The sequence below is a fragment of the Tianweitania aestuarii genome (assembly GCF_018457165.1).
In the GTDB taxonomy this organism is placed as follows: Bacteria; Pseudomonadota; Alphaproteobacteria; order Rhizobiales; family Rhizobiaceae; genus Tianweitania; species Tianweitania aestuarii.
This window is the reverse complement of sequence record NZ_JAFMNX010000005.1, coordinates 170,143-225,532: the sequence shown is the minus strand read 5'-3', so window position 1 is coordinate 225,532 and position 55,390 is coordinate 170,143. Positions and strand designations below refer to the sequence as shown.

Genomic DNA, 55,390 nt, shown 5'->3' with positions numbered 1-55,390 from the left:
CCAAGTCTCGGCTTTATCGCCTGTTCACCAAAGCTGTGATCCCGCACTGGAAAGCCTTGGAAGGCGCGCAACATCCAAGAGGTAGGTTGCTTCGACAATCGCATAATGGAGGACATGACGATCATGCGACGCTTACTGCTACTGGCAATCCCTGCTTTCTTGCTGACAGGCTGCGTTTCCGGTGAGGATCAGGCCGCGACGGATGACAATCAATGCAAGTCGTACGGAGCGGCACAAGGCAGCGAGACCTATGTTCAATGTCGTGAATGGGCACAGGGGCAAAGGCAGCAGGCGCAGCAATTCGATCGCGCGCTTTCCGCGACAACGACGCCCGCTCCGGCGCCAGACCAAACGCTGACCGCTTTTTGTCCCGGTTTCGAGCGTGGCTATATGAATGGCTGGGGTGCGGTGAACAAGGCATACCTGTCCAACAGCGCCGTGCCGCCCTGCCCGGTACAGCCGCCGAAAACCGGCATGCAGAGCGACTTTGATCAGGGTTACGCGCTTGGTCAGCAACTCGGCCAAAGCGACGGTCGGCGCGGATAAGCAATCGCGCGAGACCGTACGGCGGCGGGGCGCCAAACGCCCTACCTTGCCGCGCAGTCAGTCTTCGCCGGTTTGCTCCAGCGCCCGTGTCAGGTCCTGAACCTGTTGTTTCAGCGCCTGCACGTCCGTCATGGTCATGCCGGTCTGGGAAAGCAGCGCTTCGCCGAGGCAGCGGCTTTCTTCCTGAAGGGCGCGGCCCTTATCCGTGAGCGTGATGCATATGCTGCGGTCATCGTCGGGATGGCGCGCGCGGGTGACGAGATCGGCCGCTTCGAGGCGCTTCACCAGCGGCGTGATCGTGCTTGGCTCGAGCGACAAACGCTGCGCGATGGCGCCGAGGCTGCGGCCATCGTCTTCCCACAACACATGCAGCACGAGATATTGCGGATAGGTGATGCCGAGCCGATCGAGCATCGGCTTGTAAAGCCGGGTGACGGCCATCGAGGCGCCGTAGAGCGCGAAGCAGAGCTGGTCGTTGAGGGTGACGGTCGGGGCCATGCCGCTTCATAGCAAAAGATATTTATCGCAACAAATAATTTGACTGGACAGAAGAGAACCGTCGTTCTACATGGATAGTTATCGCGATAAGCAATTCTGCGATCCCGTTTTTCAAGGAGCCGAGCATGTCCGTTCAAGTTCTTTACCGCAGCACCGCAACCGCAACCGGCGGCCGTGAAGGCACAGCGCGCACCGAAGACGGCACGTTGGCCGTTTCGCTTTCCACGCCAAAGGAGCTTGGCGGCGCAGGCGGTTCCGGCACCAATCCCGAACAGCTGTTTGCCGCCGGTTATTCCGCCTGTTTCCTTGGCGCCATGAAGGCCGTGGCCGGCAGCCTGAACCTCAAGGTGCCGGCCGAGACCACCGTGACGGCGACCGTTGGCATCGGCCCGCGTTCCGAAGGCGGCTTCGGCATCACCGCCGATCTGAAGATCAGCCTGCCGGGCCTGTCGCATGAAGACGCCGAGCGTCTGGTGGAAAAGGCGCACCAGACCTGCCCTTATTCCAACGCCACCCGCAACAATGTGGATGTCGGCCTGACAATCGCCTGACACGCACGCCCAGCTTCGAGCCGGCAATAAAAAGCCTCCCGCGCTTCAAGGCGCGGGAGGCTTTTTCGTTTGGGAAAACGCCGCGGTTTAGGCGGCGACCTTTTCTCCATTGTCTTCCGACTTGGAGCCGGTGACGTAGAAGGTCAGCCGGTCCGAACCTGCGGAAACCTTGACGCGGCTACCATCCGGAATGTCGCCGGTCAGGATCTTTTCGGCGAGCGGATCCTGCAGCTCCTTCTGGATCACGCGCTTGAGCGGACGCGCGCCGTAAGCGGGGTCGTAGCCCTTGTTGGCGAGCCAGTCGCGGGCTTCCCCGTCCAGCTCGATCGTGATCTTGCGATCATGAAGCAGCTTGTGGAGCCGTTCGAGCTGGATCTCGACGATGCGACCCATATCCTGACGGCGCAACCGGTGGAACAGGATCACCTCGTCGATGCGGTTGAGGAATTCCGGCCGGAACGACCCGCGCACCACCGACATGACCTGCTCGCGCGCGGCATCCGCCTGCTGATCCTCGCCGAGATTAACGAGATATTCGGCGCCGAGATTGGACGTCATCACGATCAGCGTGTTGCGGAAGTCGACCGTGCGGCCCTGCCCATCGGTCAAACGACCGTCATCGAGCACCTGCAGCAGCACGTTGAAGACATCCGGATGCGCCTTTTCGATCTCGTCGAACAGGATCACCTGATAGGGCCGACGACGAACCGCTTCGGTCAGCGCACCGCCTTCCTCATAGCCTACATAGCCGGGAGGCGCGCCGATGAGGCGGGCAACCGAGTGCTTTTCCATGAACTCCGACATGTCGATGCGCACCATCGCGGTTTCATCGGCAAACAGGAAGTTCGCCAGCGCCTTGGTGAGCTCGGTCTTGCCGACGCCGGTTGGGCCGAGGAACATGAAGGAGCCGATCGGACGGTTGGGGTCCTGCAAGCCGGCGCGGGCTCGGCGAACGGCTTTCGCCACCGCCTGAACCGCTTCGCCCTGGCCAACAACGCGCTTGCCGATCTCGTCTTCCATGCGCAACAGCTTCTCGCGCTCGCCTTCCAGCATCTTGTCGACGGGAATGCCGGTCCAGCGCGACACGATGTGCGCGACATGATCGGGCGACACGGTTTCTTCCACCATGGAGCCGCGATTGTCGATTGCTTCGGCATCCACCAGCTGCTTTTCAAGCTGCGGGATCTGGCCGTAAGCGAGCTCGCCGGCGCGCTGGAATTCGCCCTTGCGCTGGGCAATGGCGAGTTCGTTGCGCGCTTCATCGAGCTGGCGCTTCAGATCGGCGGCGAGGCCGAGCTTCTGCTTTTCGGCCTGCCATTTGGAGGTCAGCTCGGTGGAATCTTCTTCCAGCGCAACGAGCTCGTTTTCCAGCCGGTCGAGACGGTCCTTGGACGCAGCGTCGGTTTCCAGACGCAACGCTTCGCGCTCGATCTTAAGCTGCATGATGCGGCGGTCGATCTCATCGAGTGCTTCCGGCTTGGAATCGACCTGCATGCGCAGGCGCGACGCGGCCTCGTCGACCAGGTCGATCGCCTTGTCGGGCAGGAAGCGGTCAGTGATGTAGCGGTTCGACAAGGTTGCTGCGGAGACAAGTGCTGAATCCGAGATGCGGACCTTGTGGTGCTGCTCGTATTTTTCCTTCAAGCCGCGCAGGATCGAGATCGTGTCTTCGACGGTGGGTTCACCAACGAACACGGCCTGGAAACGACGGGCGAGCGCCGGGTCCTTCTCGACATGCTTGCGATATTCATCGAGCGTGGTGGCGCCGACGCAGTGCAGCTCGCCGCGTGCCAGGGCAGGCTTCAGAAGGTTCGACGCATCCATCGCGCCTTCGGATTTGCCGGCACCGACCAGCGTGTGCATTTCGTCGATGAACAGGATGATGTCGCCATTGGCCGACGTGACTTCCGACAGAACGCTTTTCAGGCGCTCCTCGAATTCGCCGCGATATTTGGCGCCGGCGATCAAGGAGCCCATGTCGAGCGCCATCAGCTGCTTGTCGCGCAGGCTTTCAGGCACGTCGCCATTGACGATGCGCAAGGCGAGGCCCTCGGCGATTGCCGTTTTGCCGACGCCGGGTTCACCGATCAGCACCGGGTTGTTCTTGGTGCGCCGCGACAGAACCTGGATCGTGCGGCGGATCTCGTCGTCGCGGCCGATCACCGGATCGAGCTTGCCTTCGCGCGCATCCTTGGTGAGGTCGCGGGCATATTTCTTCAAGGCGTCATAGCCCTGTTCGGCCGAGGCGGAATCGGCGGTGCGGCCCTTGCGCAGATCGTTGATGACCTGGTTCAGCGCAGCAGGCGTGACACCGGCCTTGGCGAGGATGTCAGCGGTCTTGGCGGATTTCTCGACAGCAAGCGCGGTCAGGAGGCGCTCGACCGTGACGAATGAGTCACCCGCCTTCTTGGCAATGTCTTCGGCCGTGGTGAAGATCTTGGCGAGCGGCTGCGCGAGGTAAAGCTGGCCGTTGCCGCCTTCCACCTTGGGCAGCGCTTCCAAAGCGGCTTCAACGCCGAGCTGCACGTCCTTCGGACGACCGCCGGCGCGCTCGATCAGGTTCGAAGCGAGACCTTCCTCGTCGTCGACCAGCACCTTGAGCAGGTGTTCGGGCGTGAACTGCTGGTGGTTGCGCGACAGCGCCATGGTTTGTGCGGACTGGATGAAGCCGCGCACGCGTTCTGAATATTTCTCGATGTTCATGTCTTCAGTCCCTTTCCCTGAACCAGCCCGCTTTGCGGCACCGGCCAAGTGTCAGATGACGGGTCTCCAGATGGCAGACCCTGTTCAAGGAGGAATATGGGTGTTGGCAAAAGCGCGCTCAAGAACGCGTGAAACGAAAAATGGCGGAGCTTTCGCCCCGCCATTTTTCATGATCGGTTGTTTGTCAGTTTCCTAGCTGGCAGCCTCGACCGGCTGGTCGTCATTGGCGCCGACTTCAACACCTTCGCCCTTGGGAACCCGCGGCTTGCGTGGCTTGCGCGGCTTGCGAACCGGCTGTTCTTCGCCCTCGCCGCCCGAAACAGCATCGACGGGAGCGCTCTCAACCTGGGCAGCCTGCGGCGAACCCGGCACCTGCGCGGCGGCCTCGGAGGCAACCGGCTGGGGTGCGGCCGGTGCAGAAGCAGCCGGCTGTTCAGCGGTGTTTGCGGACGGCTTTTCCTGTGCGTCCTGCTGGCTCTGGATTGCCTGCGCATTGCCATGCGCGACCTCGGCCGGAACGCCTTCGATCACCGGCTGCGGACCCGAACCATCGACGCGGTTGCGCTGGTCGCGATCGCGATACGGACGACGTTCGCGCGGTTCGCGGCCTTCACGTGGCTCACGGGCCTCGCGTGGTTCACGACCTTCACGGCCTTCGCGTGGTTCACGGCCTTCGCGTGGCTCGCGATTGTCGCGGCCTTCGCGCTGACCCTGGCCATCGCGCTGACCTTGATTGTCGCGATAACCCTGATTGTCACGGTGGTCGCGACGATCGTTGTTGTCACGGTTGTCGGTCTGTTCGCGCTGACCATCCTGCCCCTGACGCGGCTGGTCGCCGTTCTGGCCGGACTGGTTCTGATCGCCGTTTTCGGACTCATCGTCCATGTCTTCATCGAAATCGCTGCGCTGATCGCGCGCGACCGGCTGCGGCAACAGGGCCTGAGCGGCTGCAATGATGCGGTTATAGTGCTCGGCGTGCTGCAGATAGTTTTCGGCCATCACGCGGTCGCCCGAGCTTTGCGCATCGCGCGCCAGCGTCGTGTATTTTTCGGCAATCTGCATCGCAGAACCGCGGATCTTCACGTCCGGCCCATTGCTCTCATAGGAGCGGGTCAGCGGATTCGGGCCCTTGCGGTTATTGTTGTGGTTGTTGTTGTTATTATTGTTGTTACCGCCGTTGCGCCCGCGCATACGCCGGTTTTGCTGTTGTGGCCTCATCCTAGTTCTTTCTGACCTAGCTCATAAACTGAAGAAGGGGAGTTTCGGGATCGCGGAAGGGATGCCTGGCCGCGTGATACACGCCGTCACCGGACAATCCGATCTGTCAGTGTTTGGGCCGCTTGCTGCGCACAAAGCGCGGCAGTCCACCGCCGTGACGTCATCTTTTCCTAAGTCACTTGCCGAACGATCCCCGCACGAAGCACAGGCGCTCAACACGCAAGAAGGCAGTATCAGTTCTTGGATCCCGAATCGGTAACGGCACTGCCTGCTTCGTCATCCGGTGCCTTTGACCCTAGAGACAAAGACCGGCCTTGCCAAGTGCTTTTTCGGGCAAACCCTTGTTGTGCACGACCCAAAGGCGCAGCGGATCCGCTGGTTCAGGCCTGTTTGAACGCAAAGATCAGCACGCGGTCGTTGCCGCCATAATCCTTGCGGGCGTCGATCAGGCGATACCCGGCGCGCTCGAACAGCGCTGAAACCAAGGTTTTCTGATCCCAGCCGATCTCCAGACCGATGATCCCGTCTGGCGCAAGAGACCGCTCAGCGCCCTCGGCGATGGCGCGATAGGCATCGAGCCCATCCGTTCCGCCATCCAGAGCCCGCATCGGATCATGATCGCGCACATCGCGCGACAGATCGGCGATAACGGCGCTGGCGATGTAAGGCGGGTTGGACACAATGGCGTCGAAGCGGCCCGTCACATCCGCAAGCCAGTCGGAGCGAACGGTCTCGAACCGATCCGCCACGCCGTTAATCCGGGCATTGCCGCTGGCCGTTTGGAGCGCGCCGGCCGACAGGTCGGTTGCAACCGCCTTCAACCCCGCGACTTCCTTCAGAAGCGAAACGGCTATAGCGCCCGAACCCGTGCCGAGGTCGAGCACCTGGCAGGAACCGGCCGCCGTCAGGCGCGTGCGCAGCCAGGGCGCCACGGCATCAACGAGGATTTCGGTGTCGGGGCGCGGCTCCAGCGTGTCGGGCGACAGGTTGAAACGAAGCCCATGAAAATCGCGATAGCCGAGAATGCGGTGAACCGGCTCGCCGCCAATCCTGCGGGTTTGAGCGGCTTCAAGCGCGGCCAGCTGCTCCTGCGTCAAGACATGATGGGGGTCACGCACCAGATCGAGTGCGCTCAGGCCGGTAACATGCTCGAACAACAAGCGCGCATCGAAGTCGGCACCCTCGATCCGAGCGCTGCGCAACGCGTCGCGAACCATCCGCAGCGCTTGGGATGCGCTTGTCATGGACGGTAATCAGGCATCGCCGAGCGCCAGAAGCAGCGTCGACTGATGATCGGCGATCAGCGCATCGAACAACTCGTCGAGATCGCCTTCAACGACGCGATCGAGCTTGTAGAGCGTGAGGTTGATGCGGTGGTCGGTGATGCGGCCTTGCGGGAAATTATAGGTGCGGATGCGCTCGGAGCGATCGCCCGACCCGACCTGAAGGCGGCGTGCTTCGGAGCGTTCGTCCGCCAGCTTTGTACGCTCGGCATCGAACAAACGCGCGCGCAGGATCTGCATGGCGCGGGCGCGGTTCTGGTGCTGGGATTTTTCCGCCTGCACGACAACGATGCCGGACGGAATATGCGTGATACGCACGGCCGAATCCGTGGTGTTGACGTGCTGGCCGCCGGCACCCGACGCACGCATCGTGTCGATGCGAATGTCTTCGTTGCGGATTTCGATATCGACGTCCTCGGCTTCCGGCAGAACGGCCACGGTGGCCGCCGAGGTGTGGATGCGCCCGCTGGCTTCGGTGGCCGGCACGCGCTGAACGCGATGCACGCCGGATTCGAATTTCAGCTTGGAAAACACGCCCTTGCCCGACACGGTGGCAATGATTTCCTTGTAGCCGCCCGCCTCGCCTTCCGAGGCCGAAACCAGCTCGACCTTCCAGCCCTGGGTCGAGGCATAGCGCTCATACATGCGGAAAAGATCGCCGGCGAAGATCGCGGCTTCGTCGCCGCCGGTGCCGGCGCGGATTTCGAGGATCGCGTTCTTGGCGTCGGCGGCATCGCGCGGCAGAAGCAGGATCTGAATGTCGGACTCGAGCTCTTCGATCCGCTCATCGAGACCCGGAATATCGGCTTCCGCCAGCGCCCGCATTTCAGGGTCAGCCAGCATGGCATCGAGATCGGCGCGCTCGGCCTTTGCGGCATTGAGTTCGCGGATCTTGGCTGCGATCTCCTGCAGCTCGGAATATTCCGAGGCGAGCTTCACATAGGTTTCGGCATCTGGACCGGCCGACATCTGCGCTTCAACGAAGTCGAAGCGGCGCAGCATCTGATCCATGCGTTCAGCAGGAAGATTGACCATCAGGATTCCAAGATATCAGAGCGGCACGCCGTGCTTGGCGGCGAAAGCCTGCAACTGCGGGCGAACCGAGTGCTGGGCGTTGGGTGAGGCGAGCAGGTCAGCCATGCAAATCTCGAGTTCCGCCACCGGCAGTTCGCATAACATCGCCTTCACCGGACCGATCGCGGCCGGCGACATGGAGATGGAGCGGAAACCCAGACCGATCAAGGCCATGGCCGACAAAGGTCGCCCAGCGAGTTCGCCGCACAAGGTCACCGCCGTCTTGTGCCGATGACCGGCATCCACGATCTGCTTGAGCGCGCGCAGGAACGGCGCCGACAGGGGATCGAAGCGGTCCGACAGGAGCGCGCTGCCGCGATCTGTGGCGGTGATGAACTGAAACAGGTCGTTGGAGCCAACCGACACGAAATCCACGGCCGCCATCAACTCGTCGAGTTGCCAAAGGAGCGACGGCACTTCGAGCATCGCGCCGAGCTTCAGCTTGGTCGGGAGATGATGGGCAAAGCGTGAGAGATGGCGCACTTCGCGGTCGAGCAGATCGCGCGCCTGCACGATCTCGTCGATCTCAGTGACCATCGGCAGCATCAAACGCAGTTCGCGCCCGCCGGCGGCCTTGAGAAGCGCGCGCAGCTGAGTGCGCAGAAAGCCCGGACGATCGAGCGTCAAGCGGATCGCGCGCCAGCCGAGTGCCGGATTTTCCTCGTTCACCGCGCCCTTGAAGTAAGGCAGCACCTTGTCGCCGCCGATATCGATGGTGCGGAAGGTGACGGGCTTGGTGCCAGCAGCATCCAGCACGTCGCGATACAACCGCTCCTGCGCTTCGGCACGCGGGAAAGTGGCGGCCACCATGAACTGCAGTTCGGTGCGAAACAGCCCAATGCCGGCTGCACCCGATTCATCGAGCTGCGGCAGATCGACGGCGAGGCCCGCATTCATCAGAAGGTCGATGTGAACGCCGTCGCGGGAATCGGACGGCCGGTCGCGGGTTTCGCGGTAAAGCTCCTGGCGGCGGGCGCGAAAGCGCACCTTTTCGGCATAAGCCGCTTCAACATCCGATTGCGGTCGCAGATGGACCTGGCCTTCATCGCCATCGACGATGATCGCATCGCCGTTTTCGGCCATGGACACGGCGCCCTTGACCTGACCGGACACGGGAATGCCCATGGCGCGCGCAACGATCACCACGTGGCTGGTGATCGCGCCGTCTTCCAGAACGAGGCCGCGAATACGGTCGCGCGGATAATCGAGCAGTTCGGCCGCACCCATCGAGCGCGCCACAACAACCGCGTCGCGCGGAAGAGCTTCGCCCAGACCGTCCGGCCCGCGGCCAAGCAGCTGGCGCAGAAGCCGGTTGGCGAGATCGTCGAAATCGCTCATCCGCTCGCGTAAGTAAGGATCGGTCATGTGCTGCATGCGCGCGCGCATGTCGCTTTGAACCTTTTCCACGGCGGCTTCGGCTGTCAAACCGTTGCGCACGGCTTCTTCCAGACGCCGCACCCAGCCGCGATCATGCGCAAACATGCGGTAAGCTTCGAGCACGGCGCGATGTTCGCCCTCGAACGCCACATCGCGGCGCGACAGCATGTCGTCGATCGACAAGCGCAGCGAGTTCAGGGAATCGGTCAAACGGCCGAGTTCTTCGTCCGAATCTTCGTTGAAGAGGTTGGTGACGACGACGCGCGGCTCGTGCAGCACGACATGGCCGAGGCCGACGCCATCGTTGAAGGCCAGACCGGCAAAGGAAGCGGGGCGTGTGAGATCGAGCTCAAGGCCTGGGCGCGTCAAACGCGCGAGATCGCCGGTTGCGATCATCTCGGCAATCACCATCGCGGTGGTTTCGAGCGCCTCGATCTCGTCTTCGCGGTAATGGCGCATCGTGCGGTTCTGGACGGTCAGAACGCCGAGCGTGCGGCCTGCGCGCAAGACCGGCACGCCGAGGAAGGAATTGTAGATCTCTTCGCCGGTTTCGGGGAGATAGGCGAAGGCCGGATGCTGCTGCGCGTCGGTCAGGTTCAGCGCGCGGGCCGAGGCCGCGATCGTGCCGACAAGGCCCTGCCCCAGCCGCAACTGGGCCAAGTGGACCGAACCGGGATTCAGACCTTCGGTGGCGTAGAGTTCGAGAACCGAGTCGGAGCGCAGCACGTAAAGCGAGCAGACTTCGGCCACCATCTGCTGCGCGATTTCACGCACGATGCGGTCGAGGCGTTCCTGCGGCTCCAGCGCTTCGGCCATGAGCTCGCGCAGACGCTTGAGAAGCACTCGCGGTCCTGCGGCCTGGTCACGCATTGATCGAATCACCTTTACGGCCGGCGAAAGGTGCTCGCTGGCCAACCAACCTCACGCCGAAATTGAGCGTTTAAGCTACTGCTTGTCCAGTCCATACACCGAATGAAGCGTACGAACCGCCAATTCGGTATAGGCCGCGTCGATCAGAATGGAAATCTTGATCTCGGAGGTCGTGATCGCGCGGATGTTGATGCCGCGATCGGCCAGCGCCTTGAAAGCGGCGGCCGCGACACCGGCATGGGAGCGCATGCCCATGCCCACAACGGAAATCTTGGCCATGCCGCTTTCCGACTGAACGGTGTCGATGCCGATGTCCTTCTGGATCTGCTCGAGCACGACGCGGACCTTGTCGAGGTCGCCGGCCGGCACGGTAAAGGTCATGTCGGTGCGCGAACCGTCCTCGGAGATGTTCTGGACGATCATGTCGACATTGATGTTGGCTTCGGCCAGCGGCATGAAGATGCCGGCTGCGACGCCCGGACGATCCGAAACGCGGCGCAGCGATATCTGCGCTTCGTCGCGGGCATAAGCGATACCGGTCACGACCTGCTGTTCCACGATTTCATCCTCGTCGCAAATGAGTGTGCCGGGCGGATTGTCGAAATCCCCCATCCCCGGCGCGTTGGGATCCTCGAAAGAAGAGCGCACAAAGGTGCGCACCTTGTGAACCATGGCAAGCTCGACCGAGCGAACCTGCAGAACCTTGGCGCCGAGCGAGGCCAGTTCCAGCATTTCCTCGAAGGAAACGCGGTTCAAGCGGCGTGCCTTGGGCTCGATGCGCGGGTCGGTCGTGTAAACGCCGTCGACATCCGTATAGATGTCGCAGCGATCGGCCTTCACGGCAGCGGCGATGGCAACAGCGCTCGTATCCGAGCCGCCGCGACCAAGCGTGGCGATGCGATTGTCTGGGCCGATGCCCTGAAAACCGGCGATCACGGCCACCTGACCGATGCCGAAACGGCGCACGAGTTCCGAACCGTCAATATCGGTGATGCGGGCCGCACCATGCGCGCCATCGGTGCGGATCGGGATCTGCCAGCCAGCCCAGGAGCGGGCATCGATGCCGATATGCTGCAAGGCGATCGCCAGAAGGCCGGCCGTGACCTGCTCGCCCGACGCCACGACGGCATCATATTCGCGCGCGTCATGCATGGGTGACGCATCGCGCGTCCAGGCAACCAGCTCGTTCGTCTTGCCGGACATAGCCGACACCACGACCGCGACTTCGTGGCCGGCATCGACTTCGCGTTTGACGTGTTGGGCCACCACGCGAATGCGGGCGATGTCGGCGACGGATGTTCCGCCGAATTTCATCACGATACGCGCCACGGATCTGCTGCCTTTGGAGTTAAACGCGCATATCCCGGTCGAGGTACTTGGCGCTTGAATGCTTGAACATGCCTTCGGGTAAACCGCAGGCGGATGCGGCGTCCATAACCAAAAGCCGGGCACCGCGCAAGCAACTGGGTTGCTTCCGCGGATCGAATGCCTAACCTTTGTTTGCAGCACCAGCAGGACCGTTCATGCCCCGTTTCAGCAAGCCGAGATCTTTGACGCTCACCGCAGACCACGTGGCACGGCTTGCCAGAACCATCCCCGATCCCGGCTTCCAGCCCCTGCCCGGCATGGTGCAGATGACAAAGGACGATTACAACGAAATCGCCGCCGAGCTGATCGCGCAGGCTCCGAAAGACGGTTTGTGGGTGTTCGCCTATGGCTCGCTGATCTGGAACCCGGATTTCGATTTCACCGACAAAAAGATTGCGCGGGCACGCGGCTGGCATCGCGCCTTTTGTTTGGGCTGGGACTACCGCTTTCGCGGTAACCGCGACCAGCCGGGCGTGATGCTGGCGCTCGATCGTGGCGGCTCCTGCACCGGCGTGATCTTTCGTTTGCCCGACGATGCGCTCGAAGCCAACATGCACCGCCTGCTCCGCCGCGAAATGAGCATGCGGCCGACCGCCTTTCCGCCGCGCTGGATTCCCGTGGAAACGGAAGGAGGCCGCCTCACCGTTCTGACCTTTGCCATGAACCGCAAGAGCGGTCGTTACATCGGCGATCTCAGCGACGAACAAACCGCCGATGTGCTGGCCACCGCCTGCGGTTTTCGTGGCTCCATGGTGGAATATCTCTGGAACACCGTGACGCATCTGGAAGAACTGGGCATTCACGACCGCTATCTTTGGCGGCTGCAGGAACTCACGGCCAAGCGGATCGATGCCGCGCAGGGCGTGGATCGCGCTGCAGGCTGATGACGGGCACTTGCCCGCATCAAGCCCCGTCGCGATACAGTTCCTCCGCTGCTGCGACTGCCGCAAGCATTACCTCATCGTCCAGGTCCCATTCGGAGAGCGCCTTGCCCGCGCCCCAGCCTGTTCCCGTGCCGGGTGGTGGAAGGCGGCCTTCCAGCAGGCTGTTCTTATAGGAAAGAAGGTTGGCGGCGAGCACCGCGTAACAGCGCCGGCGCCAGTCCACCGTTTCCCCAGCCGAACGCTGTTGCGCCAGCGCGATGGCAGCGTCCGTTTTCGCGGCAATCTCTGCGATCAGACTTGCGGCCTCAGGCTCGCTCATGGCGCAAGGCTCGCATCAAGGCCGAGCAGACCGGGCGCAGCCGCACCATCCTCAATCAACGACACTCTTGTCAGTCGGCTCGAAAATCTCGCGCTCCAACCGGGGCGTCAGGGCTCCGGCTGCGGCCAGGCTCTTGCGACCGTCTTCATTGGTTGAAGGAAAGATCTGGTAGGTCGTCACGCCCACTTCCCCGCCGCGGTACAAAAAGGTCGCCCTCCCCTGATGCGTGCTGTCCCCGGCCGGCGACACGAGCAGGAACGGAAAGGCGCCACGCGACCAGCCGCCATCGGCTGGTTCCGACCACACTTTTCCCCGGCCGACCTGAACATCCCAATAGCCGGCATCGCCGGGAAGAGAGCCGACGCGAATGATTTCCTGCGTAGCCGGGATCAGATCGCTGCCAACCGTGCTGAAGCGCAGGCGGAAGGCTGGAAAGAACAAGGGGTTCTTCGTCAGCTGCACCTCGACCTCGATCGCCGGAACGGTCGCGCCCAGCCGTGTTTCGGAAAAGATCAGCGTTCCCGTGAACGGCTCGATCGCAGCGGCAGCACCGCGCGGCACGTCGATCTGCGCGCCCGGCACGGCGGCCAGACGCGGGCCGAACAGCGTGATGTCCTGGCCGCCGCCATCGAGCTGCGTGCGGAACTCCGCCGCGGACGCAACCACGCACGACAAAAGGCCCGCTGCGGCCAACACAAACCGACGCCAGATCATTCTACCCCTGCGAACCACCAGATCCCGTGTTTGATCCCTCGGCGGACCGGTGATGCCCCCTTATTCTGGCGGCTGCATGCCTGCATGTCGAGATCAAACCGCGTCAATCGAACACGCAGGCGTTCTTCCTATTCCCTTGACTTCACCGCAGGAGCGCCCGACTTGGAAAGCGCCTAACCGGAGATCCTTTGTCATGGCGGATGCAGCGCAAACCACGATCGGCCGAACCACGATCGACACAGGCGAAGTCGAGCGCTTTTCCCGTTTGGCGGCCGAGTGGTGGAACCCGACCGGCAAGTTCAAGCCCCTGCACAAGTTCAATCCCGTGCGGCTGGCCTATATCCGCGACCAGGTGGCAACCCGCTTCGGACGCGATCCCCTTTCCGCCAGGCCGTTCGATGGTCTGCGCATTCTCGATATCGGCTGCGGCGGCGGCTTGTTGTGCGAACCGCTGGCGCGCATGGGTGCAACCGTCGTGGGTGCCGACGCCTCCGAAACGAACATCGAGGTCGCCAAGCTGCATGCGGCCGAAAGCAATCTCACCATCGACTACCGCGCCACGACCGCCGAAGCCCTAGCCGATGCCGGCGAACAGTTCGACGTCATTCTCAACATGGAAGTGGTCGAGCATGTCGCCGATGTGGACCTGTTCATTTCCAAAACATCGGCCATGGTGAAGCCGGGTGGCATCATGTTCGTGGCGACCATCAACCGGACGCTGAAAGCCTGGGGCCTCGCCATCATCGGTGCCGAATATGTGCTGGGCTGGCTGCCGCGCGGAACGCATCAATATGAAAAGCTGGTGCGGCCGGAGGAACTGGAAAAGGCCCTTTCCGCCGGTGGCTTGAGCGTGATCGACCGCACCGGCGTGACCTTCAACCCCATCGCCGACCGCTGGTCCCAATCGCGCGACATGGACGTGAACTACATGGTCCTAGCCGAACGCCCGGGCTTCAACTGAGGCAGAAGGAGGCCACCACGCGCCTCCGCAACGCCAGCTAGTTCTTTTCTTCCGGCAAAGACGGCAGCGGCAGGAAGCCGACGCCGTCTTCGGCGAGGCTTTTGGCTTCTTCAAGCGTGGCTTCGCCGTAGATGCCGCGCGCTTGCGTTTCGCCGAAATGGATCTTGCGCGCTTCTTCCGCGAACTTGTCGCCGACATTCTCGGCCGAGCTGCGCACCTTGCGCGCGAGCTCCTGCAGTTGCGCGATCATCTTGGCCTGTTCCGCACCGGCGGCCAGTGCAAGCGTTTCGCGCCGCTTGGCCGTAGACACGGCCGGCGCCATCAGCGCCTTGTTGACCTTGGCGGAACCGCAGGTCGGGCAGGTCACGAGACCGCGTTGCGCCTGCGCATCATAATCATCGGCATTGCGAAACCAGGCTTCGAAGTCGTGGCCTTCGGCGCAATGAAGCGAATAGGAGATCATTCCGCCGCAGCCTGCCCTTGCGTGCCGACACGCGCGACGTCGAAGGTGCGGGCATTGCGCAGGTTCGGGATCTTGTTGCGGGCTTCCCCCACCTTTGCCGTATCGATCTCGGCGGTGACCACCTGCGGTTCGCCGCTTGTGGCTTCCGCCAAAATCGCTCCCCAGGGATCCACGATCAGCGAATGGCCGAAAGTTTCGCGCCCGTCCTGATGCAGACCGGACTGGGCAGCCGCAATCACGAAGGCGCCGTTTTCGATCGCACGGGAACGCAGCAGCACATGCCAGTGCGCTTCACCGGTCTGGCGCGTAAAGGCGGCGGGAACGGTGAGCACCTCGGCGCCAGCCAGCGCCTGCGCCTGGAACAGCTGCGGAAAGCGCAGATCGTAGCACACGGCCATGCCAAGCGTGGCAAACGGCAGCGTGGCGACGACGCTTTTCTCGCCCGGCTGATAGGTGGCGGATTCGCGCCAGCTTTCGCCCTTGTCGAGATCGACATCGAACATGTGGATCTTGTCGTAGGTGGCGAGGCGCTGGCCATCCGGCCCAAACAGAAAAGCTCGGTTGGCGACTTTGCCGTTTTCGCTGTCATCGCCGACCAGAATGGCGGTGGAGCCGATATGGAGCGTGATGCCGAGTTCGCGGGCCAGACGCGCGCCGGCCTGCGCCACACCATCGCTGTCCTCGTTGCGCAAGGTGGCGCGCAAAGCCTGACGGTCGCGCATGAGCGCGCCGGTCATTTCAGGCGTTTGCACATAGGTGGCGCCTGATGAAGCGGCCTCGCGCACCAGTTTTTCCATCGCCGCGACGTTTTCGGCAATGTCGGTGCCCGAACACATCTGCACGGCCGCAGCGGTGAAAATCGCCATTGGACGTCCTCAGGCTGCCAGCATCGGGTCCAGCTTGCCGGCGTCTTCCAGGGCATGAAGATCGTCGCAGCCACCGACATGGGTGTCGTTGATGAAGATCTGCGGGAAGGTCGAGCGCTTGGAGCGCGTCATCATTTCCTGGCGCAGTTCGGGCGAGAAGCTCGCATCATGCTCGGTATAAGCCACGCCCTTCTTGTCGAGCAGCCGCTTGGCCGCCGTGCAATAGCCGCAGCCTACGCGCGTATAGATCACAACATCAGCCATAAGCGTTCCCATCCGAAATCCTTGAGCCGCCTATATAGAGATGCGCAAGAGCGGCTGGAAGCCCTTACGCCTCGTCCTCTTCCAGATCGAGCTGGTCGGGCAGGACGCGGGAGAAGGTGAGGACGTGGACGGCAGCCGCGCCGTTGCGCAGGAGGGTGCGGGATACGGCGGAGACGGTGGCGCCGGTGGTGTAAACGTCGTCGATCAACAGCACGCGCTTGCCGCGGAGCTTGGCCTTGGCTTTCGCATCGACGCGGAAGGCGCCGCGAACATTATCTTGCCGCTGCCTGGCATGAAGACCGACCTGCTGGCGCGTGGGACGGGTGCGGTTGATGAGATCGGGTTCGAAAGTGAGACCGGTCAGACCCGACAGGCTGCGGGCGAGTTCGGCGGACTGGTTGTAGCGGCGCTGAAAGAAGCGGCGGCGGTGCAAGGGTACGGCGACGATGAGGTCGCTTTCGCCGATGAGTTCGCTGCCGGCGCGCAGCATCCAGCGCGCCATCCAGGGCGCAAGATCGGTGCGGTCGCGATATTTGAGATCACCCACCATGCGCCGGGCAAGGCCGGTGTGAATGGCGGCCGAGCGCAAACGGGTGAAGGGCGGAGGGTTGGCGATGGCTTCGGCCGACAGGAAGCCCTCGCCCTGATCTTCGCGAAACGGCGTCCCCATGACTGGGCAGAACGGCTGTTCGATCAGCCTGAGATTGGCCCAGCATATCCCGCACAACGAGCCGGGAACCGCGACCTGGGTTTGACAGCCCAGACAGATCGGCGGAAACAGGAGCTTGGCCGCAGCCCGCGCAAGCCAGACGGGCGCAAACAAAAGCCGTGTCTTGATCAAGGGCGCGGCAAACACGTAAGACCCAGCCATCCGTTCATGATGCATCAGGAGTGCCAGCGTTGGAGCCGATTGTCGATACCGCGCTGAGCCTGCAGCACAAGCGCCGCGCCCTTCTGGGAGGTCCCGCCGCCGGCGTGGACTTCCTCATGCGGTTGAGCGCGGACGATCTTTCCGAGCGGCTGGCAACGGTCGATCGGCGTTTTGCGGATGCAGCGACCCTGTTTTCGCTGACCGGCCATGCAGCGGCGGCCTTGCAGGCGAGCGGCAAGGTCGATCATGTCACGCGGGTCGAAGCGCTTCCAGAACTGCTCGAAGGCAGCGACGGCCGGATCGCAGCGCCGGAAACCGTGCCGCTCGAACCCGAAAGCATGGACCTGATCGTGTCGCTTCTGTCCTTGCATGAAGCAAACGACATTCCGGGCACCCTGATCCAGATCCGCCGCGCGCTGCGGCCGGACGGCTTGTTTCTGGCAGCCTTTCCCGGCGCCGGCACATTGGCCGAAATGCGCGACAGTTTTCTTCAGGCGGAAGCGGAACTGAGCGGTGGCGCAAGCCCGCGTGTGCTGCCCTTCGCCGATGTGCGCGACGGCGGCGGACTGCTGCAACGCGCCGGCTTTGCCTTGCCGGTGGCCGATCTCGAAACTCTGACGGTGCGCTACGACAATCTGTTCGCGCTGATGAAGGACCTGCGCGCGATGGGCGCGGCCAATCCGATGATTGCGCGGGCCAGAAAGCCGGCGAGCATGGCCTTGTTCATGCGCGCATCCGAGATCTATGCCGAACGCTATTCCGATCCCGATGGCCGCATCCGCGCGACGTTTTCGATCGTCTGGCTGTCGGGCTGGGCGCCGCATGCCTCGCAGCAGAAGCCGGCCGCGCGCGGCAGTGCAACGGCGTCGCTGGCCGAAGCGTTGAAGCCGCGCTGATCTTACTGGTCGGTGGACAAGACCTGGATGAGGCGGCTGTTGTTATTGCCCCAGAGATAGGCGAGCGCGTCCGTTGTCCGGCTGAAGCCGATCAGCATGACAAGCATGATACAGGCGAGGATCATGGCATATTCAACCATGGCGGTCCCGCGCTCGTCCTTGATGAAACGCCGGATCATCTCGGATGCCCAACTCCCTTACACAGGCGCATCCTCCCAGTGACGGGTTAAGATTAGGCTTTCGCAAAGCAGAGAGTTGAAGCTTTCAGCAGTCGCCGACCTGGCGGCCATCGGAGCGGATGACGCAAACGCCGCTTGGATCGCGCGAAAGAACGCTCCGGCGGATCGTATAATCACCGGCGGATCCGATGCTCCCGGTGGCGGTGTAGTCGATGCCGGGATTGCCGATCGCGCCGCGCTCTTCACGCACCATCATCGGGGCCAGAAACAAGGTGAGCGCCACGCCGGCTGTGCTGAAAAGCAGCGCCGAGCGAACGAGAACGGATCGGCAAGCCGAGAAGAAGGCTTCGTGCCTGCTCGGCTCCGGTGGCAAGTGCATGTCCCTGCGCATCGCTGACTCTCCTGTAAGCATCGGCAGTTCTGGCTCTGCCGTTGCCTTCAAATTGTCACGAACCATTAAAAGGTTTGTTAATCCTCTCGGTAAGGTTTGGCCGACAAGCCCGATTCAAAGGGGCTTTCTCAAAGCAGATCGACGAGGTGCGAAATCAGCGGCTCGTCGGCAGGCGGCATGGGATAATCGCGCAACTGCTTGGGCTTCACCCATTTTAGCGCCTGCGCTTCCAAGGGCTGCGGCGTGCCCCAATAACGGCGGCACACATAAAGCGGCATCAAAAGGTGGAAGCTGTCATAGGTGTGGCTGGCAAAGGTCAGCGGCGCGAGACAGGCCGTCTTGGTGTCGATCCCGAGCTCTTCCTTCAACTCGCGCACCAGCGCCAGTTCCGGCGTTTCGCCGGGTTCGACCTTGCCGCCGGGAAACTCCCACAAGCCTGCCAGCGACTTGCCTTCCGGCCGCTGGGCCAGAAGCACTCGGTTGTCGGCATCGACAAGCGCGCAGGCGACAACCAGAACGAGCTTCTTCGACGGGGTCTCGCTCATGACACAACGTCCTCGACCGCGCCTTTCGGGCGACGGTAATGATAGCCGTAAACCGCTTCAAACCCGATCGAGCGGTAAAGCTTGATGGCGACTTCGTTGTTGGCTTCGACCTGAAGCCAGGCGAGCTTTGCACCGCGCAGTTTGGCCCATTTCAGCGCCGACAACACGACGCGGCGGCCATAACCCTGACCGCGCACATTCCTGTGGGTCGCGACCTCGAACAGGCCGGCAAGATCGCGATCCTGCACGCAGATGGCAGATGCCAGCGGATGGGTCTCGGCTTCCAGCGCGAAAAGCCCGACTTCCGGCTCGATAGCGCGGATGATGTCGGTCAGCCCCGGCGCGCGAACGGGACCAAGCCCATGCACTTCGAGGGCCGCCGTGATGAAGCGGTCGACATCCTTCAACGGGATCTGGTCCATCGCATCACCGACCGGCGTGTCGCCCTCGAGGCTGAGCGCCATCACCAGCGAGGGCCGCACCGTATCCCAGCCCGCCGCATCGAAATGGGCTTCGAGCTTTTCACCGGCGAGCGGCGACAAACGGAAGGTCAGCGGCCGACCGGCAGCGGCGAACCGTTCGGCCGCACGCGCGATGCGGTTGTCGAGATCATGGAGATCGCCGGGATCGAGCGGGTTGACCGAGTTCAGCCGCTTGGCGTCATGGCCGGGGGTCAGCCGGATCACCCACGTCCCGTCATAATGAACGTCGGCCGCCGGCCAGGCGCGAAAGCCGGCCGCCTCGAAGCGGCGCACGAGCCCGAGATGCAGCGAACGATCGGGAAGATGATCTGGCACATCCGCTCCTTACGACCGGTAGTCACCGTTGATGGCGACATATTCCTTGGTGAGATCGCAGGTCCAGACGGTGGCCTTCCCCTCGCCCAACCCGAGGTCGACCGTGATCAGGATCTCGTCGTTCTTCATATAGGCCGAGGTCGCGGCTTCCGAATAAGCCGGATCGCGCTCGCCTTCATGCGCGACGCGGATGTCGCCGAAGGAAATCGCCAGACGATCGCGATCGGCCGGTTCGCCGGATTTACCGACGGCCATGACCACGCGGCCCCAATTGGCGTCTTCGCCGGCCACCGCCGTTTTCACCAGCGGCGAATTGGCGATCGAAAGCGCGATGCGCTTGGCAGAGGCGTCGCTTTCAGCACCGGTGACGGTGATCTCGACCTGCTTGCGCGCGCCCTCGCCGTCACGCACGACCTGCAGCGCCAGCACCTTGAGGAGATCGGCCAGAGCGGTCTTGAAGGATTCGAGGTGCGGATCGTCGATCTTATCGACCACCGGCGCACCGCGGCTGGCGGCCTTGCCCGTGGCAAACAGCATCAGCGTGTCGCTGGTCGAGGTGTCGCTATCAACCGTCACGGCATTGAACGTACCGCCCACGGCTTCCGACAACATCGCCTGCAGCACGGGTGCCGCGATCGGGGCATCGGTGGCGACAAAGGACAGCATGGTCGCCATATCCGGTGCGATCATGCCGGCACCCTTGGCGATGCCGTTGATCGTCACCGTCGTGCCGCCGAGATCAACCGAGCGCGTGGCATATTTCGGATAGGTGTCCGTGGTCATGATCGCCTTGCCGGCATCGGCCCACAGCGACGGCTCGGCGGACGCGGCGAGATCACCCAGAAGATGCGTGAAGCGGGCGGGATCGAGCGGCTCGCCGATTACGCCGGTGGAGGCCAGAAACACGTTGGCCTCGTCGCAGTTGGCGGCAGCGGCGGCGGCCTTCGCGGTGGCCTGCGTGGTGTCGCGCCCTTTTTTGCCAGTAAAGGCATTGGCATTGCCCGAATTCACCACCAGCACGCGCGCTTGTCCGCCGGCCAGGTTCTGACGGCATAGATCAACGGGCGCCGATGGGCAGCGCGAGCGCGTGAACACGCCGGCAGCCGCCGTGCCTTCGTCGAAAAGCATCACGAGCAGGTCAGTACGGTTCTTGTACTTGATGCCGGCCTGCGCGGTTGCGATCCGCACGCCGTCGATATCAGGCATATCGGGAAAAGATTTCGGCGCGAGCGGGGAAATGGTGGTGGACATGATCTGCCTCGAAACAAGCGGCCTCAGGATCGGTGTGTCCCGTTTGGCGCAAGGGCCTGCCGCGCGCAAGACGCTGCAGGGGATTTCCTGCGATCGCCACGTTTCGCTTGAGCGTCGAACAAAAGAAAAGGGCGCTCGAAAGCGCCCTTTGTATCGTCGTCAAATGGCCTGCGCTTACTGCTGCGTGGCCGGCGCTTCTTCAGCCGGGGTTTCGCCGGCCGGAGCGTCTGTTGCAGGCGTCTCGGTGGCTGGCGTTTCGGTAGCTGGCGCTTCGGTGGCCGGAGCTTCGTCCGTTGCCGCGTCGCCTTCGGCATCCGCTTCGCCGCCGGCCTGGCCGGACTGGGCCTTGTCGATCGATTCCACCGTCGCCTTCAGCGCCGGATCCGGGATTTCCACATCGGCTGAACCACGAAGATCACGAACCAGCTTGAGATAGTTGTCGCGCAGGATCAGCGAACGAACCTGATCCTTGACCTGCTCGAAAGCCGGCGGCTGCTGTTCGCGCTTGTCTTCCACCTTGATGACGTGGAAGCCGAACTGCGTCTGCACCGGCTCCTTGGTGTACTGGCCGGGCTCGAGTGCGAAGGCTGCCTTCTCGAATTCCGGCACCATCTGGTTCGGACCGAAATAACCGAGATCGCCGCCCTGCGCTGCCGCGCCGTCGGTCGACTTTTCCTTGGCGATTTCCTCGAAGTTGCCGCCTTCATCGAGCTGCTTGATGATCGCGTCGGCTTCTTCCTTGGTTTTCACCAGAATGTGGCGGGCATGAACTTCGTTCACGGCCGGCTGCTTGGCGATTTCCTGGTCGTAACGGGCGCGGATCGCATCGTCGGTGACGCCGGCCGCCACTTCCTGCTCGACAACGGCGCTGTGCAGCGCGCGCTGGCGCAGGAATTCCATGCGCTGCTTGAATTCGGGCTTGTCGGCCAGGCCATCGGCTTCGGCCTTGGCGGACAGGAGCTTGATTTCGATCAGCGCCGACAGGGCGGCAGCGCGCTTCTGTTCCGGCGGCAACTGCGCGAACTGCGGATCGAGATCGCTTTCGGCGAGCGTCAGCTGTTCTTCGGTGATCTGCTGGCCGTTCACCGTTGCAACAACGGCATCACTCTGGGCCAGCGCGCCGAAGCTGGTGCTGGCGAGAAGGGCTCCGGTCAGGAGCGCGGCCGCGAGCGGACGGTGGAAAGAAAAAGACATGAAGTCATCTCCAGGATGGAAAACTCGGGTGACGGTCGCTTCGCTGACCGCCCTTCGCTAACTCAGCCACATCAAATGTGTCGGAATTCAAGGTTGACCAGTGCACTTCGCGCAGCGTTGACATCGCTCGGGCCCCCTCTTATCTCTCCCACAACTTTGCGTCCAGAACGGATTCAGGCGCCCATTTCGTTCATTCCGCTCTATTTCCAGATGACAGCCGAGACGGATCGGGTTGAAACAGGGTGGCCCGGCCTCGCCTTCGCGGTTTACGATTGAAAGGACCACAGGATGGTCAGCTTCGGCGGCTTCGCCCGCAAGATTTTCGGATCGTCCAATGATCGTCGCGTCAAAGGATTCCGCCCCAAGGTGGATGCGATCAACGCGCTCGAACAGGAACTGACGGGGCTTTCCGATGAAGCCCTGCGTGCGCGCACCGACGAGTTCCGGGCGCAGATCGCACAGGGCCGCAGCCTCGACGACCTGCTGGTTCCAGCCTTTGCGACGGTTCGCGAAGCGTCCAAGCGCGTGTTCGGCATGCGTCACTTCGACGTTCAGATGATCGGCGGCATGGTTCTGCATGAAGGCGACATCGCCGAAATGCGCACCGGCGAAGGCAAGACGCTGGTCGCGACCCTGCCGGTCTATCTCAACGCTCTTGAAGGCAAGGGCGTGCATGTCGTGACGGTCAATGACTATCTGGCCAGCCGCGACGCCGAACAGATGGGCCGCCTTTATTCCTTCCTCGGTCTGACCACCGGCATCATCGTGCACGGACTTTCCGACGACCAGCGCAAGGCCGCCTACGCTGCCGACGTGACCTATGGCACGAACAACGAACTCGGCTTCGATTATCTCCGAGACAACATGAAATATGAGCGCGCACAGATGGTGCAGCGCGGTCATAACTATTCGATCGTCGACGAGGTGGACTCGATCCTGGTCGACGAAGCGCGCACGCCGCTGATCATTTCCGGCCCGCTGGAAGACAAGTCCGATCTTTACGTCGCGATCGACACCTTCATTCCGCGTCTGGACGAGGCCGATTACGAGGTCGACGAAAAGCAGCGCACGGCGAACTTCACGGAAGAAGGCACCGAGAAGATCGAGAACCTGCTGCGCGAAGCCGGCCAGCTCAAGGGCGACTCGCTTTACGACATCGAAAACGTCTCGATCGTCCATCACGTCAACAATGCGCTGAAGGCGCACCGCCTGTTCCAGCGCGACAAGGACTACATCGTTCGCAACGGCGAGATCGTCATCATTGACGAATTCACCGGCCGCATGATGCCCGGCCGCCGCTATTCGGAAGGCCTGCATCAGGCGCTGGAAGCCAAGGAACAGGTTCAGGTTCAGCCCGAAAACCAGACGCTGGCCTCGATCACCTTCCAGAACTACTTCCGCATGTACAAGAAGCTGGCCGGCATGACCGGTACGGCTGCCACCGAAGCGGAAGAATTCGGCAACATCTACGGTCTCGAAGTCGTGGAAGTGCCGACCAACCTGCCGGTGCAGCGTCTCGACGAAGACGACGAAGTCTATCGCACGGTCGAGGAAAAGTACCGGGCGATCACCCGCGAGATCAAGGCTGCGGCCGAGAAGAACCAGCCGATCCTGGTTGGCACGACCTCGATCGAAAAGTCCGAGCTGCTGGCCGAACGCCTGCGCCAGGACGGCGTGAAGGGCTATCAGGTTCTCAACGCCCGCCACCACGAACAGGAAGCGACGATCGTTGCCCAGGCCGGCGCGCCGGGCGCCATTACCATCGCCACCAACATGGCGGGCCGCGGCACCGACATTCAGCTCGGTGGCAATGCCGACATGCGCATCGCGCAGGAACTCGGCGACATGCCGGAAGGTCCGGAGCGTGATGCGGCCGAACAGGCGATCAAGGACGACATCAAGCGCCTGAAGGAAATCGCGATCGCGGCCGGCGGCCTTTACGTGCTCGCCACAGAACGCCACGAATCGCGCCGCATCGACAACCAGCTGCGCGGCCGTTCCGGTCGTCAGGGCGATCCGGGCCGCTCCAAGTTCTATCTGTCGCTTCAGGACGACCTGATGCGCATCTTCGGCTCCGACCGCATGGACTCCATGCTGCAGCGCCTCGGCCTCAAGGAAGACGAGGCCATCATCCATCCCTGGATCAACAAGGCTCTGGAAAAGGCGCAGAAGAAGGTCGAAGCGCGCAACTTCGACATGCGCAAGAACGTCCTGAAATACGATGACGTGATGAACGACCAGCGCAAGGTGGTGTTCGAACAGCGCATCGAGATGATGGAAGGCGAGGAACTCGGCGAAGTCGTCAAGGAAATGCGCGAAGAGGTGATCGACGCGCTCGTCGCCAAGCACATGCCCGAAAACGCCTATGCCGAGCAGTGGGACGTGGCGGGCCTGCAAGAAGCCGTGCGCGAAGGGCTCAACCTCGATCTGCCGATCGTGGAATGGGCGGCCGAAGAAGGCATCGCCGAAGACGACGTTCATGCCCGCATCACCGAAGCCGCCGATGCCGCCGCAAAGGCGCGCGAAGAGCGTTTCGGTCCGGATGTTCTGGCCTATGTCGAGAAGTCGATCCTGCTTCAGACGCTCGACCATCTGTGGCGCGAGCATCTCGTCAACCTCGATCATCTGCGCTCGGCGGTCGGTCTGCGCGGTTATGCGCAGCGCGATCCGCTCAACGAATACAAAAGCGAAGCGTTCGAGCTGTTCCAGGCCATGCTCGCCAACCTGCGCGAGGTCGTGACCAGCCAGATGATGCGCGTGGAACTGGTGCGCCAGGCGGCCGAAGAGCCAATGCCGGAAGCACCGGCCATGTTCGGCGAACATATCGACGCCACCACGGGCGAAGACGACTTCAACGAAAGTGAGATCTACCAGGGCGGTGGCGATCTGGCGCTGATCGAGCGCGAAGACAGCCGCATCGTCGCACCGGAAGACCGCGATCCGAACGACCCCTCCACCTGGGGCAAGGTTGGCCGCAACGAGCTTTGCCCCTGCGGTTCGGGCAAGAAATACAAGCACTGTCACGGTGCCTTTGCTCCGACAGAAGCCTGATCGATCAAAAAGCCGGCCCTTAGCGCCGGCTTTTTTGTTGGCGCGCGGCATCTTATCCCCGCTCGCGCCCCGAACCGTTTTTTAAAGACTTCGGGCTAAGGGAAAGCCATCGAAGTCGGAGTATGTGTGTGCGTTTTTCGGCGGCAACGACGGCCGAGCGTTTCCTGCCGAAGCGGTTGGCGAGCCGGGCTCGTCCATTGCTCGACCAGGTCGACGCCCTGTTGATCCCACGCGATGCGCGGGACCAGGCCGGCCGTATCTCGCTGATCGCCTTCGCGATCCGAATTTTAAGCGCCGCCATTGCCTTCATCAGCCAGGTCTTCATGGCCCGCTGGATGGGCTCGTTCGAATACGGCATCTTCGTGCTGGTCTGGGTGGCTGTGGTGATCCTCGGCAACCTGTCCTGCTTCGGCTTTCATACGGCGGTGATCCGCTTCATTCCCGAATATCGCGAGACCGGCCGCCCCGATCATCTGCGCGGCATCCTGTTCGGCAGCAGGATCTTCACGCTGGTTGCCTCCAGCCTGATCGCAGCACTGGGCGCGCTGGGCCTGTATCTCTTTTCCGGCTCGGTAGAGCCTTATTACATCGTGCCCTTCGCGCTCGGAATCGTGATGCTGCCGATGATTGCGCTGTCGGACACGCTGCAGGGCATCGCCCGCGCCAATGCCTGGGCGGTTGCAGCGCTCGCTCCCGCTTATGTCGTGCGTCCTACCCTGCTGCTCCTTTTCATGGCCGGCCTGCTTCTGGCCGGCTGGGAGCCCGATGCCCAGACCTCGCTGATCGCCGCCATCGCCGCCACTTACTGCACGGCCCTTTATCAGGTGTTCAGCGTCACCGGCCCTGCCGATCGCGTCGTCGGGCACGGTCCGCGCCACATCGACATGCGGACATGGCTGGCCGTGTCCCTGCCGATCTTTTTCATTGAAGGCTTCACCTTTCTTCTCACCAATGCGGACGTGCTGATCGTTGGCTTTTACCTCGAGCCGCATGATGTCGCGATCTATTACGCGACGGTGAAAACGCTGGCGCTGGTGCACTTCGTGTATTTCGCCGTGAAAACAGGCGCGGCCCAGCGTTACGCGCAGCTGATCCATGCCGGCGAAACGAGCCGGCTGGCGGATTTTGCGCGCGAAACGGTGAGCTGGACCTTCTGGCCGTCCGTCGGCATGGGCGTGTTCGTGCTCGCGGCCGGCTGGCCACTCCTTTCGCTGTTCGGCGCGGAATTTACCGCCGGCTACCCGCTTCTGTTCGTACTGGTGGCGGGCGTGATCGCGCGCGCCAGTGTTGGGCCGGCTGAAAGCCTGCTCACGATGAGCGGGCAACAAAACATCTGCGCCGGCGTTTATGCGGCGACGCTTGCAGTCAACTTGGTCTGCAATGCCGTTCTCATCCCACAGATCGGGCTTTGGGGCGCAGCCGTCGCCACCTCCGCCGCGATGATCTTCGAGGCGATCGCGCTTGCGGTTGTTGTTTGGATCAAGCTTGGACTGGTGATGGTGATCGGCCTTCAAGCCACGCCGGCTCGCGGCAGGAGTTCATAGATGGCCGCTATCCCGATCCTGGAAGAACTCAGCACATCGAGCTCAGGCTCGATGATCTCGCAACTGGCCGGTTTCACGCCGCGCATTCTCAACCATGGTGAGCAGATCGAAAACATGGGCCCGGCGCGCCCTTTGCGCCGCCTTGCGATCTATCCGGCGACCGCAGGCTTTGATCTGGTGAAGGAACTCGACCATCTGTGCGCGCGCACGGTGGAGCCCAACGTCTTTTTCAATCCGCGCTTCCTTGCCCCTGCAATGCCACGGCTGGAAGACCGCGAGATCCGCCTGGCCGTGATGCGCGACGGCGAAGGCGACAGCAGCCGCCTGCGCCTGCTTCTGCCTTTTTCGATCGAGCGTCCCGGCGTGCCGCTCGCCGTTCCCGTTTTGCGCAGCTGGGCCAATCCGTTCGGACCGCTCGGCACCCCGCTGATCGACCGCGACGATCCGATCGGCGTGATTGAAGATTTTCTCGCCATGATGGCACGCCCGCACCTTCACTTCCCCAAAGCGTTTGTTTTGCCCGACATCCGGCTCGACGGTCCCGTGGCCGGTCTGCTTCGCCATGTCAGCGAAACCCGCAACCTGCCGCTCGACACGGTGGACAAGGTGGAACGGCCGTTCCTGCAAAGTGAGCTGGAAGGCGACACCTATCTCAGGCTCGCGCTGAGCGCCCACCATTTCCGCGAGTTCAAGCGCCTGAAGCGCCGGCTGAGCGAAAAGGGCAGGCTGGATTACACCGCGTCGCGCCAGTCCGACGATGTGCGCATCGCCACGGAAGCCTTTCTGACGCTGGAAATGGGGGGCTGGAAGGGCCGTGAACGCTCGGCCATGGCGATCGACCGCTATCGCGCCGCCTTCGCGCGCGAGGCCGTTTATCGCTTGTCGGAGGCCGACAACTGCCGCGCCCATGTTCTGTCGCTCGACAACAAGCCGATCGCGGTGCTGATCGTTTTCATCGAAAACGGCGTCGCCTATACCTGGAAGACAGCTTACGACGAGACCTATGCCGCCTTCTCGCCCGGCACGCTTCTGGCGATCGAAGCGACCCGCACGCATCTGGACGACCCCAACATCCAGGTCACCGATTCCTGCGCTGTTCCCGATCATCCCGTGATGAGCCGGATCTGGAGCGAACGCGCGCATTTTGGAACGATGATCATCGGCCTGACGCCGGATACGGACCGCCATGTCCGGCAGGCCGCGCAGCAGATCCATCTTTATCGCGAAAGCCGCAACATGGCGCGTCTGGTGCGCAACAGGATCCGCAAACTGATCGGACGGCGTCGCTAAAACACCGCCCGATCGAACTTCAACAGGAAAGAAACCTCGCTGAAAGGCTGTGTTTCAGACAGCCGTGCGCGGCATATCGAAATGCAGCGCCATGCCGCGTTGCGCGGCCGCAGCCACAATAAGATCTTCTATCTCCCGATCGCTTGCCGAAAAGGCCGGCAAGACTGATTTGATTGCTCGTGTGGCATCGGCCGTGGAAATTGCCGACATCTTGGAACGCCTGGACAAAAGGTACTGATTGACTACGTCTTGGATGCTTCTAATGGGCGGCGCCATGACGTCCTCCTCTTCACATCGCTTCTTCAAAATACAGTTTCGATCACAGCTCATGCCCAAGCATTAACCGGGCGAGAGCAATTTTAACTGTCTGCAGATCGTTCCCTCGTCCGCCCATGGAGGCTCGCTTGGGAACAAGCTGCTTCTAGCGTGTCATTTCGGCTTTTTCCCGACCGTAGGATTATGTTTTTGTGACTGGACGGAGAAGCCGCCCGCTTGTGCGTGGAACGCTGCGCGGAAGCGGCAATCCCGCGTGCGTCCCCTCAGTTTCTGCCAATGCAATCAACCACCTGTTCACGCCGAACTGGTATTCGGCGCCTTACGAGCATCGTCATTTCTAACTGGAACCTTCATGCCGCATCAGGAACCGCTCAGGTTGGAGGTTGTTCGAGACCTCGCGGTCATGGACGACACAAGCAACCAGGAAGCCTACGACCGGATCGCCCGGATCGCCCAGGAAGTGTTCGACATGCCCGTCGTGTTGATCACCTTCATGGATGGTCACCGCCAGTGGTTCAAATCGCATCTCGGCACCGATCGGCGCGAAAACACGCCTGACCAGTCCTTCTGCCGCGTGCCGATTGCCACCGGCAAAACCACGGTGGTCGAGAATGCGCTGGGTGACGACCGCTTTTGCGGCCTGAACGATGTGGTCGATGGGCCTGGCCTGCGTTTTTATGCCGGCGCGCCCTTGATGACCCATGACGGCTTTGCCGTCGGCACGTTGTGCTTGTTCGACATCAAGCAACGCAGCTTCGCGCCCGAACAGGTCCGCATGCTCGAAGATCTGGCCGCGCTCGTCATGATCCAGGTGAAGAGCGACCGCGACATCGGCCGCGTGGATCCCCTCACCCGTCTGCCCAACCGCATTCAGTTCCTGCTCAGCCTGCAGGACATGGTGCGCGCCGATCCCGGCAGAACCTGCTGGATCGTGCTGGTCGACGTGATCGACAACCGCAACGCCAATGATGTCATCGGCGCGCTCGGTATCGATTTCTACAACGAGCAGGTTCGCCATGCGGCGACCATTCTCAAACGCCATCTGCCAGGCAACACCGTTTATCATGTCGGCGGCGCCTATCTCGCCTTCATGTTGGATGGCGCTCAGGACACGCCGCATGCCCTGATCGAGCAACTGGATACGGATCTGCGCGAGCCGCTGGTCACCAGCCGCGGCATACCCTCGGCGCTCAATCCCTGCTTCGGCATTCGATCTGCCGGATTGATGGAAATGTCGTCGCCCGACGTGCTGCGCACCGTTTTGTCGGCAGCACGCGAAGCCCGGCTGAGCGAGCGGCTTTTCGCGACCTACAACAGCGATCACGACGATGCGCAAAAGCGCATGTACAGCCTTTTGTCCGATCTGCCGGAAGCGCTGCGCTCGCAAAAACAGCTTTATCTCGTTTATCAGCCGCGCATCGATGTGGCGTCGCGCCGGTGCATCGCCGCCGAAGCCCTGCTGCGCTGGAACCATCCGATCTGGGGTCCGGTGTCGCCTGCCGAGCTGTTCCCGCTCGTCGACAAGACTGGCCTGATCCACGAGGTCACCGACTGGGTCATGCGCAACGTGCTGCGCCAGATCGCAGCCTGGAAGGCCGCAGGCATCGATCTGACCGTGTCCTTCAACATCTCATCCAAGAACCTGTTCGAGGACGATCTCGTTTCGCGGCTGAGCGAAGTGCTGGACGCCACCGGCGTTGATCCCAAACGCCTGGAGATCGAGGTCGTCGAGGACATGAACCTCGACAACAGCCATATCGCCTTTTCGCGCTTGAGTGCGATCCGTGATCTCGGCATCACCGTTGCGATCGACGACTTCGGCAGCGGCTACAGCAATCTCGCTTATCTCCTGTCGCTGCCCGCAACCACGTTGAAGATCGACCGCTCGCTGGTGGCGCAGGCGCTGACGGATCACAATGCGGCAGTCACAGTTCCGACCGTCATCAAGCTCGGCCACGATCTCGGCTACCACATGGTGGCCGAAGGCGTGGAACTGCCCGAAACCTTCGAGCAGTTGCGGCAATGGGGCTGCGACGAGGTGCAAGGCTATCTGTTCGGGCGCCCGATGGAGCCGAAAGCCTTCGAAAGCTGGTTGGCGGCCTCGAACAAGGCCCTCCTCGCTTCGGCATGATGCGAGGCGCCGTGCCCGGTCGGAACCGCGACCGGGACGCATGATCATGACTTGAAAGAAAAAAGTGGTGCGGGTGGTCGGGGTCGAACCGACACTCCTTGCGGAACCGGATTTTGAGTCCGGCGCGTCTACCAATTCCACCACACCCGCACGGTGCAGATCCCGAAACCCAGGCGGCTCGGGAAGGCCGCGTTCCTATACGACGGCTTTCAAAGAAATGCCAGACCGATCTGCAGCCTGCAAGCCCCCGAAATCACTGCTTTCGGCAGACGGTGATGATTGTTGACGCGCTGTCCATAAGCCAATCATTGCCGGGCCGAAACTTTGCGCCTAAGCCGGTGCCGACAAGCAGGCGGATGCCCAACTCCGCGAAATCGGCAGGATGATCATGGCACTGAACGATCCCGTTGGACACACCCAGAAGACACTGTCGCTCGTCGGTTTTCTCGGCATGGCGCTGACGGTCGGCACGGCCGTCGGCTTTCAGGTGATCGGCGGTTATATCCCCTGCAAGCTTTGCTACGAACAGCGCATCCCTTACTACATCGGCCTGCCGATCCTGGCGCTCGCCGTGATCCTGTCCTTCATGCGCGGGCCGGCGCTGATCACCCGTCTGCTGATCCTTGCCGGCGCGCTGCTGATGGTTTGGGCGCTTTATCTCGGTATCTTTCATGCCGGCGTGGAATGGGGTTTCTGGCCGGGACCGACCGATTGCGGCGTGGCCGTGGATGCGACGTCGGGCACATCGGGCGGCGTTCTGGATTCGCTGAACACCGTGATTCCGCCATCCTGCGACAAGGCGGCGCTGCGGGTGCTCGGCCTGTCCTTTGCCGGCTGGCAGGCGATCTGCGCGGCGATCCTGGCGATGATCATGCTGCGCGGCGCCTTTGCCCGCGGCAGGGCCTGATCAAGGCTCAGGGCTCCAGCTCGACGTCCCAGTAAAGATAATCCATCCAGCTTTGATGCAGATAGTTGGGTGGAAACAGCCGGCCGTTGTTGTGCAGGTCGTGCACGGTGGGCGCAAACGGCTTTTGCTGCGGAAACATCTTGGCTTCCGCCGCCATCATGCCGCCCTTGCGCAAATTGCAAGGCGAACAGGCTGCGACGATGTTTTCCCAGGTCGTCGTGCCGCCGCAACGGCGTGGAATGACGTGATCGAAAGTGAGATCGTCCGGCGCACCGCAATATTGGCACTGGAAGCGATCGCGCAGGAAGACGTTGAAACGGGTGAAGGCCGGATGACGCGACGGCTTCACATAGCTTTTCAAGCACACCACGCTCGGCAGGCGCATCGAAAAGGATGGCGAGGAAACCTCGTGGTCGTATTCGGCAACGATGTTCACGCGGTCAAGAAAGACCGCCTTGATCGCATCCTGCCAAGACCAGAGCGACAAAGGGTAATAGCTCAGAGGCCGGTAATCGGCATTCAGCACCAGCGCTGGCAACCCGTCCGGGGAAACCGCGATCGTCACTAACGCACCTCCCTTCGGGAAAAGCTGTCGACTGACGCGGATAGTGTAAGCCTGATATGACAGGGCTGTGAAGCAGGGAAAATGACGTTCAGGCCGCTGTTTTCGTTATTTCGAAAGGGTCCTGACACGGATTGGCGCATTCAGCCGAGCGGAAGCGCATCGCGTCGGCGAATCACAGCGTAGTAAGCCCAGAACAAACGAGCCGCGACGGAGCGGTGCGGCGACCAGGCTTCGGCGACCTTGGCGAGCGCCTTCGCAGACGGGCGCGGCGCGATCGCCAGCGCATCCCCCACCGCCGTTTGCAGCGCGACATCATGGGCCGGAAAGATATCGGGATGGCCGGCGCAGAACATGAGGTAGACTTCCGCCGTCCACGGCCCGATGCCCGGCACGGCGGTGAGATCGGCGATAGCCTGCTCCGCCGGGTGCTCGCGCATCGCATCGAGCCGGATGCGGCCTTCGACGCAGGCCTGAGCCAGCGCGAGCAGCGTTCGCTGCTTGGCGCGCGACTGGCCAGCTTCGCGAAACACGGTCTCGGGCGCAGCAAGAAGCGTTTCGGGCGTCAGCGGATCGACAAGCGCCAGGAAGCGGGCAAAAATCGCATCGGCACTGGCGCGCGACACCTGCTGCGAGGTGATGATGCCGGCAAGGCTGGCAAAACCCGGCGGAACGAGCCGCAGCGGAATCTCACCGGCAGCCGCGTGCACCGGCACCAAACGCGGATCGGCGGCAACGAGGGCGTCAAGATCCTCGCCAACATGCTCAAGCGTTTCGATACGGCGCATCGGCCTGCCTTTTCTTCTCGGGCAATGCAGCTTAGCAATCGCTGATGCCGCCTGCCAATCGCCCAACCTTCCGCTTCGCGCCAAGCCCGACCGGGCGACTGCATCTCGGCCATGCGTTGTCGGCGATCCTCAATGCGCAAGAAGCGCAGCGGGTTGCCGGGCGCTTCTTGCTGCGTATCGAAAACACCGACCTCACCCGCTGCACGCCGGAGAATGAAGCCGGCATCTATGAGGATCTGACCTGGCTCGGCTTGCGGTGGGAAGAGCCGGTGCGCCGGCAATCCGAGCATTTCGCGGATTACAAGGATGCGCTAGAACGCCTGCAGGCGTTGGGGCTGATCTACCCGTCCTTTCTCAGCCGGGGCGAGGTCCGGCGGCGCATCGCGGATGCCGAGGCCACGGGTCAGCGATGGCCGCGCGATCCCGATGGGGTACCGCTTTATCCCGGCGATGAGCGCGGGATGCCCGACGCCGAACGGCAAGCGCGCATGGCCTCCGGCGCGCCTTTCGCGTGGCGGCTCGATATGCACGCGGCATTGATGCGGGTCGGCCATCCTTTGTCATGGACGGAGACCGGCGAAGGTCCCGCCGGCGAAACCGGACAGGTTCAAGCCGACCCTTCCCTCTGGGGCGACGTGGTGTTGGCGCGCAAGGAATTTCCGGCGAGCTACACGCTGGCCGTTGTGGTGGACGACGCCTTGCAAGGCATCACCCATGTCGTGCGCGGGCGCGACCTGTTCCACGCCACCGCCGTGCACCGGCTGCTGCAGACATTGTTGGACCTGCCCGAGCCGACCTATCATCATCACCGGCTGGTGCTGGATGGGGAAGGCCGCAAGCTTTCCAAAAGCGCCGGCAGTCAGTCACTCGCCGATCTGCGCGCGGCCGGCGCGACGCCTGGAGATATCAGGGTGATGCTCGGCCTTTAGCGAAGATCGAGCAGGCGCTTGTCTTTTAGCGAAGATCGAGCAGGCGCTCGTCTTTTAGCGAAGATCGAGCAGGCGCTCGAGGTATTCGCGTTCGAGCTGTGGGCTGAGCGCATTGCCGAGGCGGCGGCGGATTTCGTCGAGGATCTGGCGCGCGCGCTGGGCGTCGATCACATCGGGCACCTCAACCGAGTTGCCAAAATCCGGACCTGTGGTGGCGCGCGGACGACCCAGCGGATCGCGATCGGCACTGCGCTGGCGGCCGCCCGGCTGTCCCTGACCATCCTGGCCTTCCTCGCCCTGCTGCGCTTGCTGCATCTGCTGCATCATGTCCTGTGCCCCGCGGCGTAGCGCTTCCAGTGCATTGCCCTGTTCGCCAGTGGCGCGCTCGCCTTCGCCGCTGCCCAGAGCGCCTTCGGCGCGCCCCATGGCTTCACCGGCCTGGCCGAAGCCCTCGCCGGGCTGAACACCCATGCCACGCAGGCTTTCCTGCAACTGCTGCAACTCCTGCTGCAACTGACCCTGGCCCTGCTGCAACTGTTCCAGCGCTTCGGCAAGCTCCTGCGGCGACATCGGCTGGCCCTGGCCGCCTTGGCCACCCTGACCTTGTTGTCCCTGTTGGCCCTGTTGCCCCCGCTGACCTTGCTGGCCGTCTTGGCCTTCTTGACCCTGCTGGCCTTGTTGGCCGCGCTGCATCTGGTCGAGACGGAAGGTCTCGTTCATCATCTCCTGCTGGCGGCGCATGATCTCGCCGAGCTTGTCCATCTGCTGGCGCATGGCGTTCTGCTGCTGCCCGCCCTGCTGCTGTTGACCGGCACGGCCGGCCTGCAGGTTGTTCATCATCTGCTCGAGCTGCGACAGCATCTGCTGCGCGGCATCCTTCTGGCCGGACTTCGCGAGATCCTCGATCTGGTTCATCATGCGCTCGAGATCGCGCTGGCTCAGCGCCTGCATGTCGGACGGCATCTCCTGCGCCATGTTCGGCTGCGCGCGCTGGGCGAACTCCTTCAGGAACTCGTTCATGGCCTCGCGCAGTTCGGCCATGCGCTGTTCGATTTCCTCGTCACTGGCGCCGTTTTCCAGCGCGTCCTTCAAGGCCTGCTGCGCCTGCTTCAAGCGCTTTTCGGCCGAAGACAGCGCGCCATCCTCGATCGTGAGCGCGATATCCCAGAGATAATCGACGACATCGCGCAGCTGGTCGTCGTCGCGTGCCATCTGCAGCCGCGTGCGCGCCGACATGATGCCGAGATAGTTCGACAGCTCTTCGAACGTGTCTTCCGGACGCAAGGTAATCGCGTCCATCAGTTCAAGAACGGCGGGGCGATTGGCGGCGTCCATCGCGAGAATACGGCGCTGCTCGATCAAGGCGCGCGCGATCGGATTGTTGAAGCGGCGTTCGGGCAGGCGCATCGCCTTCGGTTCCGACACGCCTTCCTGTCCGGCGCCATCAACGGCCTTCAGCGTCAGATCAACTTCCGTGCCGGCCCAGGGATGCTGGGTCAAATCCCGCACGGTCTTGCGTTCCGTTTCGCCGCGCCGCGGCAAGGACAGCGGCATTTCCGGTGCATCGTAGAGCGGGTGCGCCGTTTGGGCCGGCGGCTCGGCCGGCGTGATCAGGGCCTGCGCGGACGCCACGCCGTAATCGTCCTCGAGCGCGTAGGACAGTTCGAGACTGCCATTGGCCGCCTGCTTGGGGTCTTCCGAAAAGCGAATGGTCGGCGGATTGTCGGGCGTTACGGCGAACTGCCAGCGGCCGAGAGCCTCGCTGTTCTGGCTCAAAACGAGTTCGCCTTCGCTCACCAGCGTCGCGCTGAACTGGAGGGTGCCTGTTGTCTGGACCGGCGTGGCGGGCACCCGGGCGGCCGCTGTTTCAGGCGCGGCCTTGGCGTCGACGCCGGGCTCGATCGCGCGTGTTTGGCCGTTCACATCGATGTAATCCAGCGTCTCCGTGCCGCTGCCACCCGTGACGCGCACGGAAATCTGGCTGCCGGTCGGCACGATAAAGGCGCTTTGCTCACGGTTGGCGTCGGCGGTGAGGAAGATCGGCGCCTTGCCGGTGTACCCAGGCGGCGTCACCCAGGCGTCGATGCGCGGCGGTACCGCCTCGACACCCGGGCGGCTGCGAAACGCATCAAACAGCCCGCCGCCATAAGGACCGGCGGAAAAGGCGAAGGCGATCACCAGAAGAAGCGCAACAACGGCGCGCAGGCCCCACGGATCGCGTTCGGGCACACGCGTGTTCGGCAGATCGCCGGAAAGCGAACCGAGCTGGGCTGCCATGCGGCGCTGATGCTCGCGCCACAAGGCGCTGGCGAAGGGATCGTCGGAGCCGGTCAGCTGGTCGGTCTGCGTGCGCACGGGCGCATGAAGAAGCTGGTTCGACGCCTCGATGCGGCGGTCGATCTCGGCGCGCGTGGGCTGGCGGAAGAAGCGCAGCGGATAAAGCGCAACCAGCGCCGCCACACAGAAGGCAGCCAGCGCGCCGATCCGGATCATATCCGGCACCATGCGGAACAGGCCGAACCAGGACGATGCGAGAAACAGGCCGACAACGAGAAGGATCGGCAAAACGAGCGGCCAAAGGCGCTCCACCACCATCGTGGCAGCCGTCAGCCCGCGCCGTCGCCTGAGCTGCGGCGTTCCCCTATCCAGACCGTGCTTGGGTGGTGTCGACGCCATCAGCCCTTTCGGCGGCCTCCTCGAAAGGAGGATCGGCCGCATTTCCCCATCACGATAGCAGCATATGCGGCGAAGGCGAGGCGAAGCCCGCGCCACGCACCATAATGTGAGGATCGGCCGGGATCAGGACCCAAGCCACTCCGGCACATGATCGAGGCCGATCAGATCCTCATAGGTCGGACGCGCGCGGATCACCGCGAAGCGGTCGCCGGACACCAGCACTTCCGGCACCAGAAGCCGCGTGTTGTAGGTTCCGGCCTGCACCGCGCCATAAGCGCCGGCGCTGCCCACCGCGATCAGATCGCCCGGCTCCATCACCGGCAGATCGCGATCCTGACCGAGATAATCACCGGTTTCGCAGACAGGCCCGACAATATCCGCCTTGATGCGGCGCGCATCCGGTTCGGCTTCACGCACCGGACGGATGTCGTGGAAAGCGTCATAAAGCGTTGGGCGGATCAGATCGTTCATCGCGGCATCCACGATCACGAAGTTCTTCGCCTCGCCTTCCTTGCGATAAATCACGGACGACACGAGGATGCCGGCATTGCCGACGATCAGGCGACCCGGCTCGAAGATGACCTTGAGGCCGAGCGGCTTCACATGCTTGTGCACGATCTGGGCATAGGCATCGGGCAGCGGCGGCGGTTCGTTGTCGCGCCGATACGGAATGCCGAGACCACCGCCGAGATCGACATGCTCGATCGCATGGCCATCGGCCCGCAGCTGTTCAACGAGATCGGCAAGGACGCGGAACGCGTCGTCGAAGGGTTCCAGCTCCACGATCTGGCTGCCGATATGCATATCGATGCCGGCGATCCTCAAGCCCGGCAGCTCGCCGGCGCGTTGATAAACTTCGCGGGCACGCTGGCGCGGAATGCCGAACTTGTTTTCGGCCTTGCCGGTCGAGATCTTCTTGTGCGTGCGCGCATCGACATCCGGGTTGATGCGCAGGGACACGCGCGCCGTCTTGCCGGCCGCAACCGCGCGCTGCGACAACAGCTCCAGTTCCGGCTCGGATTCCACGTTGAAGCAGTGGATGCCGGCTTGAAGCGCGAAGTCCATTTCGCCTGATGTCTTGCCGACGCCGGAAAACACGATCTTCTCGGCCGGAATGCCGGCGGCAAGCGCACGGCGTAGCTCGCCTTCCGACACAACATCCGCGCCGGCGCCGAGTCGGGCCAGTGTCGAGATCACCGCCTGATTGGAATTCGCCTTCATGGCGTAGCAAACAAGCGCGTCGAGATCGCGGAAGGCTTCGGCGAAGACGCGGTAATGTCGCTCGAGGGTTGCGGTGGAATAGCAGTAGAACGGCGTGCCGACCGCTTGCGCGATGTCGGCGACCGACACGTCTTCGGCGAACAGCGCGCCGTCGCGATAATCAAAATGATTCACGGGGAACGCTACCCGGTCAGATCAGCGGATCAAGGATGAAGCGGCGCTCGGGCGCCGAAACGGTGGCAGGTGCGGCCGGCTGGTTGATGCCGATGCCCGCGCCCTCGCGTTTCGTTTCGTTGGCAGCCTGGCTTGGCGATTGCAGCTCGGCCGGCCTGCGGCCGCAGGCGCTCGTCGCCAGAACGGCGGCGGCCAAGGTGGCGAAAACGAGAATGCGGCAACCAGTCATCGTGCGGATCCTTGCGGCAAGGTGGCCAAGGCTTGGGTACCTTGGCAATGCACCGGGAAGAACGGCTTTGGCAAGCCGCGATAAACTCAAGCCTGCGCCAAACGCTCTTTCCAGTAAGCGATCTGCTTGCGCACCTGATCGGGCGCAGTGCCGCCGAAGGAGGTGCGGCTGGCGACCGAGTTCTCGACTGATAGCACACCGAACACCGCATCGGTGATGCCGGCATGGATGGTCTGCAGGTCCGACAGCGTCAGCTCTTCCAGTCCGATCTTCTTGTTTTCGGCCATGGCAACGGCGCGGCCCGTGACATGATGGGCTTCGCGGAACGGCAGGTTCAGCGTGCGAACCAGCCAGTCGGCGAGATCGGTGGCGGTGGAATAGCCGGAACCCGCAGCGCGCGCCATCGCTTCCGTCTGGATGGCCATGTCGGAGACCATGCCGGTCATCGCCGCAATCATCAGGTCGAGCGTTTCGGCCGCGTCGAAGACGGCTTCCTTGTCTTCCTGCATGTCCTTGGAATAAGCGAGCGGCAGGCCCTTCATGACGGTCAACAGCGCGATCAGATGGCCGTTGATGCGGCCGGTCTTGGCGCGCGTCAGCTCGGCGGCATCCGGGTTCTTCTTCTGCGGCATGATCGAGGAGCCGGTGGAAAAGGCGTCCGACAGGCGGATGAAGCCGAATTGCGGCGTCGACCAGATCACGATCTCTTCCGCCAGACGCGACAGATGCGTGGCGCAGATTGCGCCGAGCGCGAGGAATTCCAGCGCGTAATCGCGGTCAGACACGGAATCGATGGAGTTGCGGGTCGGCTCCCGGAAGCCGAGCGCCTGCGCCGTCATATGACGATCGATCGGAAAACCGGTGCCGGCAAGGGCTGCGGCACCCAGCGGAGACTCGTTCAGCCGAGCAGCCGCATCCCGCACGCGGCTGAGATCGCGGCCGAACATCTCGACATAAGCCATGCAATGATGGCCGAAAGTCACGGGCTGCGCGGTTTGCAGATGGGTGAAACCGGGCATCACCGTTGCGGCATGCTCTTCCGCACGCGTCAAGAATGCTGCGATCAACTGAGTTAGTGCATGATCGATGCGCTGAAGCTCGTCCTTGACCCACAGGCGAAAGTCGAGCGCGACCTGATCGTTGCGCGAACGCGCGGTGTGCAGACGACCGGCAGCGGAACCGACCAGCGTGGCGAGCCGCGCTTCCACATTCATGTGGATGTCTTCGAGCTGGCGCGAAAACTGGAATTCGCCGGATTCGATCTCGCTCTGGATCGTGCGCAGGCCTTCAGCGATCTGCGCCTGATCTTCGGCTGTGATGATGCCTTGCACGGCCAGCATTTCGCTATGGGCGATCGAGCCGCGGATATCCTGCGCATAAAGCTTCTGGTCGAAGCCGATCGAGGCGTTGATGGCCTCCATAATGGCCGCCGGACCCGAGGCAAAACGTCCGCCCCACATCTCGTTACTGGTCTTTTCGTCGGTCATCGTGATACGCGGCTCTCGGAGACAGATCATGACTGAGCGCACCAAACTCTTTCCGGCAAAACGCTGGATCGCGATTGCCGCGCTGGCGGGCGCCATGGCGGGTGCGGTTGCCGTATACGTGAATGGCGGGGAAACTGGCAAGTTCGCTGCCGCCAGCGGTTCACCCGAAGATCGCGTTTGCGCAGCCAAGGCCGACAAGGCACAGCGCGTCGGCGAGGCCGCCATCGGCGAGGTCGCGGCCATGTTGCCGGCCGATCCGCCGCAATCCCTGGCGTCGCTGGCCTTCAACGATCCCGCCGGACAGCCGATGACGATTGCCGACCTGAAGAACAAGACCGTTCTTCTCAACCTGTGGGCAACCTGGTGCGCGCCATGCCGCGAGGAAATGCCGGCGCTCGACGCGCTCGAGAAGGAGGTCGGCGATGACGGCTTCGAAGTCGTCGCAGTCAATATCGATACCGGCGACGACACCAAGCCGAAGGCGTTTCTGGCCGATACCGGCGTCACGGCACTCGCCCATTACCGCGACAACTCGCTCGGCATCTTCAACGAGCTGAAGTCCCGCGCGCTGGCGCTTGGCCTGCCCGTGACCCTTCTGATCGACGAAGACGGATGTTTGCTGACCCACATGAACGGGCCGGCAGAATGGAACAGCGAAGACGCGCGCCGGCTGATAGCCGAAGCCCGCAAGAACTGAGCCGCCCAAGCCGCTGTCCCTTTTCACCCGCTGAACAAAGAAAACCCGCCGGATCGCTCCGGCGGGTTTTTTAATCAAGGCTGCTCAGCAACCAGGATGCCTCACGCCTTAGAAGCGGTAGGACACCTTGGCCTGGATCGTGTGGAAGTCGAAGTCGTCATCCGAACCAACCAGCGTCGTGCCGCCAGGGTTGGTGCCTGCAGCACCACCGACACCGCCGAAAGGTCCGCCCTGCAGATTGGCCGAGTAATCGTTGCCGCCGAGGTTGGTGTAGAGATATTCAAGACCGAACGAGATCTTGTCCGTCGCGCGCATTTCGATGCCGCCGCCGACCGTGTAGCCGAAATCGGAATCCTGGCCGCCGGAAGTCGAAACGGTGCTCGCCGGAGACGCAGCGCCCTGGCGATAGTTGAAGTCGACCTGACCGTAAGCCAGACCGCCCGTTGCATAGGCCATGAAGCGATCGTTGAACGCATAGCCAAGACGGCCGCGCAGGGTCGCGAGGTAATCGAGGTCACGCTCTACGACATATTCGGCAGGCGAGCGCGAGAAGGCGCGCTGTTCATCGCCAAGATCGGTGTAGTTGATGTCGAGAATGCCGCCGAGAACGATCTTGCCGTACTGCTGATCGTAACCGATATGCGCGCCGCCGACGAAACCGTCGTCAAAGTCGCCATTGGCATTGAAGGAGGAACCAACCGGGGCACCTGCCGGCGTGAACGGGCCAACGAGGGCTGGCGTGAACGGGCTCAGTTCGACCTGGCCATCGTCACCGAAGCCATAGCCAGCCTGGAGACCGACATACAGGCCGCTCCAGTCGCGCGTTGCCGGAACTTCCATCACCACCGGTGCCGGCGGCTCTTCCATCACGACGTCAGCCGCAAAGGCTGGTGCAGAAATCATGGTCGCCGAAGCGAGCAGTAGAAACTTCTTCATTACGGGAATCCCCCAATTCGATCGCGTGTTGCTGAGCGATTGAAGAACTAGAGGAGGATGCTTCCGGTTGCGCATCACAAAAGCGTTTGTGGCGTTTCAGCGGTCGTTACCCGACCGCTGATGCACAAAAGACACAAATCGAGCGATCAAAGCCGCTTTCTACTTGGCTCAGCGTGTCGGAACCGGCGTTTCACCGCGATAATCATAGAAGCCGCGACCGACCTTGCGGCCAAGCCAGCCGGCTTCGACATATTTCACCAGCAACGGACACGGCCGATACTTGGAGTCCGACAAGCCATCATGCAGCACCTGCATGATCGACAGGCAGGTGTCCAAGCCGATGAAGTCGGCCAGCTGCAGCGGACCCATCGGGTGGTTGGCGCCAAGCTTCATGGCCGTATCGATCGCTTCAACCGAACCGACACCCTCATAAAGGGTGTAAATCGCTTCGTTGATCATCGGCAGGAGAATGCGGTTGACGATGAAGGCCGGGAAATCCTCGGCCGTGGTCACCGTCTTGTCGAGCTTCGACACGAAGTCGCGCGCGGCCTCGAAGGTGGCGTCTTCGGTGGCGATACCGCGCACCAGTTCCACCAGCTTCATGGCTGGAACCGGGTTCATGAAGTGAATGCCGATGAAGCGCTCGGGACGATCGGTCTGCGCGGCCAACCGGGTAATCGAAATCGACGACGTGTTGGTGGCGACGATGGCGGTCGGGTTCAGAACCGGGCAAAGCTGCGCAAAGATCTTGCGCTTGACCGTTTCGTCTTCCGTGGCCGCTTCGATCACGAGATCGGCGGCGGCCAAGTCGTCGATGGCATTGGCAGCCGTGATCTGGCCGATGGCCGCGTGGCGTTCGGCTTCCGTCAGCTTGCCCGACGACACGGAGCGCGCGAGATTGCCGCTGATCGTTGCCAGACCGGCCTCGATCCTGTCGGCCGAGACATCGTAGAACCGCACCTTGTAGCCGGCGATGGCGGCGACCTGCGCGATGCCGCTTCCCATCTGGCCAGCGCCGATGACGCCTACGGTTTCGATTGCCATTGCGTATCACCCCACCGCACGCGGCTTTGCGCCGCTTGAAAGATAGAAAAGGCGGGATCAAGGGATCCCGCCTTCATCACTTTGCCCAATCTCACCGACGAAAGTCAAAGCGCCTTTTCAAGTTCCGGCAGGATCGTGAAAAGATCGCCGACGAGGCCGTAATCGGCAACCTGGAAGATCGGCGCTTCCTCGTCCTTGTTGATGGCCACGATGACCTTGCTATCCTTCATGCCGGCAAGGTGCTGGATCGCACCGGAAATGCCGCAGGCAATGTAGAGCTCGGGCGCCACGACCTTGCCGGTCTGGCCGACCTGCCAGTCGTTGGGTGCATAGCCGGCATCGACGGCAGCTCGGCTGGCACCGATCGCGGCACCGAGCTTGTCGGCCACCGGTACGATGACTTCCTCGAACTTCTCCGACGAACCCAGCGCACGACCGCCCGAGATGATGATCTTGGCGGAGGTGAGCTCCGGACGATCGCTTTCCGACAAACGGTTTTCCACAAAGGTGGACAGGCCCGGATTGGCAGCGGCCGATGCGTTTTCGACCGAAGCCGAACCGCCCTCGCCCGCAGCCGAGAAGGACGCGGTGCGAACCGTGATCACCTTCTTGGGATCGTTGGACTGCACGGTCTGGATCGCGTTGCCGGCATAGATCGGACGCTTGAACGTGTCGGCCGAAACCACTTCGATGATCTCGGAGATCTGCATCACATCGAGCAGGGCTGCGACGCGCGGCAGCACGTTCTTGCCCATGGAAGTGGCCGGGGCGACGATCGTGTCATAGCCGTCGGCCATCGAAACAACGGTGTCAGCCAGTGGCTCGGCCAGGCGTTCAGCCAGATCGTCGCTGTCAGCCAGCAGAACCTTGCGCACGCCCTGGAGCTTGGCAGCGGCATCGGCCACGCCTTGCGCGCCCTTGCCGGCCACCAGCACGTCGACATCGCCACCGATCTGGGTGGCGGCGGTCAGCGCCTTGGCGGTCTGGTCGGACAGCGATGCGTTGTCGTGTTCGGCGATGAGGAGAATAGCCATGATGTCTTTTCCTTTCTTCCGAACTCAGAGCACGCCGGCGGACTTGAGGCTGGAAACCAGCTCCGCCACGTCCTTGACCTTGACGCCGGCCTTGCGGCCACTCGGCTCTTCGGTCTTCAGGACGGTGAGGCGCTGCTTGATCTCGACGCCAAGATCGGCAGCCGACTTTTCGTCGAGCGGCTTCTTCTTGGCCTTCATGATGTTGGGCAGCGATGCGTAACGCGGCTGGTTCAAGCGCAGATCGGTGGTGACGATCGCCGGCATCTTGACGTTCACGACCTGCAAACCGCCATCCACTTCGCGCGTGACCTTGGCGCTTTCGCCTTCGATCTCGAGCTTGGATGCAAAGGTTGCCTGGCTCCAGCCGAGCAGCGCCGACAGCATCTGGCCGGTCTGGTTGGCGTCGTCGTCGATCGCCTGCTTGCCGAGGATCACGAGGCCCGGCTGTTCGGCATCAACCACGCCCTTGAGGAGCTTGGCGACGGTGAGCGGCTCGGTGGTTTCCTCGACCTTCACGAGGATCGCGCGGTCGGCGCCCATGGCGAGCGCGGTGCGCAGCGTTTCCTGAGCCTGCTGCGGACCAACCGAAACAACGATGATCTCTTCGACCTTGCCGGCTTCCTTCAAGCGGATCGCTTCTTCAACAGCGATCTCGTCGAACGGATTCATCGACATCTTCACGTTGGCGAGTTCGACGCCCGATCCGTCAGACTTGACGCGGATCTTGACGTTGTAATCGACAACCCGCTTTACCGGGACCAGGACTTTCATCGTCAACTACCTCTATCTCTCGGAATTGCGCGTCGGTAACAAACGCTGGCTGCAATCGCTAGCTGAATGCCGACATACACGCCCAAACACGCGGCAAGGCCTAGTCATGGTGGCCGCGCCCGTCAATACCTAACCATCGTTTGAACGGCCGGCATTGCACCCGCCGCATCAGCGATTTTGCCCGGGCACCCACAACACATCGCTGTCGCCATTGTCGTTCAAGGCGCGCGCGGCGACGAACAGGAAATCGGATGCGCGGTTCACATAGCGAATGACGTCCGCGCTCACCTTTTCCTGATCGTCGGCAGCCAGATGAACGATGATGCGCTCGGCGCGCCGTGTCACCGTGCGGGCCAGATGGAGTGCCGCAGCGGCCGGCGAGCCGCCCGGCAGAACGAAGCTTTTCAGCGGCTTGATCGCGGCGTTCAACTGGTCGATGTCGGCCTCGACCCGCTCCACCTGCGCAGGCGTAATCCGCAGCGGCTCATAGCCGAGATCGGTTCCGGTGTCGGGGGTGGCAAGATCGGCACCGAGGTCAAAGAAATCGTTCTGCATGCGCGCCAGCATCGCGTCGATCTGGAGCAGTTCATGCGTATGAAGCCGCGCCATGCCGATGCAGCAATTGGCTTCATCCACCGTGCCATAGGCTTCCACGCGCAGATCGTATTTCGCGCGGCGCGGACCTGCGGCGAGACCGGTTGTCCCGTCGTCGCCGGTGCGCGTGTAGATCTTGTTCAGCTTGACCATCTGCCTGCCCCTTCAGTCTGCTGACAAGGGCGGTCAGGAACCCGCGTGCTGCGAGAACCAGTAGGCGGTCATGATCAAAACCAGTGCCACAAACTGGAGCCCGACACGCGCCTGCATCAGCTTGTTCGACGTATTGCCCGAACCGCCGCGCATCATCACGACGAGGCCCCGCAACAGAACAACAACAACCGCAACCATCACAAGAACGGCGAGCATGTTGAAAACAATGGCCATGATTATCTCTTTTGTGGTTCGCGTCGGAAACTGCGTGCTGCAGTGATCTGCAACTTTGCCCTATATAGGCACGTGCTTTAAGGAAATCACGTATCGTGGCGAGACCACGGCCATAGGAACTGACAATCGCCCGATGATCAAGCGGTGAAGAATGTTTGAGTTCTCGCCTGTCGCGAACCAGAAAAGAAAGCCCGGACGGCTCAGGCGCATCGCGAAAGCGGGACGCAAGATTGCGCTCGACGCTTACAATCATTTCGATTCCGACGATGGCTGGTCAATGGCGAGCCACCTTGCCCTTTCTGCCATCCTCGCTTTGTTTCCGTTTCTGATCTTTGCCGCGGCGCTTGCCAGCTTTCTCGGCGCCAGCGCCTTTTCGGACACTGCGATCCATCTGATCTTCGATGCGTGGCCGGAAGCGATCGCCGCCCCGATCGCGCAGGAGGTGACGAATGTGCTCACCGTTCAGCGCAGCGATTTCCTGACCGTTTCGGTGATCGCAGCCGCGATCTTCGCCTCGAACGGGGTGGAAGCGCTGCGTGTGTCGCTCAACCGCGCATACCGGGTGAGCGAAAACCGCTCCTTTATCTTTCGCCGGCTGCAAAGCCTCCTTTTCGTGCTGATCGCCACGATCGGCATCGTGGTGATTTCAGCGCTTCTCGTGGTGGCGCCGCTGGTAGCGGCCTTTGCCGAGCGCAATGTGGACTGGATCGAGCCGAACTTCATCGGCACACTCAATCTGTGGCGCTATATCATCGTGATCTGCGTGATCATTCTGAGCCTGATGGCGATCCATTTCTGGCTGCCGGCCGGCAAGCGCCGCTTTCGTCACGTCATCCCGGGCATCGCCTTCACGCTGGCGGCCTGGTTCGTGGGATCGACGGTATTCGCGGCTTATCTCAGCCGCTTCTCCACCTATGCCACCACCTATGCGGGATTGGCCTCGATCATGGTGGCGATCGTCTTTCTTTATATCATCTCGGCGATCTTCATCCTGGGCGGAGAACTCAACACCTCGATCCGCCGTTATCGCGAAGCGCGCCGCAGGGTCGAGGCCTGACGCGTGGCAAGCGCCACGCCCGCTCCCACCAGAACCATGCCGGCAAGCTGCACCGGCTCCAGTTGTTCGCCGAACAGAAAGAACGCCATCAGCGCCGTCACGGTCGGCACGAGGTAGAACAAGGACGACACCTTCGACACCGCGCCGTTCTTGATCATCGCCATAAGAAGAAAGACGGCACCGAGCGAAAGGCCGAATACCAGCCACAGCAGCGACAGAACAAGGCTGGGGTTCCACGTGAATCGACCCTGTTCGAGCAAAAGAGCGGGTAGCAGCATCACGATCGCCGCCCCGAGATATTGCCACAGCGTGCCGGCAAGCAGATCGGCCTGACCCACGAAGCGCTTCTGCCACAGCGTTCCGGCGCTGATGCCGAGCAATGCGAGAACGCAGCCGGCAATGGTGATCGGCGTCGCACCCGGATCGGTGAAGCCGAGCTTGGGCAACAGCACCAGCACGGTTCCAAGAAGACCGAGCGCAATGCCCGTCCACTGACGCCACGAAACGGTTTCGCCCAGAAACAGTGCGGCAAAGATCGCCACCAGCACCGGCTGCAGGCTGACGATCGCCGCCGTCAGTCCAGCCGGAAACCCTTCATGGATCACCCAGAACACGAAGCCGAGATAAACACCGTGCAGCAATGCGCCAGCGATCGCCGCATGGAGTGCGATCCGCGCCGGCAGCCGGGGCTTGCGCAGGATCAGCACGGCCAGAAACAGGATCGCAAAGGACAGGCCGAAGCGAATGGCCAGAAAGCCGAGCGGTTCGGCATGCGGCATGGCAAAACGCGCGCCGATAAAGCCGGTGGACCACAGCACAACGAACAGCGCCGGCATGAAACGAAAAAGCGAAGCGGGCATAGGTCACCGGAAACAACGATCCGGCTCTGTAGCCCCTCCCCGCCAGCGCGCCTAGGCGCTGGCCCAAAGCTCAAGGCGGCTTGGGCGTATCAGCGCGGCGGCACGGTCGGCGCCGGTGGAACGGTCGGCGCAACGTCCTTGCGGCCGAACTGCGAGCGCTCGAAGCCGAGGATCACGAACAGCGCCAGAACGAAGGGGATCAGGAGGTAGAACAGGCGGAAGATCAGCAAGGCCGCCAGAACGTCTTCCTGCCGCATCTCCGGCAAAGCGGTGATGAATACGAGTTCCAGCACGCCGATGCCGCCCGGCGCATGCGAAATCAGCGCTGCGGAAAAGGATACGAGGAACACGCCAAGCACGACCCAATAGCCCGGATTGCCCTCGGCCGGCAGCGCGAAATAGATGATTGCGGCTGCAGCCAGGATCTCGATCGGGGCCATGAGGAGCTGTCGCGACACCACCGGCAGGCGAGGATAATGCAGCTCGAACGTGCCGATCCGCAGCGGACGCAGGCCGAGCCAGGAAAAGATCACGTAAAGCGCGACCAGCCCAAGCAGAAGCCAGCCCATCGCAGCCGAAGCCTCCACCGGCAAAAGACCGACAAAGCGCTCGGTGATGGCTGGATGGGTGATCAGCACCAACGCAAACAGCAGCATGACGCCGAGCGCAAAGGTGAAGGACGAGAAGGCAACGAGAATGCCGATCTCTCGCGCAGTCAAACCCTTGGAGCCATAAGCGCGATAGCGCACCACAGCGCCTGAAAACACGGAGGCGCCGATGTTGTGCGACAAGGCGTAGGTCGTGAAAGAGCAAAGCGCGATGAAGGTGAAGGAGATGCCCTTGCGCCCGAGATGCAGCAGCGCGACCCGGTCATAACCGGCAAGACCGATGTAAGCGACCAGCGTGGCAAGACCGGCCAGCACCCACCGATGCATCGGTATGGCCGCAAAGCTTTCCATCAACTCGTCGAGGGAAAGCCCTCGCAGTTCCTGGATCAAAAGCCAGATCGAAAAAAGAACAGCGACGACGCCGACAACCGGCCAGATAAATTTCGAAAGCTTCATACCGGTTCGATCAGCCTTCCCAACCCCCGCGCAACAGCAACCAATGCCGCTGCCGCGTGATGGACCCTGACACGATATGGGTCAAGAAACGATGCTTTGAAGAGGCGAAAGTTCCTGGTCAGGCCTGTCGGCTTGCCAGCCACTTTTTGACCGTGGTTTCTTCTTCGTCGAGGCCTTCCACCGGTTTGCGCCAGGACCGACGGGCTTCCTTCAGCTCGTTTTCCAGCGTGCCGTCCGACCAGCCTTCGATTACGCGCGGATGAATATAGGATCGGCGGCAAACCGCGCGGGTGTTGCCGAGCCGCGTGGCGACGCGGTCGAGCACGCCGTTGAGCGCGATCTTTGCGGCGCGTTGCGTTTCAGGCAGCGGCGTATCCTTGAAGATGGACGCCGCATTGATCGTGCCGCCCCATGTGCGGAAGTTGCGGGCGGAAAATTCGCCGCGCGTATGTTCGCGAATATAGGCGTTGACCTCGTCGGAGCGGATCGCGTGCCGGTTGCCGTCTTCATCCAGATACTGAAACAGCGATTGTCCCGGCAGGTCCTGCGTGGCGCGAATGATCTTGGCCATGCGCTGGTCGACCAGTCCCAGGTTCCATTCCTTGCCCGACTTGCCGCGAAAGGCGAAGCGCAGCTTCGAGCCTTCGATCTTCACATGCCGGTCGCGCAGGGTGGTAAGTCCGAAGCTCTTGTTGTCACGCGCATAAGCGGGATTGCCGACGCGGATCATCGTATTGTCGAGCAGCCACACGATGGAGGCCACCACGCGCTCGAACGGCAAACCGCGCCGCCGCAGATCGCTTTCCACCTGCATGCGCAGCAAAGGCAGCGCATCGGCGAAATTGCTGAGGTTGGAATATTTCTGTTCGTCGCGATGTTCCGACCATTTGGGATGATAGCGATACTGCTTGCGTCCCTTCACGTCGCGTCCGGTCGCCTGAATATGACCGGACGGATTGGGCGAAATCCAGACATTCTCCCAGGCCGGCGGAATGGCCAGCATGCGGATACGATCGCGCACGTCCATGTCGGTGATCTTCTTGCCATCGGGATCGCGGTAGCCGAACCCGGTGCCGGCGCGAATGCGGGTGATGCCGGGCCCTTCATCGGTCTGGTAAACCAGTCCGGGGATCTTCGGCACTTCAACGATCGCTTCGAGCTTGTCACCCGTGCTTTCGCTTTCGCCGGGAACGCTGTTCGTCTCGTCGATCGGGTCAAGATTGTCGTTGGGATCCAGCACGCGCATACTCCGGCTAAAGCCTCTTGGCTGAAGGAAGTAACTTGGCAGAAACGCGCTTGTTCCTGCTGGCGCGCGAAGTGATCGATCGTTCCTGACACGGCAGCCGAAGCCCGTGTCTCGGCGCTACTGTGCGAGTGCGTCTCGAACCTTGTTGCGGATATCCGCAAGCGTAAAGGGTTTCGACACGACGTCGATCACGATGTTTTCGAGTTCCGCCGCACGCTCGCGCTGTTCGGCATAGCCCGTCATCAGAAGAATGCGCAGGCCAGGAAAGGCGTTTGCCGCCTGCTTGGCCATGTCGATGCCGTCCATGACAGGCATGCGAATATCCGACAGAACGAGGTCGAACTGGCCATGAGCGGCCGTGATCGCCGCCAGCCCATCTTCGCCGTCGGCCGCCGTTTCCACAGTGTGCCCGGACGCGGTCAAGGCACGCGCGGTAAACATGCGCACCGATTCGTCGTCTTCAACAATCAGAAGCTTCCCCATGACGGGACACCTATCAGCCAATGCTTGACGTTCACTGAACACGCCTGTTGACGGACATTAAGCAGATCTTGCCACCCGCTGCGCTTCAGCCTTTCGGTGCAAGACGGGCAAGCGCTGCTTCTAGTTCGCTCAGATCCTGCAGAACGACGTCGGCACCGAGGCTTTCGAGCGGTTCACGCGAATACCCGCCTTCAACCAGAACGAGCTTCATGTTTGCCGCCTGGGCAGAGCGCGCATCGGCCGGGCTGTCGCCCACGAACAGGGCATCTCCGGCTTCCACGCCGAGCTTTTCCAAGGCGAGATACAACATGTCGGGTGCCGGCTTGTGCGGCACGCCGGATTCACCGCCAACGATCACCGGGAAATAATTGGCAAGATCGAAATGCTCGAGGATCTCGGCAATGGCGAAGTCTGGCTTGTTGGTAACAAGCGCCATCGCGACCTTGTCGCGCTGCAGCGCGGTCAACGCCTCGGTGGTACCCGGCATCAGTTGCGTCAGCTTGGTGAGGTTGGCGGCATAAAGCGGCACCATCTGCCCATATTTGTCGTCCAGCTCGGCATCATCCAGCGAACGGCCCGCTGCCGCGAAGGCGCGTTCCACCAGCTTGCGGGTACCCTCGCCGATCATCGCCTTCACGTCCGGCAGGCTGAGCGGACCAAGCCCGTCGCGCGCCAGAAGCATGTTGGTGGCGGCATGAATATCGAGAGCGGAATCGATCAAGGTGCCGTCGAAATCAAACAGAACCGCTTTGGGCCAAGAGATCATGCTGCCTCCGAACGCGCATTGTCCGCCGCCTGACGGATGGAAAGAATATTGTTGCGGTATGTTTCAATACCACCGGGCTTGAACACGGCCGATCCCGCAACCAAAACCTGCGCACCCGCCTTTGCAAGCAGCGGCGCGGTTTGCGGTGTCACGCCGCCATCGATCGAGATCTTGATGTCCCGGTCGCCAATCATCGTTTTCACCCGGCGCACCTTGTCCAGCACGGCGGGAATGAAGGCCTGTCCGCCGAACCCTGGATTGACTGTCATCAGGAGAACAAGGTCGAGCCGGTCGAGCACATAGTCGATGACGCTTTCAGGCGTAGACGGGTTCAAGGCCACACCGGCCTGTTTGCCCAGCGCCTTGATGGCCTGCAACGAACGGTCGAGATGCGGCCCGGCTTCGGCATGCACGGTGATGGCATCGCAGCCCGCATCCGCGAAAGCTTCCAGATAAGCGTCGGTGGGGGCGATCATCAGATGACAATCGAAGAAGGCATCCGTGTGCTTGCGGATCGCCTTGATGATCGGGGGGCCGAAGGTGATGTTGGGCACGAAATGCCCGTCCATCACATCGAGGTGGATCCAGTCGGCGCCCGCTTCCACAACCGCTTCGACTTCTTCGCCCAGCCGCGCGAAGTCGGCGGACAGAACCGAGGGGGCCATGATCGTCGAATGGAACATCGGGTAAGCTCCGGCGGATGTTTTGGCCGGGCTAGTCGCCGAATCCCTTTCCGTCAAGCGCAACACGGCCGAAGCGCGACCAGGGATGCCAGAGCGATGACTGGATCACCGTGCTTTTGCGACATGCCAGAACAGCCACTGTAGTATAAGTGTACATAAATCATGGATTCTACTTCAGGTAGAGATTTTCGTTTGTTTCTAAAACCGAGCGTTGAATTAACAGGTACTTTAATTCCGCTGGCCAGCCTACCCCCACAAACCAAGAAGGAGGTAGTCATGGCTTTGGTTGGTAATATCATTCCAGGTGTAGGAGATACGGTTGATGGCTTGCTGGGTGTCAGCGGCCCAACTGGAAGTGTTTCTGGAAGTGGGTCTGCGAGTGTCGGGCTTGGTGGGCTCAGTGGCTTGTTGAACCCCATCACCGGCGGCAGCGGCGGCGGTTTGTTGAGCGGCGTGAACACGACCGGCCTGCTCGACGGGCTGGTCAACGTCAACCTGCTTGACGAACAGGCCCTGCTCAAGCTCGGCATTCTGCCCGACGACAATGGCAGCAATCTCTTGAGCGTGGCGGTTCTCGACCGCGATGGCGACGGGTTGGTCGATGTCGGACTGCTCAATGATGGCATCAACGCATCGCTTCTGGATCGCGACGGCGATGGCCTGATCGACGTCAATCTTCTCGACACGATCAATCTCGGTCTCGATATCAGCGGCGATCTCGACAACAACGGCATTCCCGACAACAGCACAGATCCCGGCGATTTCGACATCGTGCTGATGGGCACGGGTGGCTCCGATCAGTTCGTGCTCGATGCAAGCCAGTCCTACTTCGTCGAAGGCATGGGTGGAACGGATCAGGTTTCCTACGGGACATCCGCGTCCGGCTTCAACTATGCGGTGCAAGCCAATGGCGTGTTCATTTCCAACGGCGACAAGGTCGATTATCTCCAGAACGTGGAGCGCGTCGCCTTTTCCGACGGTACGCTCCATCTCGACACCGGCATCGGCGAAACCGCGGGCTATGCCTATCGCATCTATCAGGCGGCCTTCGACCGCGCACCGGATGCGGCAGGTCTCGATTACTGGATCGACGTTCTCGACAGCGGTGCCAAGGGCATGACGCAGGTTGCGGCGGACTTCCTGTCTTCGCGCGAGTTCCAGCAGACCTATGGAGCGCTGAGCACGCAGGACTTCATCGAAGAACTTTACGAGAACATCCTGCAACGCTCGGGCGAAGATGCCGGGATCGATTACTGGACCGACCAGCTCGATGCAGGCGTGCAAAGCCGGGCCCAGGTTCTTGCCGGCTTCTCCGACAGCGCCGAAAACGTCGCGCTTGTCGGTGCAACGATCGACAACGGCTTCTTCCTGGCAGCCTGATCGAACGCGAAACTCCCGGCGCTCCTTCCCCGCGCGCGCCGGGACAGCCCGGAAGGCTCTGCGTTCCCCCTTTAGTTTGAAGCCTTCCATGCGAAAGGCGACCGTCCCACCGGCGGTCGCCTTTTTCCGTCGAAGAGACCGACTGATCGAGCACCGTGCAGCGTTGGTGCAGGCCACCGGTCATTAACCGTTTGGTCATGATGTCAGGCGATGATACTTGCGTTTCCGGGCCGTGTTTCCAAGCGACCTATGAATTCAAGCATGACGATTATACACCTTTGGCATAGCCCGGTTATACGGTGGACATGCTTCTCGATCAGTATTCCCTACTTGCAGCGATAGGTTTTTCGGGCGCAGCCCTCTGCGTCACCTTGCTGTTGAGCTGGGTTACGACAAGAACCGACAGCTTTCTTCTGACCTGGGCCTTTGCCCTGGTGCTGATCGTGATCGGCGTGATCCTGTTTGGCTTGCTCGACAGAAGCTACCATCCGGCGGTTCAATGCGGGTCGTTCGCCTTCCTTATCCTGGGTTTTGTTCTCGTTCACGCAGGCTGCCTGCAGTTTCGCTGGAACAAAGCCTTCTGGACGCATCAGGTCTGGCTCGGTCTGGTGGCTATTCTGCCGATGGCCATCGCTTTCGCAGCCGGCTTGTCGGGACCGGCAACCATTCTGGCCAATGTCGCGATTGCCGGCCTGCTGATGATGTGCGGGATGCATTCCTGGCTTGGGCGGCACGAAGCGCCTTTGCCGATGGCGGTCAACGCCGTGCTTTACTGCGCAACGGCCGTATCTTTCCTGTTTTGCTGCATTCCGATCATGATCGAAGGCCAGATGATCCTGACCGCGCGCCCGGCCAACTGGGCCGAAGATCTCAACTCGATCATGGCCATCATCGGCATCACCGGCATCGGTGCGATCTCGCTTGCCTTGAACCAGACGCGGGTCGCGCGACGCCACCACAATGCCGCCATGACGGATCCGCTCACCGGCCTCCTGAACCGCCGCGCTCTGTTCGACCAGCTCGGGCGCCGGCTCGTGCAGCCCGGCACCGCCATCCTCGTGATCGACCTCGACCACTTCAAGAGCATCAATGATCGCTTTGGCCATGCCTGTGGCGATGTTGTTCTCGAACGCTTCGCCGATCTGTTGCGCGAGCACACGGCAGCTTGCGATCTCGTGGCGCGCATCGGCGGTGAGGAATTCTGCATCGTGATGCCGCATACATCGCCGCGCCTCGCCAAGCGTCTGGCCGAACATATCCGCCTGACGCTGCATGCGCGTCCCATCTGTACGCTGGCCGGCGATGTGTCGGTCACGGCCTCGATCGGCGTGGCGATCTGTTCCGGTTCGCCCGAGCCGTTCGAAGCGATCCTGGAGCGCTCCGACCGAGCCTGCTACGAGGCAAAGAACGACGGTCGCAACCGCGTTCAGATCTCCAGCATGCTCGTTGTCGCCGCCTGATCGCGCATCCCCCACGGCGTTCTACCCCATAGTTCACGTAGAACGGGAACAGCCTGCTTGTTCGTCGGTTATCCGCAGCAACAAGGAGGCTCGCGCATGACACGGCATAAACTTCTAGGGTCCGTTGTGGTGATCACCGGTGCTTCGAGCGGCATCGGTCAGGCAACGGCGGAAGCCTTTGCCAGACGGGGCGTGCGGCTCGTTCTGGCGGCGCGCGGCAAGCCCGCCCTGGAAGCGGTGGCGCAGACATGCCGGGCGTTCGGCTCGGAAGTGCTGGTGGTGCCAACCGACGTTACAGACTCGGCAGCCGTGAAGACCCTGGCCGAAAAGGCGCTCGAATTCGGCGGCCGGATCGATGTCTGGGTGTCCAATGTCGGTGTCGGTGCCGTTGGCGCATTCCATGAAACGCCGATCGAAGCGCATGAGCAGGTGCTGCGCTCCAGTCTGATCGGCCACATCAACGATGCCCATGCCGTTTTGCCGATCTTCCTGCGCCAGGATCGCGGTACTTTCGTCAACATGATTTCTGTTGGCGCCTTCGCAGCCGTTCCGTTCGCGGCGACCTATAGCGCCAGCAAGTTCGGGCTAAGGGGCTTCAGCGAGGCCCTGCGCGGCGAGCTGGTGGATCATCCAGACATTCACATCTGCGATATCTATCCGACCTTCGTGGACACGCCCGGCATCCACAATGCCGGTAACTTCACGGGTAAGGTGCTGACCGCACCGCCACCGGTGATCGACGCGCGCCGTGTTGCGAAAGCCGTGCTCAGCGCTGCCGAGAATCCGCGCTCCACGATCCTCATCGGCGAGGGTTCGAGCCTGATCCGCCTAGGAACGACCCTCTTTCCTCGCTACATCACGCGCTTCATGGGGATCTTCATGCGATCCTATCTCGACCAAGCCGAGCCGATCGCAAAGAGCAACGGCAACCTGTTTACGCCGCCCACCCAGGTTCAGGGGATCGACGGCGGTTTGCGCTCGCCGGAACAGCGCGCGCTGGCAACCGTTATCGCGGTTGGTGCCGTTGGCGGCCTGGCTGTGCTCGGATTGGGCGCAATGGCCTTGCGGTCGCGGCTCAAGCCGAAGCGGAAGCCCGTCGGGCGCAAACGCCGCCTGCGCTGAGGGAGCGGAAAGGATCGAGAGGCTTGCTCATGGGCAAGCCTTTGTTCTTTTCAGGAAGCCTTGGCGGCATCCAACGGTGAAAGCCGCACGCCGAACCCCTCCTTGCCTTCAAACAACAGCTCGACGCCCCTGTCCTCGAACGCCCGGATCAGCAGATCTTCCGAGGACCGGTGCAGCGCGTGGCGATGGCACTCGAAATCCTTGATCGTGCTGCGCGAAACGCCGGCCGTGACAGCCAGCTGCTCCTGCGTCCAGTTGAGCAGGCCGCGCGCTGCACGACATTGTTCCGGAAATAACGGCATTCAATCAAAAACCCTCACAAAGGCCCTTGCTGTTTCGGCCATAAGTCAACCATAATGGGCGATATACCACAAGAGCGATTTGACGTGTTGAGAGGGCCCGGGCGGGAATGAACAGTGAAACCATGCTGATGATGCTGATCGCCCTGCCTTTCGCAG

56 protein-coding genes and 1 tRNA gene (1 of these 57 cut by a window edge) are annotated in these 55,390 nt (G+C 62.1%); 17 read left to right on the top strand and 40 right to left on the bottom strand.

What is annotated here, in order from left to right; translation table 11 throughout:
* Positions 1 to 114 precede the first annotated feature (114 nt).
* Positions 115 to 546 carry a hypothetical protein gene (locus tag JYU29_RS17145; RefSeq protein WP_213986067.1) on the top strand — a complete coding sequence of 144 codons (432 nt, stop codon included), beginning with the start codon at positions 115 to 117 and terminating at the stop codon, positions 544 to 546.
* A gap of 57 nt (positions 547 to 603) precedes the next feature.
* Here the strand turns inward: JYU29_RS17145 and JYU29_RS17140 are convergent, their stop codons facing one another.
* A complete protein-coding gene (locus JYU29_RS17140) occupies positions 604 to 1,044 on the bottom strand; it encodes a MarR family winged helix-turn-helix transcriptional regulator (protein ID WP_213986066.1) in 441 nt (146 codons plus the stop codon).
* 125 nt (positions 1,045 to 1,169) lie between these two features.
* Here JYU29_RS17140 and JYU29_RS17135 point away from each other — a divergent pair, with 125 nt between their 5' ends.
* Positions 1,170 to 1,595, top strand: a complete 426-nt coding sequence (locus JYU29_RS17135) for an organic hydroperoxide resistance protein (RefSeq protein WP_213986065.1) — start codon at positions 1,170 to 1,172, stop codon at positions 1,593 to 1,595.
* Between the two features lie 87 nt (positions 1,596 to 1,682).
* Here the strand turns inward: JYU29_RS17135 and clpB are convergent, their stop codons facing one another.
* From clpB to JYU29_RS17105, 6 genes are all read right to left on the bottom strand, one after another.
* A complete protein-coding gene (clpB, locus tag JYU29_RS17130) occupies positions 1,683 to 4,298 on the bottom strand; it encodes an ATP-dependent chaperone ClpB (protein WP_213986064.1) in 2,616 nt (871 codons plus the stop codon).
* Positions 4,299 to 4,490: 192 nt separating this feature from the next.
* Positions 4,491 to 5,516 (bottom strand): DUF4167 domain-containing protein, encoded by a 1,026-nt coding sequence (locus JYU29_RS17125; RefSeq protein ID WP_213986063.1) that lies wholly within the window; start codon positions 5,514 to 5,516, stop codon positions 4,491 to 4,493.
* Positions 5,517 to 5,896: 380 nt separating this feature from the next.
* Entirely contained in the window at positions 5,897 to 6,760 is an 864-nt protein-coding gene (gene prmC, locus JYU29_RS17120; protein WP_213986062.1) for a peptide chain release factor N(5)-glutamine methyltransferase, read from the bottom strand.
* 9 nt (positions 6,761 to 6,769) lie between these two features.
* A complete protein-coding gene (gene prfA, locus JYU29_RS17115; protein ID WP_213986061.1) occupies positions 6,770 to 7,834 on the bottom strand; it encodes a peptide chain release factor 1 in 1,065 nt (354 codons plus the stop codon).
* A 15-nt stretch (positions 7,835 to 7,849) separates the two neighbouring features.
* On the bottom strand, positions 7,850 to 10,120 hold the full coding sequence (gene ptsP / locus JYU29_RS17110) for a phosphoenolpyruvate--protein phosphotransferase (RefSeq protein WP_213986060.1): 2,271 nt from the start codon (positions 10,118 to 10,120) through the stop codon (positions 7,850 to 7,852).
* Between the two features lie 75 nt (positions 10,121 to 10,195).
* Positions 10,196 to 11,449 carry an aspartate kinase gene (locus JYU29_RS17105; RefSeq protein WP_213986059.1) on the bottom strand — a complete coding sequence of 418 codons (1,254 nt, stop codon included), beginning with the start codon at positions 11,447 to 11,449 and terminating at the stop codon, positions 10,196 to 10,198.
* A 194-nt stretch (positions 11,450 to 11,643) separates the two neighbouring features.
* Between JYU29_RS17105 and JYU29_RS17100 the strand changes: the two genes are divergently transcribed.
* Positions 11,644 to 12,372: a gamma-glutamylcyclotransferase gene (locus JYU29_RS17100; RefSeq protein WP_213986058.1), complete on the top strand. Its 729-nt coding sequence runs from the start codon at positions 11,644 to 11,646 to the stop codon at positions 12,370 to 12,372.
* A 19-nt stretch (positions 12,373 to 12,391) separates the two neighbouring features.
* Here the strand turns inward: JYU29_RS17100 and JYU29_RS17095 are convergent, their stop codons facing one another.
* Positions 12,392 to 12,691, bottom strand: coding sequence for a hypothetical protein (locus tag JYU29_RS17095; protein ID WP_213986057.1), 300 nt, complete (start codon positions 12,689 to 12,691; stop codon positions 12,392 to 12,394).
* A gap of 51 nt (positions 12,692 to 12,742) precedes the next feature.
* On the bottom strand, positions 12,743 to 13,405 hold the full coding sequence (locus tag JYU29_RS17090) for a hypothetical protein (RefSeq protein ID WP_213986056.1): 663 nt from the start codon (positions 13,403 to 13,405) through the stop codon (positions 12,743 to 12,745).
* A gap of 193 nt (positions 13,406 to 13,598) precedes the next feature.
* Between JYU29_RS17090 and ubiG the strand changes: the two genes are divergently transcribed.
* Positions 13,599 to 14,366, top strand: a complete 768-nt coding sequence (gene ubiG / locus JYU29_RS17085; protein WP_213986055.1) for a bifunctional 2-polyprenyl-6-hydroxyphenol methylase/3-demethylubiquinol 3-O-methyltransferase UbiG — start codon at positions 13,599 to 13,601, stop codon at positions 14,364 to 14,366.
* 37 nt (positions 14,367 to 14,403) lie between these two features.
* On the opposite strand, the gene JYU29_RS17080 is transcribed toward ubiG, so the two are convergent.
* The 4 genes from JYU29_RS17080 to JYU29_RS17065 form a co-directional block, all read right to left on the bottom strand.
* Positions 14,404 to 14,829 carry a DUF1178 family protein gene (locus tag JYU29_RS17080; protein ID WP_213986054.1) on the bottom strand — a complete coding sequence of 142 codons (426 nt, stop codon included), beginning with the start codon at positions 14,827 to 14,829 and terminating at the stop codon, positions 14,404 to 14,406.
* Positions 14,826 to 15,695 carry a carbon-nitrogen hydrolase family protein gene (locus JYU29_RS17075; protein WP_213986053.1) on the bottom strand — a complete coding sequence of 290 codons (870 nt, stop codon included), beginning with the start codon at positions 15,693 to 15,695 and terminating at the stop codon, positions 14,826 to 14,828. Before JYU29_RS17075 ends, JYU29_RS17080 begins: the two co-directional genes overlap by 4 nt.
* Before the next feature lie 9 nt (positions 15,696 to 15,704).
* Complete coding sequence (gene grxC / locus JYU29_RS17070; RefSeq protein WP_213986052.1) at positions 15,705 to 15,959, bottom strand: glutaredoxin 3; 255 nt, start codon at positions 15,957 to 15,959, stop codon at positions 15,705 to 15,707.
* Positions 15,960 to 16,023: 64 nt separating this feature from the next.
* Positions 16,024 to 16,830: a ComF family protein gene (locus JYU29_RS17065; RefSeq protein ID WP_213986051.1), complete on the bottom strand. Its 807-nt coding sequence runs from the start codon at positions 16,828 to 16,830 to the stop codon at positions 16,024 to 16,026.
* Between the two features lie 29 nt (positions 16,831 to 16,859).
* Here JYU29_RS17065 and JYU29_RS17060 point away from each other — a divergent pair, with 29 nt between their 5' ends.
* Entirely contained in the window at positions 16,860 to 17,726 is an 867-nt protein-coding gene (locus tag JYU29_RS17060; RefSeq protein ID WP_213986050.1) for a methyltransferase domain-containing protein, read from the top strand.
* 2 nt (positions 17,727 to 17,728) lie between these two features.
* Here JYU29_RS17060 and JYU29_RS17055 read toward each other — a convergent pair whose 3' ends face one another.
* The 6 genes from JYU29_RS17055 to JYU29_RS17030 form a co-directional block, all read right to left on the bottom strand.
* On the bottom strand, positions 17,729 to 17,905 hold the full coding sequence (locus JYU29_RS17055) for a Flp family type IVb pilin (RefSeq protein ID WP_213986049.1): 177 nt from the start codon (positions 17,903 to 17,905) through the stop codon (positions 17,729 to 17,731).
* Positions 17,906 to 17,990: 85 nt separating this feature from the next.
* Complete coding sequence (locus JYU29_RS17050; protein WP_250157539.1) at positions 17,991 to 18,296, bottom strand: hypothetical protein; 306 nt, start codon at positions 18,294 to 18,296, stop codon at positions 17,991 to 17,993.
* A 128-nt stretch (positions 18,297 to 18,424) separates the two neighbouring features.
* Entirely contained in the window at positions 18,425 to 18,841 is a 417-nt protein-coding gene (locus JYU29_RS17045; protein ID WP_213986048.1) for a (deoxy)nucleoside triphosphate pyrophosphohydrolase, read from the bottom strand.
* Positions 18,838 to 19,638 (bottom strand): GNAT family N-acetyltransferase, encoded by an 801-nt coding sequence (locus JYU29_RS17040; protein ID WP_347879918.1) that lies wholly within the window; start codon positions 19,636 to 19,638, stop codon positions 18,838 to 18,840. The genes JYU29_RS17045 and JYU29_RS17040 overlap by 4 nt, the downstream gene beginning before the upstream one ends.
* Before the next feature lie 9 nt (positions 19,639 to 19,647).
* On the bottom strand, positions 19,648 to 20,889 hold the full coding sequence (argJ, locus tag JYU29_RS17035; protein WP_213986047.1) for a bifunctional glutamate N-acetyltransferase/amino-acid acetyltransferase ArgJ: 1,242 nt from the start codon (positions 20,887 to 20,889) through the stop codon (positions 19,648 to 19,650).
* Between the two features lie 174 nt (positions 20,890 to 21,063).
* A complete protein-coding gene (locus tag JYU29_RS17030) occupies positions 21,064 to 22,083 on the bottom strand; it encodes a peptidylprolyl isomerase (RefSeq protein WP_213986046.1) in 1,020 nt (339 codons plus the stop codon).
* 288 nt (positions 22,084 to 22,371) lie between these two features.
* Between JYU29_RS17030 and secA the strand changes: the two genes are divergently transcribed.
* From secA to JYU29_RS17015, 3 genes are all read left to right on the top strand, one after another.
* Positions 22,372 to 25,134, top strand: a complete 2,763-nt coding sequence (gene secA, locus JYU29_RS17025; RefSeq protein WP_213986045.1) for a preprotein translocase subunit SecA — start codon at positions 22,372 to 22,374, stop codon at positions 25,132 to 25,134.
* A gap of 128 nt (positions 25,135 to 25,262) precedes the next feature.
* Entirely contained in the window at positions 25,263 to 26,678 is a 1,416-nt protein-coding gene (locus JYU29_RS17020) for a lipopolysaccharide biosynthesis protein (protein WP_213986044.1), read from the top strand.
* A complete protein-coding gene (locus JYU29_RS17015) occupies positions 26,679 to 27,968 on the top strand; it encodes a GNAT family N-acetyltransferase (RefSeq protein ID WP_213986043.1) in 1,290 nt (429 codons plus the stop codon).
* A 54-nt stretch (positions 27,969 to 28,022) separates the two neighbouring features.
* Here JYU29_RS17015 and JYU29_RS17010 read toward each other — a convergent pair whose 3' ends face one another.
* The gene (locus JYU29_RS17010) at positions 28,023 to 28,244 is read right to left on the bottom strand and encodes a hypothetical protein (RefSeq protein ID WP_213986042.1); all 222 of its coding nucleotides are present in this window, start codon (positions 28,242 to 28,244) and stop codon (positions 28,023 to 28,025) included.
* Positions 28,245 to 28,647: 403 nt separating this feature from the next.
* On the opposite strand from JYU29_RS17010, the gene JYU29_RS17005 reads away from it, so the two are divergent.
* Positions 28,648 to 30,375, top strand: coding sequence for a sensor domain-containing phosphodiesterase (locus JYU29_RS17005; protein WP_213986041.1), 1,728 nt, complete (start codon positions 28,648 to 28,650; stop codon positions 30,373 to 30,375).
* A gap of 65 nt (positions 30,376 to 30,440) precedes the next feature.
* Here the strand turns inward: JYU29_RS17005 and JYU29_RS17000 are convergent.
* A tRNA-Leu gene (locus tag JYU29_RS17000) sits at positions 30,441 to 30,525 on the bottom strand.
* Positions 30,526 to 30,763: 238 nt separating this feature from the next.
* Between JYU29_RS17000 and JYU29_RS16995 the strand changes: the two genes are divergently transcribed.
* Positions 30,764 to 31,282, top strand: coding sequence for a disulfide bond formation protein B (locus tag JYU29_RS16995; protein WP_213986040.1), 519 nt, complete (start codon positions 30,764 to 30,766; stop codon positions 31,280 to 31,282).
* A 7-nt stretch (positions 31,283 to 31,289) separates the two neighbouring features.
* On the opposite strand, the gene JYU29_RS16990 is transcribed toward JYU29_RS16995, so the two are convergent.
* Positions 31,290 to 31,847 (bottom strand): HNH endonuclease, encoded by a 558-nt coding sequence (locus JYU29_RS16990; RefSeq protein WP_213986039.1) that lies wholly within the window; start codon positions 31,845 to 31,847, stop codon positions 31,290 to 31,292.
* 140 nt (positions 31,848 to 31,987) lie between these two features.
* Positions 31,988 to 32,632 (bottom strand): DNA-3-methyladenine glycosylase family protein, encoded by a 645-nt coding sequence (locus tag JYU29_RS16985; RefSeq protein WP_213986038.1) that lies wholly within the window; start codon positions 32,630 to 32,632, stop codon positions 31,988 to 31,990.
* 44 nt (positions 32,633 to 32,676) lie between these two features.
* On the opposite strand from JYU29_RS16985, the gene gluQRS reads away from it, so the two are divergent.
* Positions 32,677 to 33,561 (top strand): tRNA glutamyl-Q(34) synthetase GluQRS, encoded by an 885-nt coding sequence (gluQRS, locus tag JYU29_RS16980; protein ID WP_213986037.1) that lies wholly within the window; start codon positions 32,677 to 32,679, stop codon positions 33,559 to 33,561.
* A 54-nt stretch (positions 33,562 to 33,615) separates the two neighbouring features.
* Here gluQRS and JYU29_RS16975 read toward each other — a convergent pair whose 3' ends face one another.
* From JYU29_RS16975 to argH, 4 genes are all read right to left on the bottom strand, one after another.
* Entirely contained in the window at positions 33,616 to 36,237 is a 2,622-nt protein-coding gene (locus JYU29_RS16975) for a TIGR02302 family protein (RefSeq protein ID WP_213986036.1), read from the bottom strand.
* A 123-nt stretch (positions 36,238 to 36,360) separates the two neighbouring features.
* On the bottom strand, positions 36,361 to 37,632 hold the full coding sequence (gene lysA, locus JYU29_RS16970) for a diaminopimelate decarboxylase (RefSeq protein ID WP_213986035.1): 1,272 nt from the start codon (positions 37,630 to 37,632) through the stop codon (positions 36,361 to 36,363).
* A 16-nt stretch (positions 37,633 to 37,648) separates the two neighbouring features.
* Positions 37,649 to 37,861, bottom strand: coding sequence for a hypothetical protein (locus tag JYU29_RS16965; protein ID WP_213986034.1), 213 nt, complete (start codon positions 37,859 to 37,861; stop codon positions 37,649 to 37,651).
* Between the two features lie 86 nt (positions 37,862 to 37,947).
* Positions 37,948 to 39,348 (bottom strand): argininosuccinate lyase, encoded by a 1,401-nt coding sequence (gene argH / locus JYU29_RS16960; protein ID WP_213986093.1) that lies wholly within the window; start codon positions 39,346 to 39,348, stop codon positions 37,948 to 37,950.
* 28 nt (positions 39,349 to 39,376) lie between these two features.
* Between argH and tlpA the strand changes: the two genes are divergently transcribed.
* Complete coding sequence (gene tlpA / locus JYU29_RS16955; protein ID WP_213986033.1) at positions 39,377 to 40,045, top strand: thiol:disulfide interchange protein TlpA; 669 nt, start codon at positions 39,377 to 39,379, stop codon at positions 40,043 to 40,045.
* Positions 40,046 to 40,153: 108 nt separating this feature from the next.
* Here the strand turns inward: tlpA and JYU29_RS16950 are convergent, their stop codons facing one another.
* The 6 genes from JYU29_RS16950 to JYU29_RS16925 all read right to left on the bottom strand — a co-directional run bounded on the left by JYU29_RS16950 (position 40,154) and on the right by JYU29_RS16925 (position 44,811).
* A complete protein-coding gene (locus tag JYU29_RS16950; RefSeq protein WP_213986032.1) occupies positions 40,154 to 40,981 on the bottom strand; it encodes an outer membrane protein in 828 nt (275 codons plus the stop codon).
* A gap of 168 nt (positions 40,982 to 41,149) precedes the next feature.
* Positions 41,150 to 42,025 (bottom strand): 3-hydroxybutyryl-CoA dehydrogenase, encoded by an 876-nt coding sequence (locus JYU29_RS16945; protein WP_213986031.1) that lies wholly within the window; start codon positions 42,023 to 42,025, stop codon positions 41,150 to 41,152.
* A 104-nt stretch (positions 42,026 to 42,129) separates the two neighbouring features.
* Entirely contained in the window at positions 42,130 to 43,059 is a 930-nt protein-coding gene (locus tag JYU29_RS16940; RefSeq protein WP_213986030.1) for an electron transfer flavoprotein subunit alpha/FixB family protein, read from the bottom strand.
* Between the two features lie 24 nt (positions 43,060 to 43,083).
* On the bottom strand, positions 43,084 to 43,830 hold the full coding sequence (locus tag JYU29_RS16935; RefSeq protein WP_213986029.1) for an electron transfer flavoprotein subunit beta/FixA family protein: 747 nt from the start codon (positions 43,828 to 43,830) through the stop codon (positions 43,084 to 43,086).
* 168 nt (positions 43,831 to 43,998) lie between these two features.
* Positions 43,999 to 44,577 (bottom strand): cob(I)yrinic acid a,c-diamide adenosyltransferase, encoded by a 579-nt coding sequence (locus JYU29_RS16930; RefSeq protein ID WP_213986028.1) that lies wholly within the window; start codon positions 44,575 to 44,577, stop codon positions 43,999 to 44,001.
* 33 nt (positions 44,578 to 44,610) lie between these two features.
* Positions 44,611 to 44,811, bottom strand: a complete 201-nt coding sequence (locus JYU29_RS16925) for a twin transmembrane helix small protein (RefSeq protein ID WP_213986027.1) — start codon at positions 44,809 to 44,811, stop codon at positions 44,611 to 44,613.
* A 151-nt stretch (positions 44,812 to 44,962) separates the two neighbouring features.
* Here JYU29_RS16925 and JYU29_RS16920 point away from each other — a divergent pair, with 151 nt between their 5' ends.
* Positions 44,963 to 45,868 carry a YihY/virulence factor BrkB family protein gene (locus tag JYU29_RS16920; RefSeq protein ID WP_213986026.1) on the top strand — a complete coding sequence of 302 codons (906 nt, stop codon included), beginning with the start codon at positions 44,963 to 44,965 and terminating at the stop codon, positions 45,866 to 45,868.
* On the opposite strand, the gene JYU29_RS16915 is transcribed toward JYU29_RS16920, so the two are convergent.
* The 6 genes from JYU29_RS16915 to rpe all read right to left on the bottom strand — a co-directional run bounded on the left by JYU29_RS16915 (position 45,835) and on the right by rpe (position 50,970).
* A complete protein-coding gene (locus tag JYU29_RS16915; RefSeq protein ID WP_213986025.1) occupies positions 45,835 to 46,728 on the bottom strand; it encodes a DMT family transporter in 894 nt (297 codons plus the stop codon). The two genes, JYU29_RS16920 and JYU29_RS16915, sit on opposite strands and share 34 nt — an antisense overlap.
* 89 nt (positions 46,729 to 46,817) lie before the next feature.
* Positions 46,818 to 47,792, bottom strand: a complete 975-nt coding sequence (locus JYU29_RS16910; RefSeq protein ID WP_213986024.1) for a lysylphosphatidylglycerol synthase domain-containing protein — start codon at positions 47,790 to 47,792, stop codon at positions 46,818 to 46,820.
* A 118-nt stretch (positions 47,793 to 47,910) separates the two neighbouring features.
* Positions 47,911 to 48,942, bottom strand: coding sequence for a DNA topoisomerase IB (locus JYU29_RS16905; protein WP_431192875.1), 1,032 nt, complete (start codon positions 48,940 to 48,942; stop codon positions 47,911 to 47,913).
* A 213-nt stretch (positions 48,943 to 49,155) separates the two neighbouring features.
* On the bottom strand, positions 49,156 to 49,521 hold the full coding sequence (locus JYU29_RS16900; protein ID WP_213986022.1) for a response regulator: 366 nt from the start codon (positions 49,519 to 49,521) through the stop codon (positions 49,156 to 49,158).
* Between the two features lie 85 nt (positions 49,522 to 49,606).
* Positions 49,607 to 50,287, bottom strand: coding sequence for a phosphoglycolate phosphatase (gene gph / locus JYU29_RS16895; protein WP_213986021.1), 681 nt, complete (start codon positions 50,285 to 50,287; stop codon positions 49,607 to 49,609).
* Entirely contained in the window at positions 50,284 to 50,970 is a 687-nt protein-coding gene (rpe, locus tag JYU29_RS16890) for a ribulose-phosphate 3-epimerase (RefSeq protein ID WP_213986020.1), read from the bottom strand. The genes gph and rpe overlap by 4 nt, the downstream gene beginning before the upstream one ends.
* 276 nt (positions 50,971 to 51,246) lie before the next feature.
* On the opposite strand from rpe, the gene JYU29_RS16885 reads away from it, so the two are divergent.
* From JYU29_RS16885 to JYU29_RS16875, 3 genes are all read left to right on the top strand, one after another.
* Complete coding sequence (locus tag JYU29_RS16885; protein WP_213986019.1) at positions 51,247 to 52,350, top strand: DUF4214 domain-containing protein; 1,104 nt, start codon at positions 51,247 to 51,249, stop codon at positions 52,348 to 52,350.
* A gap of 305 nt (positions 52,351 to 52,655) precedes the next feature.
* Complete coding sequence (locus tag JYU29_RS16880; RefSeq protein ID WP_213986092.1) at positions 52,656 to 53,810, top strand: GGDEF domain-containing protein; 1,155 nt, start codon at positions 52,656 to 52,658, stop codon at positions 53,808 to 53,810.
* 96 nt (positions 53,811 to 53,906) lie between these two features.
* Positions 53,907 to 54,932, top strand: a complete 1,026-nt coding sequence (locus JYU29_RS16875; RefSeq protein ID WP_213986018.1) for an SDR family oxidoreductase — start codon at positions 53,907 to 53,909, stop codon at positions 54,930 to 54,932.
* A 50-nt stretch (positions 54,933 to 54,982) separates the two neighbouring features.
* On the opposite strand, the gene JYU29_RS16870 is transcribed toward JYU29_RS16875, so the two are convergent.
* Entirely contained in the window at positions 54,983 to 55,234 is a 252-nt protein-coding gene (locus JYU29_RS16870) for a helix-turn-helix domain-containing protein (protein ID WP_213986017.1), read from the bottom strand.
* A 107-nt stretch (positions 55,235 to 55,341) separates the two neighbouring features.
* Between JYU29_RS16870 and JYU29_RS16865 the strand changes: the two genes are divergently transcribed.
* A protein-coding gene (locus tag JYU29_RS16865) for a monovalent cation/H+ antiporter subunit A (protein WP_213986016.1) crosses the window boundary here: on the top strand, positions 55,342 to 55,390 show its beginning. It continues 2,870 nt past the right edge of the window; the window shows 49 of its 2,919 coding nt (coding positions 1–49); its start codon is at positions 55,342 to 55,344; the stop codon falls past the right edge of the window.

Bases quoted from the DNA above. Each gene is read 5' to 3' on its own strand.
- JYU29_RS17145 (WP_213986067.1), top strand. From the start codon at position 115: ATGACGATCATGCGACGCTTACTGCTACTGGCAATCCCTGCTTTCTTG.
- JYU29_RS17140 (WP_213986066.1), bottom strand. From the start codon at position 1,044: ATGGCCCCGACCGTCACCCTCAACGACCAGCTCTGCTTCGCGCTCTAC.
- JYU29_RS17135 (WP_213986065.1), top strand. From the start codon at position 1,170: ATGTCCGTTCAAGTTCTTTACCGCAGCACCGCAACCGCAACCGGCGGC.
- clpB (WP_213986064.1), bottom strand. From the start codon at position 4,298: ATGAACATCGAGAAATATTCAGAACGCGTGCGCGGCTTCATCCAGTCC.
- JYU29_RS17125 (WP_213986063.1), bottom strand. From the start codon at position 5,516: ATGAGGCCACAACAGCAAAACCGGCGTATGCGCGGGCGCAACGGCGGT.
- prmC (WP_213986062.1), bottom strand. From the start codon at position 6,760: ATGACAAGCGCATCCCAAGCGCTGCGGATGGTTCGCGACGCGTTGCGC.
- prfA (WP_213986061.1), bottom strand. From the start codon at position 7,834: ATGGTCAATCTTCCTGCTGAACGCATGGATCAGATGCTGCGCCGCTTC.
- ptsP (WP_213986060.1), bottom strand. From the start codon at position 10,120: ATGCGTGACCAGGCCGCAGGACCGCGAGTGCTTCTCAAGCGTCTGCGC.
- JYU29_RS17100 (WP_213986058.1), top strand. From the start codon at position 11,644: ATGCCCCGTTTCAGCAAGCCGAGATCTTTGACGCTCACCGCAGACCAC.
- JYU29_RS17095 (WP_213986057.1), bottom strand. From the start codon at position 12,691: ATGAGCGAGCCTGAGGCCGCAAGTCTGATCGCAGAGATTGCCGCGAAA.
- JYU29_RS17090 (WP_213986056.1), bottom strand. From the start codon at position 13,405: ATGATCTGGCGTCGGTTTGTGTTGGCCGCAGCGGGCCTTTTGTCGTGC.
- ubiG (WP_213986055.1), top strand. From the start codon at position 13,599: ATGGCGGATGCAGCGCAAACCACGATCGGCCGAACCACGATCGACACA.
- JYU29_RS17080 (WP_213986054.1), bottom strand. From the start codon at position 14,829: ATGATCTCCTATTCGCTTCATTGCGCCGAAGGCCACGACTTCGAAGCC.
- JYU29_RS17075 (WP_213986053.1), bottom strand. From the start codon at position 15,695: ATGGCGATTTTCACCGCTGCGGCCGTGCAGATGTGTTCGGGCACCGAC.
- grxC (WP_213986052.1), bottom strand. From the start codon at position 15,959: ATGGCTGATGTTGTGATCTATACGCGCGTAGGCTGCGGCTATTGCACG.
- JYU29_RS17065 (WP_213986051.1), bottom strand. From the start codon at position 16,830: ATGGCTGGGTCTTACGTGTTTGCCGCGCCCTTGATCAAGACACGGCTT.
- JYU29_RS17055 (WP_213986049.1), bottom strand. From the start codon at position 17,905: ATGATCCGGCGTTTCATCAAGGACGAGCGCGGGACCGCCATGGTTGAA.
- JYU29_RS17050 (WP_250157539.1), bottom strand. From the start codon at position 18,296: ATGCGCAGGGACATGCACTTGCCACCGGAGCCGAGCAGGCACGAAGCC.
- JYU29_RS17045 (WP_213986048.1), bottom strand. From the start codon at position 18,841: ATGAGCGAGACCCCGTCGAAGAAGCTCGTTCTGGTTGTCGCCTGCGCG.
- argJ (WP_213986047.1), bottom strand. From the start codon at position 20,889: ATGTCCACCACCATTTCCCCGCTCGCGCCGAAATCTTTTCCCGATATG.
- JYU29_RS17030 (WP_213986046.1), bottom strand. From the start codon at position 22,083: ATGTCTTTTTCTTTCCACCGTCCGCTCGCGGCCGCGCTCCTGACCGGA.
- secA (WP_213986045.1), top strand. From the start codon at position 22,372: ATGGTCAGCTTCGGCGGCTTCGCCCGCAAGATTTTCGGATCGTCCAAT.
- JYU29_RS17015 (WP_213986043.1), top strand. From the start codon at position 26,679: ATGGCCGCTATCCCGATCCTGGAAGAACTCAGCACATCGAGCTCAGGC.
- JYU29_RS17010 (WP_213986042.1), bottom strand. From the start codon at position 28,244: ATGGCGCCGCCCATTAGAAGCATCCAAGACGTAGTCAATCAGTACCTT.
- JYU29_RS17005 (WP_213986041.1), top strand. From the start codon at position 28,648: ATGGACGACACAAGCAACCAGGAAGCCTACGACCGGATCGCCCGGATC.
- JYU29_RS16995 (WP_213986040.1), top strand. From the start codon at position 30,764: ATGGCACTGAACGATCCCGTTGGACACACCCAGAAGACACTGTCGCTC.
- JYU29_RS16985 (WP_213986038.1), bottom strand. From the start codon at position 32,632: ATGCGCCGTATCGAAACGCTTGAGCATGTTGGCGAGGATCTTGACGCC.
- gluQRS (WP_213986037.1), top strand. From the start codon at position 32,677: ATGCCGCCTGCCAATCGCCCAACCTTCCGCTTCGCGCCAAGCCCGACC.
- JYU29_RS16975 (WP_213986036.1), bottom strand. From the start codon at position 36,237: ATGGCGTCGACACCACCCAAGCACGGTCTGGATAGGGGAACGCCGCAG.
- JYU29_RS16965 (WP_213986034.1), bottom strand. From the start codon at position 37,861: ATGACTGGTTGCCGCATTCTCGTTTTCGCCACCTTGGCCGCCGCCGTT.
- argH (WP_213986093.1), bottom strand. From the start codon at position 39,348: ATGACCGACGAAAAGACCAGTAACGAGATGTGGGGCGGACGTTTTGCC.
- tlpA (WP_213986033.1), top strand. From the start codon at position 39,377: ATGACTGAGCGCACCAAACTCTTTCCGGCAAAACGCTGGATCGCGATT.
- JYU29_RS16950 (WP_213986032.1), bottom strand. From the start codon at position 40,981: ATGAAGAAGTTTCTACTGCTCGCTTCGGCGACCATGATTTCTGCACCA.
- JYU29_RS16945 (WP_213986031.1), bottom strand. From the start codon at position 42,025: ATGGCAATCGAAACCGTAGGCGTCATCGGCGCTGGCCAGATGGGAAGC.
- JYU29_RS16940 (WP_213986030.1), bottom strand. From the start codon at position 43,059: ATGGCTATTCTCCTCATCGCCGAACACGACAACGCATCGCTGTCCGAC.
- JYU29_RS16935 (WP_213986029.1), bottom strand. From the start codon at position 43,830: ATGAAAGTCCTGGTCCCGGTAAAGCGGGTTGTCGATTACAACGTCAAG.
- JYU29_RS16930 (WP_213986028.1), bottom strand. From the start codon at position 44,577: ATGGTCAAGCTGAACAAGATCTACACGCGCACCGGCGACGACGGGACA.
- JYU29_RS16925 (WP_213986027.1), bottom strand. From the start codon at position 44,811: ATGGCCATTGTTTTCAACATGCTCGCCGTTCTTGTGATGGTTGCGGTT.
- JYU29_RS16920 (WP_213986026.1), top strand. From the start codon at position 44,963: ATGTTTGAGTTCTCGCCTGTCGCGAACCAGAAAAGAAAGCCCGGACGG.
- JYU29_RS16915 (WP_213986025.1), bottom strand. From the start codon at position 46,728: ATGCCCGCTTCGCTTTTTCGTTTCATGCCGGCGCTGTTCGTTGTGCTG.
- JYU29_RS16910 (WP_213986024.1), bottom strand. From the start codon at position 47,792: ATGAAGCTTTCGAAATTTATCTGGCCGGTTGTCGGCGTCGTCGCTGTT.
- JYU29_RS16900 (WP_213986022.1), bottom strand. From the start codon at position 49,521: ATGGGGAAGCTTCTGATTGTTGAAGACGACGAATCGGTGCGCATGTTT.
- gph (WP_213986021.1), bottom strand. From the start codon at position 50,287: ATGATCTCTTGGCCCAAAGCGGTTCTGTTTGATTTCGACGGCACCTTG.
- rpe (WP_213986020.1), bottom strand. From the start codon at position 50,970: ATGTTCCATTCGACGATCATGGCCCCCTCGGTTCTGTCCGCCGACTTC.
- JYU29_RS16885 (WP_213986019.1), top strand. From the start codon at position 51,247: ATGGCTTTGGTTGGTAATATCATTCCAGGTGTAGGAGATACGGTTGAT.
- JYU29_RS16880 (WP_213986092.1), top strand. From the start codon at position 52,656: ATGCTTCTCGATCAGTATTCCCTACTTGCAGCGATAGGTTTTTCGGGC.
- JYU29_RS16875 (WP_213986018.1), top strand. From the start codon at position 53,907: ATGACACGGCATAAACTTCTAGGGTCCGTTGTGGTGATCACCGGTGCT.
- JYU29_RS16870 (WP_213986017.1), bottom strand. From the start codon at position 55,234: ATGCCGTTATTTCCGGAACAATGTCGTGCAGCGCGCGGCCTGCTCAAC.